This window comes from Natrialba asiatica DSM 12278, assembly GCF_000337555.1.
Taxonomy (GTDB): domain Archaea; phylum Halobacteriota; class Halobacteria; order Halobacteriales; family Natrialbaceae; genus Natrialba; species Natrialba asiatica.
The window spans coordinates 55,421-112,793 of sequence record NZ_AOIO01000022.1 but is presented as its reverse complement, the minus strand read 5'-3'; the positions used below and the strand labels follow the sequence as shown (position 1 = coordinate 112,793).

The window sequence follows — 57,373 nt, the reverse complement described above, 5'->3', positions numbered from 1 at the left end:
GTCACGCGGGACGACGTCGGACTGTCGGTCATGCCGCTGTATCACTGTGCGGAGTTACACTGCAGTCTGTTTCCGCGCGTTCAACGCGGCGCGACGACGGTTATTCTCCACGAGTTCGATCCGGCGGTCGCGCTGGACGCGATCGAGGAGTACGACGTGTCGTTCCTGTTTGCCGCGCCGACGGCCTGGAACGGACTGTCGCTAACGGCCGCCGACCGCGATGTCGATGTCTCCTCGCTGCGACTCGGCCTGTACGGCGCTGCGCCGATGCCGGAACAGGTGCTGGAGAACTGCCGCGAACACCTCTGTGAGGACTACATCCAGGCGTACGGCATGACCGAGATCGGCCCCGCGGGCGTCTTTCAGCGACCGGAAGATCAGCTTTCGAAGCAAGGGTGTGCAGGATTGCCGGCGCTCAATCACGAACTCCGGATCGTCGAACCCGATGCGGACCCGGACCGGGAGGTCGCACAGGGTAAAATCGGCGAGATACTCATCGCGGGTCCGTGTACGATGCGCGAGTACTGGAATCGACCGGACGCGACCGCACGGTCGCTGCGCGAGGCCGACGGGACGACCTGGTACTACACCGGCGACCTCGGTTATCGCGACGCGGACGGCTACCTCTACGTGGTCGATCGGAAGGACGATCTGATCGTCTCCGGCGGCGAGAACATCTATCCGGCCGAGGTCGAGGACGTGCTGTTCTCTCACGACGGCGTCGAAGCGGCCGCCGTCGTCGGTGAACCCGACGAAGAGTGGGGTGAACGCGTCGTCGCCTACGCCGTCGCAGACGGCGTTACCGCGGACGACTTGGACGCGTTCGCCCTCGAGAGCGACCAGTTGGCCGACTTCAAGCGCCCACGGGAGTACACTTTCGTAGAGGAACTCCCCACAAACCCGAGCGGAAAGGTCCAGAAATTCAAACTTCGCCGGTCCGACGACGCGGCGCGCGACGACGCCGAAACGGAGGCCGCAAGCGGAGCCGATTCGGACTCGGACCCCGCGGAGTCCTGAGGGCCACTAACTGCTGCAACCTCGTCCGTATTCTGTGTCCAAAACACTCACTCAAAAATGAGGATAGTCCGCGTTGATACGTCTGCGACCAACTCCAAACCGTATTTACTGCCGGGGCTAAAAGGACTCCACGATGGAACGCGGGTCGCCTGATTCGTTTACGCGTATGGGCACACTGGGGATCGAAGAGGAGTGTTTCGTCGTCGACGAGCGCGGTCGGCCCACGAGCGGCACCGACGAACTCGTCTACGAACGCGACCCCCCCGAAATCCTCGCCGATCGACTCGACCACGAACTGTTCAAGTTCGTCATCGAAACCCAGACGCCGCTCATCGAGGACCCCGCAAACGCGCGGGAGGCGCTGCTCGAAATCCGCCGCGCACTCGTCGATCACGCCGAGCGCCACGGCTTCCGGATCGCCGCCGCCGGCTTGCACCCGCTCGCGAAGTGGCGCGAACTCGAACACGCGGAGAAACCCCGCTATCGAGCCCAACTCGATCGCATCCAGTACCCACAACACCGCAATACGACCGCCGGCGTTCACGTCCACGTCGGCGTCGACGACGCCGATAAGGCCGTCTGGATCGCCAACGAACTGCGGTGGTACGTCCCGATCATGCTCGCGCTCTCGGCGAACTCGCCGTACTGGGACGGCTTCGACACCGGCCTCCAGTCCGCCCGCGCGAAGCTCTTCGAAGGACTCCCCAACACCGGCATGCCGACCTACTTCGAGGACTTCGACGCCTTCGACCGCTTCGAACGCCGCATGCTCGCGACCGACTCGATCAACGACCGCGGCGAACTCTGGTACGACGTCCGCCCGCACACGGAACACGGCACCGTCGAACTCCGAACGCCCGACGGCCAGGCCGACCCGGATATCGTGATGGCGTTCGTCGAGTACGCTCACGCCCTCGTCGAGGCACTGGCCGAGGAGTACGAGGACGGCACCCCCAACTCCCGCCACCGCCGCGAACTCTTAGACGAAAACAAGTGGCGCGCGCTGCGCTACGGACACGAGGCATCGTTCATCGATCGCGACCTCGACGGCACCGTCTCCCTCGGCGAAGTCGTCGACCGCGAGTGCGACCGACTCGGCATCGACGGCATCAAGCGGGTCTACGAGCGCGAAAGCGGCGCGAGCAAACAGCGCCGGCTCCTCGACACGGCGGGCCCGGACGCACTCTGTGAGAGCCTGCTACTCGAACTCGAGTGACGGAGACGCTTCTCTCCGTATCGCGGCTGGACAGCCCCGTCTCGCGGTTTCGGTCGCTATCGGTTGTGGAACGGTTTTCGATCAATATCAGCCGCGGATACGTTTCCGCGTGGCGTGTACGCGTCCCAATACGGCAGTGACATCGCAGTTTGAAACGAAGTGACGAGCGGATACCGCCTCCGGTCGGCCGGTGAGGCGAGACGATCTCGCTTCCGAAAGCGGTCTCCAACGGCTAGTTACATATCCTCGTCGCTCGTCTCGTTGTCCATACCGTTCTCCTCGCTGGTATTGTTCTCACCGTCCATTCCGTCCGTTTCGTTTCCGTTCTCCTCGCCGTCCGTTTCATTCCCCATGCCGTTCTCCTCGCCGTTCGTCTCGTTACCCATGCCGTTCTCGTCACCCGTCCCGTTCTCATCGCCCATCCCATTTTCGTCGCCGGTTCCGCCGTCGGTCGCCCCGTCATCCGTCCCATTCTCCGGGTCTCCCCCGGTCTCGCCACAGCCTGCGAGTGCAGCCGCACATACGGTACCACTGACTGCGATCAACCGTCGCCGAGTACATCGATCGGTCATTATCGTACCCTCGGTCCATACCCGGACGCCGTTCCCCAAGAGAATGTGCCACCTATTAGGTTCGCGAAGAGTGACAAATGTCGTTTAAATTCCCCGAAACTATATATGTAAAAAATATGTGATAACACGGCACTCGAATTCGTACCTCTGAAGGTATGCATACTCCCGAAATCGCACACGGACGCCGAGTTCACATCTCTCAGACGCCAGTTACGTACCCGATAGACGCTTGCGGTTCCTGAACGCCCCGAGCGGTGTTTTGCGAGACTACTCGGGTCGGTATCGACTCGGATCCCGACATCGGCGGCGACCACGAGAGTCCGGTACCGGGATACGCTTTCGGTGATGATAGTCGCACAGCCGGTCACGATCAGCACTCGATCCGAAGCGCCGGGACGGGTGTTCGGTCGGCTGCGAACGCGACCACGTCCGAGATGCCTGACGGCGTCCTGTCTGCCCCAAATTGACGATGATCCGTTCATGCGGCCGGACAGAACTCATCTCGAACTCGGTGCCAACAGTCCGGCTGTCGCCGTTGGAGACGACCGGGTTCGAGCGACCGATCTTCAACTAGTTCCGTCGGACCGTCTCAGTCGTCCTTCCCGACACTGATGACCTGGACGAGCGAGTAGACTGGGACGCCATCGATCTCCTCGAGACCCTGTTTGTCCGCGAGGACGACGCAGGCAAGCGGCTCACCGCCGTCGGCGCGGATCGCCTCGATCGTCTCCCGCATCGTCGTGCCGCTGGTTATGGTGTCGTCGACGATGTAACATTCCCGGTCACGGATGCCGGCAAAATTCCGGGAGAAGGTCCCGCCGAGATCCTCGATGTCGCCTTCCTCCCACTGGTGTTTTGCCGGCGTGTAGGTCCCGAGGTCGGTCTCGAGTTCACGTGCGACGAGCGTCGCGATGGGGCCGCCGGCCTTTTCGATGCCGATGGTGAGATCGACGTCATCGCCGTGTTTGGCCAACAGATCGGCCATTGCGGCGGCGACGTGGCTCATGCGCTTGCTGTCGCGGCCGATGGCAGCCCAGTCGACGTGGATGTCCTGCGGGCGGTTGCCGTTTCCCGTCGTCGCGTCCGCGCCCGTCGGTGCCGACTGTGCTGGCCGCCCTTCGGACTGGGTCGTCGCGTCGCTTCGCTCGACGAGCCAGCTCGCCGTCTCGCGAGAGACGTTCAGTTCGTCCGCGATTTCGCCCTTTGAGAGGCCGCGGGCTGCGAGTTCAGCCGCGCTCTCGATGAGATCGTCGACGTTCTTCATATGTCGTTCCTTCGGACGCGGTTTTTATAGTCGTGTCGTCCGACGAGAAATGAGCCGCGAACATGACGTGTAGTTGACTTGCCGGCCGGGTCCGTTCGGGCCGATCACCGTCAAGTACTGCCACGTGACGGAAAACGATTATCTCCCTGCCACTGGCTCTACGTACCATGGAACGATACGACCTCGTCTATCGGCTTTACGACGAGTACGAGACGGAGACGCTTCGAGAGTACCAGGAGTTCGTCGACGTCTTCCCCGCGGTCGACTCGCGAGTCGCACTCGAGCACTGGCAAGATGCAAGCGATGAACTCGAGGCGCGAAAGGACGAGATTCGCGGCGACTTCGCGGCTGGAGAGACCTTTGCGGAAATCGTCGCGCGGGCGACTCGCGAGCAGGCCTTTACCGCGCTCGATCTCGAAGCCAAGTACGGCCGTGACGTAAACGTCCTCGTCCTGGACGTCGACGAAACGCTGCGGTCGGCGGGCGGGACGGATAACGAAATCCCCCGCGAAACGCTTCACGTGCTAACCGAGTTCCACGAGGCCGGCGTTCCCATCGTCATCTGCACGGGCCAGACCTTAGAGAACGTCAAGGGGTTTGCCATCCAGGGGCTCGGCAGCGAAATCGTTCACTCGGGTAACCTCTCGATCGTCTACGAGGCCGGAACGGGCGTCTTCACCCCGGGCCACGGCGCGGAGACGAAGCAACTGCTCTACGAGGACCTAGACGCCGAGATACGGAACATATTCGACGACGTGCGCTCGCGCGTGCTCCCCGAGGCGTCCGAAGACCTCCGGCGGGGCTGTCACTTGCAGGGCAACGAGTTCAACGTCACGATGAAGCCGAACTACGAGACCGGGTCGTCGAACGCACGCGAGATCATCGACGAGGCGCTGGTTTATCTGCTCGATCTGCTCTCGGACGCAGTTGCCACGATTTTCGCGTCGACGGGCGCCGACGGCGACCACGAACTCGACGGACAACCGATCACGGACTGGACGCGCACCTTTTACGCCGCTCAGGACCCCGAGATCAGGGCCGTCCTCGAGAGCGAGGGCGGCTATCCCGACCTGGAGGCCGTCGCCGTGCCGGACGAACTCGAACGGATCCTCGAACGGATCGACGTAGCCTATTACGAGGCCGATGCGGCCGAAATCGGGAGCCTCGAACTAAACAAGGTCGTCGGCGTCGGACGCGCGCTGGACGTGCTCGATGTCACGGACCCGTTCGCGCTCGTGATGGGCGACTCGAAGAGCGACCTGCGGGTCATGCGATGGGCCGCCGAGAACGGAACCGGTATCGCGGCCGCGCCGGAACACGCCTCCCGCGATACCGTCGAGCACGTCCTCGAGACGGATGAACTCGTTTTCGATCGCGGTCGAAGCGTCGATATCCTGCGAACGGTGTACGCCCTCAACCGGTTTGCGAGACTGGGATAACGCGGTCGCCGCGACGCGGTGCTATCGTAGTACTCGATCCCCCATTTAAACCGCTGGAACACAAAGGCCGGGCCATCAACCGACAAGGCGACCTCTTTCGCACTAGCGCGATCCGGCCAGGGCGATTACGAGCGAGCGCGTCGGACCGCTCACAAGCGCGTTGAGCGGTGGCCACGTATCGCACCTGCTGTCGCGATCGGGAGGACCTGAGATGTTTCCCCTCAAACTCAACGTCTCCTACGACCGCGGTGTCGTTCGCCAACCGACCCGTCGGAATGTGGAGAGCATCACGCTTTCCGGCGGAAGGCCGGACGGTTCGGTCGGGGTGAGATTCCGATGACGACTATTGCCGTTATCTCCCTGCCAGTCGACGAGTTCGCGCTCGGAGAAACGGTCGACCAGCTATCGACCGTCTCCGTTCGCGTCGAGAGCGTCATCGCCGAGGGACCCGCACGAACGGTTCCGTTCGTCTGGTTCTCGGGCGTCGACAGGGACGAACTCGAGACGGCGCTCGAGGCGGATTCGACGGTCGCAGCGTACACGCACCTACTCGCGAGTTCGGCTGGAGATGCGGGAGCAGATGCGACGAGCGAGGTGACCGAAACGGCCGAAGCGAACGCGGAACCGACCGACTGGTTCTACCAACTTCGGTACGGCGAAGGGGTGCGGTCGGTCTGCAGTTCCATCTACGAGGGCGACGGGGCCGTTCTCGACGCCCAGATAACCGACAATCGGTGGACGTTGCGGCTCCTCTTTCCCGAGCGAGAGGACCTCTCGGACGCGGTCGCTGCGATCGAATCACAGGACGAGTCCGTCCGCGTCGACGTCCAGCGACTGGTCGAGGCCGGCGACGACGAAATCGAGACCACGGCCTCGCTGACCGACCCGCAACGGGAAGCCATCGCCGAAGCCTACCGCCAGGGCTACTACGACGTTCCCCGCGAAATCTCGCTCGAAGAACTCGCGTGTGAACTCGACATTTCACACCAGGCGCTCTCGGAACGGCTCCGACGGGCGAACCGCGTTCTTGCGGGCGAACAACTCGACGATCCGACGGGCGAGGTCGCGATGGAGTAGCGGGGTCACGGAGCACACAGTATATTCGTCGGCGGCTTCTACTGTGGCACGTGACCGCTCTGAACGGGTACGATGCGATCGTCTACGACCTGGACGGAACGCTCGTCGATCTCGATGTCGACTGGGATGTCGTCGCTTCCGACGTTCGTGCAGTGTACGACGACGCAGCCACCGAGCCGCCCGGTGATGATCTCTGGGCGATGCTCGAGGGCGCAGCCGAGGCGGGCCTCCTCGAAGCGGTCGAGGAGACGATCGCCAGCCACGAACGAACGGGCGCACGGACCGCACCGCGACTCTCGTTTGCGGCCGACCTCGAAGCCCGATCCGTCCCGGTCGGCGTCTGCTCGCTCAACTGCGAGGCCGCCTGCCGACACGCACTCGCAAAACACGGCCTCACACCGGCGGTCGATGTCGTCGTCGGCCGCGATACGGTCGCCACCCAGAAACCCGATCCCGAACCGCTGCTCACCGCCATCGGTGAACTCGGTGTTGAGCCCGAGCGGGCGGTCTTCGTCGGCGACTCCGAGCGGGACGAACGGACGGCACGGCGAGCCGGCGTCGACTTCGAGTACGTCGGCGATGGACCGTCCGGCGTCTAAGTCTACGACCCAGTTCGAGTTCACCTGGCGGCTGGATCCAGCGTTCCGAAGCCGTCAGCGCTGTGCTCGCTTTGCGTAGACAAAGACGCCCACCGCGACGAACAGCCAGATGACTGCCCCGACGCGGATCGCGAACTCGGCCCGCGAACCCCACGTCGGCAGTTCGGCGGTCGTCGAGAGGAGCGCGACGAGCGGCGAACCGGCGATGATCGTAACGACGAAGGTAACCTGCATCACCCACCCGTAGTCGACGCCCTCGGGTGCGGTCGTTTCGACGGGTTCTGGCACGGTTCAGACTCCCGACCCAGTCCTCTTAAGCGTCGCGGGTCACTCGCTCAACCGCCACCAGTGCGGGCGTCGGTGAAGAACGGTGCTGTTTACTACTCGAACGCCAACACGTGACTATGCCCACAGTCAGGGACTTGACCGCGATGGCGGGTGAGAAACCGATCACGATGCTGACGGCCTACGACGCGCCGACGGCCGAACTCGTCGACGAGGCCGGTGTCGACGTTATCCTCGTCGGTGACAGCGTCGGCAACACCTCGCTCGGTCACGAGTCGACGCTGCCGGTAACCGTCGACGATATCGCGCGCCACGTCGGGGCCGTCTCGCGCGCCACCGACGACGCCCTGGTCGTCGCCGACATGCCCTTCCTCTCCTTCGGCGTCGACGACGCCGAGAGCATCGAGAACGCCGGCCGCATGCTCAAAGAGGAAAACGCCGAGGCGGTCAAGCTCGAGTGCGGGCCCCACACGGTCGATCTCACCGAGAAGATGGTCCAACTCGGCATTCCGGTGATGGCCCACCTCGGCCTGACGCCCCAGCACGTCAACCGCTACGGCGGCTATCCCCGACAGGGGACCGACCGGGAGGCCGCCGATCGCATCCTCGGCCTCGCTCGGGAACACGAAGCCGCCGGCGCGTTCTCGCTCGTCCTCGAACACATCCCGTCGAACCTGGCTGCCGAGATCACGGCCGAACTCGACATTCCCACGATCGGCATCGGTGCCGGGCCGGCGTGTGACGGCCAGGTGCTCGTCGTCGACGACGCGATCGGGCTCAGCGAGTGGTCGCCGTCGTTCGCCGAGCAGTTCGGTTCCGTTCGCGAGGAGATGACATCCGCCGTCGACGACTACGTCTCCGCGGTCGAATCCGGCGCGTTCCCCGCCGACGAACACAGCCACGAGGCCGAGGACCTCGACGAACTGTATTAATCCGTTTTCTCCGTCCCGGTCTGGCCGCCGTTCAGCCAGCAACCACCGGGATTGCAACTCAACTGTTATCTAGCACGCCCCCACCCTAGATCGTCACTCCGCAACCGACTCGACAAAGTCGCTCACAGCGTCGTTGAACGCCGCCGGTCGCTCGAGCATCGACAGGTGCGCCGCGTCGTCAACCTTGACCGCTCGAGCATCGTTAATTCCGTCGACGAGGAACTCGTGATACCGCGGCGGCGTCAACATATCGGCCTCGCCGTAGACGACGAGCGTCGGCACGTCGATCCCACCGAGTTCAGCGCGAACGTCGAACGCGTGGCAGGTCTCGAAATCCCGGCGGGTGATCGCCTGCCCGCACGCGCGCATCTGCTCCTTCGAGCGCTCGACGAGTTCAGGATCGGCATCGTGAAAGAGCCGATCGGGAGCGTGGAGGAACTCGATCGCGCGTTCGAAGTCGCTCGCGAGCCACTCGCGCAGGTCGTCGAGGACGCCGAGGCGGGCACCCGTCCCGGTCAACACGACGGCTGCCGGGCTGAACTCGTCGGCGCGTTGGAGCAGCACGTGCAGGACGAGTGCCCCGCCGAGCGAGTTCCCGACCAGAATCTGACTGTCTGTTTCAGTTGCGACGGCGATAACGTCGTCGGCGTAGGCCGAAAGTGCCGTATACCCCCCGCTCGCGTCGACATCGCCCGAGTCGCCGTGGCCACTCAGGTCGAGCGTGACGACCGGTGTTCGGTCGGCGAGGCGGTGCTGGGACTTCCAGACGTCTCTCGTGCCGCCGCTGCCGTGAACGTAACAGACTGTTGGGCCGTCACCACCCCGATCGGTGCACTCGTAGGCCGTCTTCCGGCCGTGATGAGATACCTGCTGCATAGGTGATGAACGACCGGGGAGCGTATAAAGACTCCATCGGGGCGGTGGGACGGTGAGGGCCTGTCCTTCAGGTCCCGAGTGTCACCGCCTCGTCCGCCGCGTTTTGAAGCGCATCGGAGCGACCGTGCGATCCCGGCGCGATCGCGATCGTTTCGATACCTCGTGTTCCGGCGTGTTCGAGGGCGGGCTTGAAGTCCGTATCTCGCGAGGCGATCGCGAGGCGGTCGATTGTCCCGTCACAGGACAGTGCGGTCGCATCGACGGCGAGTTTCACGTCGACATCGCCGCTCGTGACGACGACTTCGAAGCCACGCGCCTCGGCCGCCTGAATGAGGCCGGGAGTTGCGTGTTCGTCCAGGTAGAGCCTGATAACGCCGACGCGTCCGAGTTCACGCGCAGCCGTCCGGAGATCGTCGAGGTCGATGTCGAACTCGTCGCGGAAGACGTTCGGTCCATCGACGAGCAGCCCGACGGCTAGTTCCCGCTGTTGCTCGGGGGAAGGATCGGGGGCGAGACGGGCGCGAACGCGATCGAACATACCGAGCGGTAGCCACGGCCCCGGGATAGGTGTAGCGAAACGAGTCGTGGCGGCCCCGCTATGGCGGTCGAGCTGGCGCTCCAAGCGACCCGTTGAAGCGGAAACTATAGTGCTGTTTATCGATAACTCGACGGGATATCCGAAAAGACAATTATCATTGGTTATTGACTAATGATATTTGACGATAGAAGTGCTCTATATCCCCACAGGTACAGTAATAAATTCTAACTTGTTTCATAACACTTTAATATAATGTCAGTATTTCTCATGTCGTATCATGTCTCGTGATACCAAAAGAAATATCGGGCGGCGATCGGTATTGAAAGCAACCAGCGCACTGGGGGCATTCCTGGGACTTGGTGGAGTTACCAGCGCAACACCCGGACGGAGTCCGGGTCCGAAAAAGGACGAGATTGTCGTCGGGGTATCGGACTCCGTCTCGGCCAGTAAGGCGACGATCGACTCGAAACTGCCGAGTAAGGCGACGATCGTTCACACGAACGAGACGCTCGGATACGTCGCCGTCGAGTTCCCAAGCAGGGCCTCTACGCAGGCGCGGGAGAATTTCAAGCGAAACGTCCTCGAAGCGGACGATGTCGAATACGCAGAGGACAACGCGACCTACGAGGCCATCGCGACGCCGAACGATCCACAGTACGGCCAGCAGTACGCTCCACAGCAAGTCAACTGTGAGGCCGCCTGGGACGTCACCTACGGCGATCCCGGCGTGACGATCTCGGTCGTCGACCAGGGGATCCAGTACGACCACGAGGATCTCGAAGGGAACATGGACGGGAGCGTTTCGAACTACGGCGACGACTTCGTCGATAACGACGGCGATCCGTACCCGGTCAGTGCCAGCGAAAACCACGGCACTCACGTCGGTGGAATCGCCGCCGGCGGAACGAACAATGCAACCGGCCACGCCGGAATCAGCAACTGTTCGCTCCTGTCGGCCCGCGCACTCGGCGATGGTGGTGGCGGGTCGCTCACGGACATTGCCGACGCAATCCAGTGGTCCGCCGACCAGGGAGCCGACGTGATCAACATGTCCCTCGGTGGCGGCGGCTTCAGTCAGACGCTCTCGAACGCCTGTGAGTACGCCTACAACCAGGGCTCGCTGCTCGTCGCTGCCGCCGGCAACGGCTACGGCAACAGCGTCTCCTATCCCGCGGCCTACGACACGGTCATGGCCGTCTCCTCGCTCGACGAGGGCGAGACCCTTTCCGCGTTCTCGAACCTCGGCCCGGAGATCGAACTCGCCGCACCCGGCGGGAACGTCCTCTCCTCGATTCCGTGGGACAACTACGACACCTTCTCCGGCACGTCGATGGCGTCACCAGTCGTCGCCGGCGTCGCCGGGCTCACGCTCTCCGCTCACCCGAATCTCTCGAACGCGGAACTGCGCAGTCACCTGCAAAACACCGCCGTCGACGTCGGTCTCTCCTCGGAGGAACAGGGTCACGGTCGTGTCGACGCCGGACAGGCCGTTACGACCGATCCCGGCGACGGTGGCGGTGGCGGCGATCCAGGCGATGGGACTTGCGGTGACGAGACGAATACCGAAACCGCAGAGGGCAACATCAGCAGTAGTAACCCGAGTGACGCCTACTCCTACACCCTCGATACGGCGGACCCGTGTAGCGCAACCGTCTCACTTAGCGGCCCATCGAGTGCCGACTTCGACCTCTACCTGACCCTCGACGGTCGCACGCCGACGACATCCGACTACGACCGCCGCTCGTACAACTGGGGCTCGGACGAAGAAATCTCGGTCGACCTCTCCGGCAACGAGGAACTCGGTATCCTCGTCAACCAGTACAGCGGCAGCGGTTCCTACACGCTGACCATCGAAGAACTCGGCAAGTAACCCGGACCCCGAGTCCGAGTTCACTCACCCGACAACCGTGCGCTGGTCCGGGTTCGGTACCAGCTGTCCACATCCAGCAGTCGTCCCGGCACGGCGCACTCGGCGTCGCCAGCACCGCCGACACTCACCTGGCAGCTTCTTTTATCGATCGACGTCCGCCGATGGACTATCGAAATCACAAAAGACCTTACTACCCCGGCCGTGTCCTCCCGAGTATGCCGCTTCAGACGCCGCCATTGCGTGGAATCCACGACGAACGGGGGGCCAAGTTTACGGAGTTTGGCGGCTGGGACATGCCGGTCGAGTTCGACTCGATCCAGGCCGAACACGAAGCCGTCCGAGACGCCGTCGGCATCTTCGACGTCTCCCACATGGGCCAGATTCACGTCACCGGGCCGGACGCGACGACGCTGATGCAGCGGCTCACCTCGAACGACGTGACCCGTCTCGGCGTCGGTGACTCCCAGTACGCCGTCCTCACCGACGAGGACGGCATCATCGTCGACGACACGGTGATCTACCGGCTGCCGGACGAGGACGACGAACCGACCTACCTCTTCGTCCCGAACGCCGGGACCGACGAGGAAACCCACGAACGGTGGATCAACTACCGCAACGAGTTCGACCTCGAGGCGACCGTCGACAACCGCACCGACGAGTACGCCATGTTCGCCGTCCAGGGACCGGACGCAACCGAACTCGTCGCAGCCGTCGCCGACGAGTCCGTCACCGATCTGAACCGGTTCCAGGCGATGACGGCGACGATCGACGGCGTCGAGTGCTGGACCGCTCGAACCGGCTACACCGGCGAAGACGGGTTCGAACTGATCGCTCCGTGGGAAGACGCCGAACGGATCTGGTCGCAGTTCGAGTGCCAGCCCTGCGGTCTCGGCGCACGAGACACCCTTCGGATCGAGGCCGGACTCCTGCTCTCGGGCCAGGACTTCGACCACGAGTCGAACCCCCGAACCCCCTACGAGGCCGGCATCGGCTTTACCGTCGCGCTCGACACCGAATTCGTCGGCCGCGACGCGCTCGAGCGGGCGCGCGAAGACGGCTCCGAGGAAGAACTCGTCGGCTTCCAACTGATCGACCGCGGGGTTCCGCGCCACGGCTACGACATCACGAACACCGACGACCGCGTCATCGGGACCGTCACGAGCGGCACCATGAGCCCGACGCTGGACCGGCCGATCGGACTCGGCTACGTCCCCAGCGAGTACGCAGAGCCCGGTACGACCCTTCAGGTGGTCGTTCGCGGCCGATCGAAAAAAGCGCGCGTCGAACCGACGCCGTTTATCGATACGGTATAAGTACGGCTGTGTGTATACGGATACGTAGCGGCACAGACGCGTACTCGTCTCCCGGCATCGTCCGAGGACCGTCCAAAGGCGGAGAGACGACCGGCGGCACGAAGCGCACAGATACACGACGACAGACGCAGATTCCAAGACACACCAATGAGCTTCGAAATCCCCGACGACCGACGATACCAGGACTCCCACGAATGGGCACTCGAAACCGACGACAACAGCCGAATCCGCATCGGCATCAGCGACTTCGCACAGGACGAACTCGGCGACGTCGTCTTCGTCGAACTCCCCGACGAAGGCGAGGACATCCAACGGGAAACCGAGTTCGGCGTCATCGAATCCATCAAAGCCGTCTCCGATCTCTACGCGCCGGTCAGCGGCGAAGTCGTCGCCGTCAACGACGCCCTGTTTGACGCTCCCGAACTCGTCAACGACGACCCGTTCGGCGACGGCTGGATGCTCGAAGTCGACGCCGCCGACGCCGACGAACTCGACGAGTTGCTCTCGGCCGACGAGTACGAAGAGCAGGTCGCCTGATCGAGGATCGCTTCGCACCGACAGTACGCGGTACTCAGTCTCGTTCGGCGTCCGCGTTCGTTCCCGCTCCGTCCTCGGTAGCTGCCGGCTTTTCAGTTCCAGTCCCGGTCTCTGCCGCAGAGACCCTCTCGTCGCCCTCACTCGTGACTGGGACGGCTTTCGATCGATTGACCACGAGTAACACGACACCGACGATACCGACCGCTCCGGCCGCCCAGAGGACCCAGAGAACCGGCTCATTGATGACGAAGACGGCCGCCAGCGACACGAGGTAGCCGGCTGTCAGCGCGAGCGTTAGTCGTTCCGTCCACTCCATCTGCTCGACCCTTTCACTCGAGACTCGCGAGTTCATCGAGTAATTCCTCGAGCGGTGTCGACGTCACGGCGAGCGAGTAGCCGTCGATCCGTGCCAGATCGGCCGCGTGCGGCCAGAGATCCGCTTCGTCGATGCCGTGCAGGATCACCGCGTTCGGCGTCGGATTGAGGACGCGAAGCGCGACCGCCGTCGCCTCCCCGCGCGTCACGCTCGTAAACACCAGCACGCGGTTCGTGCTCTGTCCGTAGAGGCGGAAGAACTCCTCGCTCGAGAGGCGGGTGATCGCTTCGATGCTATCGATAACGGTGTGACCGTTGATTCGATCCGTGTTTCCGTCGACGACCTCCGTCGCGCCGACGTTGTCGTACACCTCCGAGAGGCGAATCGAACTCGGATACTCGCGAAGATCGAGGACGACATCGCTGTCGAATCCGGCCGAGAGAACGCGTCCGTACTGGCGGATCCGGTTGCCGCCGCGGCGTTCGTCGATTGCGAGCAGCCCGTCGACGAGCCGACCGACAACGCCGATCCCGGGGCTCTCCCGCCGGCCGCTCTCGTAGTCGGAGATGACCGACGAAGAGACGTCGAGTTCGGCGGCGAGGTCCGTCTGGGAGGTGTCGAAGTCGGTTCGCCACTTGCGAAGCGTCGCACCGGGGTCGTCACTCAGGGTGATTTCGCCGGCAATCTTCTCTGCGAGTTCACGTTTCGGCCCGCGTCCGCCCATAGTCATCTCATGGGTCGGACGGTTGGCTCAAGTAGCTACCGGACCGATCACGTCAGGGAGATCAGCTCGAAAAGTGAGCGTCCCGACTTCAGCCTGCAAAATTCGATACGGCCGCTCCCAGTCCGTTCGTACTGCCGGACAAAACTATTCACACGTCGATCGCACTCGAACGGTCGTCGCCATGAGCGACGGTCCGTGAGGCGCGATCGAGTGTTCACTGACTTTTGTCCGGCAGTATCAGGCGTTGTTCATCCGCTTGCTCTCACGGTTCCCGCAGCGCTGGCACTCGCGAACGCGGTACGGTTCTCGCGAGTAGCGCGCATTGTCCCCCTTTCCACCTTCAGTAACGAGTTGTACGGATACTTCGTGTAACGTGTCAACATCACAAACTTCGCAGGGTTCGGTCATCCCATTTGACACCCCATCAGTCGTTGCCATACTCGCCACTCTCACCTAGAGGTGATATATTCCGGTCAGGGACTTCTTGCGCGGAGAAGGGGTATATATAGGTATTTTCAGGATCTGAGAATAGCGGCAAGTATAGATGATATATCTATGATACGACGTTGAACCGTGCCGATACAAGCTGTTTGTTGTCGGCCAATAAAAATATAACGGAGAGAGATATTCAGACAACCCGGAAAACCTTTTTCTCTGAATCACACTACGCGTTAGACATGGAACACGAGTCCTCTATCGAAGAAATCCTCGATACTATCGGGGACGAGCACGCACGCACCGTCCTCGCCTCGATCAGTCGTGAGCCAGGATCTGCGAAAGAACTCGCAGAGCGACTCGACCTCTCGCGGCCGACGATCTACCGGCGTCTCGACCTCCTCAAGGAAAACGAGTTGATCAACGACCGAACGCTCGTCGCCGACGACGGCAATCACTACAAGGAGTATACGTGCAACTTCAACAGCACCGTCATCTCACTGGAAGACGACGAGTACGACGTTCGCATCTTCCGCGAGGAGAACCTTCCTGACCGGTTTAGCCGCCTTTGGGACGAACTGGGTGCGAAGTAGTGGCGATCGTGATGGCTGTCACGTCTCCCACCCTCTCATCGACCGCACCACTCGTTGACGACGTCTCTCGTCTCCGAGATGTCGATCGCTCCGGTGTCGATTCCGCCGATTGTCGATCCGGATCGCGCGCCCACAAGACTCATCAACGCCCCCGCTCACGGCAGTATCACCGACACCCTCTCCGTCACGCACCGGGTGACTCGACGTGGATATGATGCTCGCTGAACTCGCCGAGGCCGTTCTGATGCTGATGCAGTTGATCGTGTTCGCCCTGGCGCTCGGTCTCACGCTCATCAGCTTTCAATCGTATACGAAGAACCAGTCAAAACGGCTCGAATCGGCGTTTATCGGCTTTGCCTTCCTCAGTATGGGCGTCGGTCTCACGACCATCACGTCCCAGCTTCCCACGGCGGCAACCGCCTTCTACATCGTCGAAACCGTCCCCTTCATCGTCGGCTTCGGGATGCTCTATCTCTCCTTGTACCGGTGACGGACGGCTGCTGAACTCGATCACGACGACGGGGGCTCGACCGTCTCGACGCGCGCTTCGAGCCACGAAATCGCCCGCTCGACCGCCTCCGGATCGGACCCGGAGACGCGAATCCGCCCCGGCCGATCCGGGCCCCGAGGATAACTTCCCACGCTCACGCTGAACTCGTCGGTAACCGCCTCGAGGACCTCGTGTAGCGCCCCCTCCGGTGCAGGCGTGAAAATCGTCTGCGAGACCGTCTCGCCGCTGAACTCCGCGGCAACCGACTCGAACATCGCGTGCATCTCCTCGGGAATCCCCGCGAAGACGTAGACGTTCTCGACGACGCAGCCGGGGGCCCACCCCTCGTCCACGACGATCGGCGTCGCGCCTTCCGGCAGGGAGGCGGCGGCCTCCAGATCGAGTTCGAGATCGTACTCCGCGACGAGGTCGGGGTTTTCCTCGCGGAATGCGGTCGCCTTCTCGCGCAATCGGTCGTACATCCCCTCGAAGACGACGAACTCGCGGTCGAGCGCGTCCGCGACGGCGGGAACCGTCACGTCGTCGGGGGTGCCGCCGATCCCGCCGGTGGCGATGATCGCATCGATCTCGGGATCGTCCTGCCAGCGAGCGACGGTCGCCGCGATGAACTCGCGGTCGTCGGGGACCGTCAGGATGCGACGGACGGTCGCGCCGCGTTCGGTGAGTCGGGCGGCGAGCCACGAGGCGTTGGTGTTGGTCGTCTCGCCGGCGAGGAGTTCGTCGCCGACGGTAAGGAGTGCGACGTTCATAGCTGCCGTTCGTGCTCGAATCAGTTAGCGTCCGCGGGTCGGCGAGCGGTCACCCGCGCTGGCGGTCCCACCGCCGGTAGCACCGGCACCATCGGCGGTCGTCCCGGCCTCGGCGCGAAGTCGTTCGATCCGTGCACTCAACGACGGGCTCGACGAGAACCAGTTCCGACTCGGAGTTTCTTTAACCGTAACGCCGCCTTCCACAGCGACGCGCTCGAACGCATTCGCGAGTTCGGCTGCGCCGACCGTCTCGGCAGCGCGGTCGTCGGTGTAGTGTTGCAGGCGTCGGAGGGCGCTGAACTCGAGCAGTGCGAGCGCGATCGCGAGTGTCGCCGCGAGTGGAAGTGAGAAGCCATCGAAGAAGAGTCCGAGGAGGACGAGTTCGACCGGGCCGATGAACGACAGCCGTACGAGTAATCGGGTGTAGTAGCGTTTCTGCTCACGGCGGGCGACGAGTAGGGCCGTCAGTGCGGCATCGTTGTATGCGGTTACTGCGGCACGCGAAATGAAGAGATCTCGAAAGACGGGTGAACCCGAGAGCCGGCGAGCGAGGAGACCGTACAGGTAGCCGATAGCGGCAGCGACGTGTGCAGCGAGTGCGACCAGGAGTGCAAGGAGGATCCAACCACCGGCAGTAGCCACTAGAGGCATACGTATCAATCAGGTAAATTTTACCAAGTGTATTGTGTTTCGTCGAAACCGGTCCACGTCCGAATCGCCTTCAGTTGGCGAAACGGGAATCTGCGGCATGTCGCTCGGCAACCACTAAACGCGACTCGTTCCGATAGCAGATAACGAGCGACTGGATCGAGAAGCAACCGTGATTCGGGGCGATCACGCGCGTTCGAAATACCGACTATTTACTCGCAGAGATGTTCCGTCAGCAGCGTTGAATCTACCGACCACCGGCATCGCGATATGTTACCTCGATCTCAGTAATGCCGGATTTTAACCGTCCGAATCGAGTACCCCGGCCTAATGAATCAAACCGTCCGACACTACGACCAACCGGAAGTACTGGGCCTCGAAAACGGTCTGGAGGCATTTCAGTCCAGTCCTGCGTTTCGTGGCCCGGTTGAACCGCTCGACGAGCACACCTGCAACGATCACTTCGCACACATATACGAGACACGCGAAGAGAAGTTTGAGGCCGCTATCCCGTTTATTCGACATGGGCTCGAGTGTGGCGAGCGCGTCATGTATATCATCGAGGAGAGTACCGAAGCCGAGGTGCGAGAAGCGATGTGCGACGCCGGACTTGACGTTGATGCCGCGCTCGCCACGGGCGCGTTGACGTTTCACACCGTACAGGAGACCTATCTCCGAAACGGATCGTTCGATCCCGACGAGATGATCGACTTCTACGGCGAGATGGTCACCGAGGCTACTGAGGACTACGAGGCGCTCCGGATTGTCGCCGAGATGACGTGGCTCGATGACGACGATACGTCGGTCGAGCGGTTCATAGAGTACGAGCAAAAGATCAACGATCTCTTCGAACACACGGATTCGCTTGCGATCTGTCAGTACAACCGCGACCTGTTCGAACCGGAGGTCATCCGAAACGTCGTCCAGACGCATCCGCATCTCATCTACGACGGCGCTGCATGCCACAACATCTACTACACGCCGCCGGAGGAGTTCTTCGGTGCCGATGCACCGGCCCGTGAAAACGAGCGCATGCTCCGGACGCTTCGGGACCGGACCACGGCGAAGGCCCAACTCCACCGCCGCGAACGATTTCTGCAAAATCTTTACGAGGTCTCGTCCGACCCCACGCTCTCATTCGAGGAGAAATTACAGGCATTGTTCGACCTCGGGTGCGAGCAGTTCGACCTCGAACTCGGGGCGATGGCCAAGGTCGATCCCGACGCCGATCAGTTCGAGGTCGAATTCGTGAGTGACGATCACGAGTACTTCGAGGCAGGTCTCGAACTCCCGCTGTCGGAAACGTACTGCACCGCGGCGACCGACACCGACGGGGTCGGGAGCGTGTCTGATCCCGTCGAGGCCGGGTACGACGATACCTACGTTCACGATGAGTTCGGCATCAAGACGTATTTCGGCACCTACATCGAGGTCGAGGGCGATGACAACCGAACGTTCTTCTTCGTATCCGAGAAGCCGCGCGACGAGGACTTCTCGGCTAACGAGCGCACGTTCCAGCGGTTGCTGGGGCAGTGGGTCAAGTACGAACTCGAACGCCAACAACGCGAACGGTTCCTCCACGAGTGCTACGAGATCACGTCCGATCCCGCCCTCGACTTCGAGGAGAAACTCGAGCGGTTACTCGAACTCGGGTGCGACCGGTTCGGCCTCGAGATTGCCGGATTGAATCACTTGCCCTCGTGGGACGGCAAATTCCGACTCGAGAAGGGTATCGGACTCGGCGTTGATTCCGATGCGGAGCTATGGACCGACCCGGACAACGGCTGTTACTGTCGTCAGACCATGGTCGAGGATAGCCCGGTCGGAACGGTCGACGTGCGCGACACCCGCTGGGCTGAGGACACGATATACCAAGAGTTCGGACTAACGAGTTACCTCGGGACGAACGTGTCGACCGGAGCCGCACCGTACGGCACGCTCTGGTTTGGAAGTACCGAACCACGGGATCGACCGTTTTCGGAGACCGAACGCTCGTTTATCGAGCTGATGGGGCAGTGGGTCAGCTACGAAATCGAGCAGCGCGAAAACAACGATTCCCAGCGGAAACTCTACGAAATCACCGCAAATCCCGATCTCGATCCTGACGAAAAGATCGATCAATTACTAGAAGTCGGCTGCAAGCGGCTGAATCTACCGATCGGGATGCTCACTCACAAACGCGAGCGGGCGTTCGAGATCGAGCATATGCACGGTTCGCACCCCGAACTTGACGAAGGGACGCTCACCCCGCCGTTGACGGACAACTACTGCCGTCGCGTCGTCAACACTGGCAACTCGATTAGTGTCGGCGATGCCGGGGAAGCAGGATGGGACGGCGACGCGCTCTACACCGAATTCAACCTCAAGTGTTACGCCGGGACGCAGGTGTTCATCCGCGGTGAGAACTATGGCACCGTCTGTTTCACCGATATGGGACCCCGAGAAGAGTTCACCGAGGCGGAGCAGGTGTTTCTCGATATCCTCGGCCAGTGCGTGAGCTACGAACTCGAACGCCAACAGCACGAGGCCGACCTCAAGGAAACGATCGACCAACTGGAACAGTCCAACGACCGGCTGAAGCAGTTCGCCTATGCCGCCTCGCACGACCTACAGGAGCCGCTCCGGATGGTTTCAACGTATCTACAGCTACTGGAGAACCGGTATAAGGCGGATCTCGACGAGGACGCACGGGAATTCATCGATTTCGCGGTCAACGGAGCTGACCGAATGCGGAAGATGGTCGATGATCTGCTCGCGTTCTCACGAGTTGAACACACCGGTGATGAATTCGATTCGGTTGACTGTGACGCAGTCCTCGACCACGCCATCGACGATCTCCAGATACAGATCGAGGAGAAGGAGGCGGAGATCATCAGCGAGTCACTTCCGACGGTAAGGGGCGACCAGGAGCAACTCGAACACCTGTTCCGTAATCTCGTTTCGAACGCTACCAAGTACAACGAAAGTGATCGGCCGCGCGTCGAAATATCGGCCGATCAGCGGTCTAATCGCTGGAAATTCTCGGTTACCGATAACGGAATCGGAATTGATCCGGACGGAGCGGACAAAATATTTGACGTTTTCAAGCGGCTCCACCACGACGACGAGTACTCGGGGACAGGAGTCGGACTCTCGCTATGCCAAAAGATCGCTAATAATCACGGTGGAGAAATCTGGGTTGAGTCCGAACCCGGTGCGGGATCGACGTTCTCATTTACGCTTCCCGCGGTCGAGAACTCGACGCAGTGAGTCAAACGTCCCCGTTGTTCTTTCGGGACCCGGGACCCGTCTTAAAACGACAGTGACTACGATGGCTGGTCCAGCACCTTCGGACCAACGCTCCGCAACCACTAAACTCGATACGCACTGATAGACAGTATATGGATTGGACCGAGAAGTACCGTCCGACGACGTTGTCGGAGGTGCGCGGGAACAACAAGGCCCGAGACAAACTCGAGGAGTGGGCCACGACCTGGGACGACCACCGGGACACAGTGATCGTCCACGGGAGCCCCGGCGTCGGGAAAACCTCGGCGGCCCACGCGCTGGCCACCGACATGGGCTGGCCGGTGATGGAACTCAACGCCAGCGACAGCCGCGGGGCCGACGTGATCGAACGCATCGCCGGCGAGGCCGCAAAGAGCGGGACGCTCACCGGCGGCGAGTCGGGACGGCGGCTGGTGATCCTCGACGAGGCCGACAACTTCCACGGCAACGCCGACTACGGCGGCTCGCGCGAGGTCACCCGCGTCGTCAAGAGCGCGAACCAGCCGATCGTCCTCGTGGCCAACGAGTTCTACGACATGAGCCAGTCGCTGCGCAACGCCTGCGAGACGATCGAGTTCCGCGACGTGTCGAAGCGCTCGATCGTGCCCGTCCTCCGGGATATCTGTCGGCGCGAGGATATCGAGTTCGATGAGGACGCCCTCAAGAAGATCGCCGAGGCGACCAGCGGCGACTTGCGCTCGGCGGTCAACGACCTGCAGGCGGTCGCCGAGGACGCCGACCGACTCACCGTCGATGACGTGGTGACGAGCGAGCGCGACACGACGGAAGGGATCTTCGACTTTCTCGACGCACTCATCAAGGAGGAAGACGCCGAAGGCGCGCTCAAGGCGTCCTACGACGTCGACGAGAACCCCGACGAGATGCTAAACTGGATCGAAGACAACGTCCCGAAGGACTACCACGGCGCTGAACTCGCGGACGCCTACGAGTTCCTCGCGAACGCCGACCGCTGGCTGGGGCGGGTTCGATCGACGCAGAACTACTCGTTCTGGCGCTACGCCTCGGATAACATGACCGCGGGCGTCGCGGCCTCCCGCCGCGAGGACAAGGGCGGGTGGACCCGTTACGGGCCGCCGAGTTACTGGTCGAAACTCGGCCGGACGAAGGGCTCGCGGAACACGCGCGATTCGATCGCCGAACGGATCGCCGAACGCGAGGGCACGAGCGTCGCCACGGCTCGCCGCGAGGTCATGCCCTTCCTCTCGGCGATGACCCACCACTGCAAGAACCGCGAGCTTACCGTTCGCATGGCGGCGACATATGAACTCGACGAGAAGGAGGTGTCGTTCGTCACGGGGAGCGGCAAGGATACGAACAAGGTCCAGTCGATCGTCGAGGACGCCGAGGAGATGATCGCCGAGGAGACGGTCGAACACTCTGGTTCAGCGTTCTTCGATGCCGAGGAAACAGCGGCGGACGACGCCGAATCTACAGCTGATGGCGAACGCGATGGTGACGACGAGCCGGACGCCGACGCCGATACTGGCGGCTCGAACGAACAGGAAACGCTTGCAGGCACGACCGAGACGTCAAGCGGAGACGATGGCGACGAACACGAAGCCGCAGCCACCGAAGCCGACCCAACCGAATCCAGCGACGATCAGTCCGGACTGAACGATTTCCTGTAACGCGACTCCTGCGCTTTTGCGGATGGAACCGCCGACCGGTTCCACGACACTACCGACGGTGACAGCGACGAGCGGGTGAATTGTGAGAAACGAGCGACATTCAGCACGTCCGCGTCCGGACCCGCCGGAAGCGTGCGATCACAGGAGGCCTAACTCCGTGCCGACCGTTCGGAACGCCTCGAGACACGAAACGACGTCCTCGCGGTTGTGGGTTGCAATCGGCGCGACGCGGAGGCGACTCGTTCCCTCGGGTACCGACGGCGGTCGGATCGCCGGGACGACGATCCCGCGGGCGCGAAGCCCATCCGCGAGCGTGAGGGCATCCCGCTGATCGCCGACGATGACGGGCAAGATCTGTGACTCACCCGGAATCGAAAAGCCCATCGTCTCCAGCCCGTCCCGGAGGTGGGCGACGTTCTCCCAGAGCTGTTCGCGCGCATCGCTGTAGCGTGCGAGGTGCAATGCCTCACTCGCTGCTGCGGCCGCCGGCGGCGCGAGTCCCGTCGAGAACGCGAACGATCGCGCATCGTTGAGCAGGCACTCGATCAGCGCGTTGCTGCCGGCGACGTAGCCGCCCTGACTGGCGAGCGCCTTCGAGAGCGTCCCCATCTGGATGTGCACCCGGTCTTCGAGTCCCTCCGCCTGAACGACGCCGCCACCGTCCACGTAGAGTCCTGTCGCGTGCGCCTCATCGACCATCACCCACGCACCGAACTCTTCGGCGAGTTCACAGATGGTCGAAAGAGGGGCCACAGTCCCGTCGGCACTGAAGACGGAGTCGGTGACGATCAACCAGGATTCGTCGTCAGCCGCGCGGTCGGCCCGGTCCTCGAGTTCGGCGCGCAGACTCGCCGGATCACAGTGATCGTAGACGGCCGTCTCGCAGCCTGCGAGCCGACAGCCGTCGATGAGACTCGCGTGGTTGAACTCGTCGGAGAAAATCACGTCCGGGTCGAGTGCGGCGATCGTGCCGACGTTTGCGGCGTATCCGGAGGAGAACGTCAGCGCGCGTTCGGTCCCTTTCGTCTCGGCGAGCAGTCGCTCTAAGTCGTGATGGACCATCGTATCGCCGGTGACGACCCGGCTTGCGCCGGAACCCGTGCCGACGGTTGCGGCGGCCTGGCGTGCCGCATCCTGGACGCGCTGGTCGTCGGTCAGGCCGAGATAGTTGTTCGAAGAGAACACGAGCGCCTCCTCGGAGTCGAGAACCGGGAGGTCACCGTTTGCAGTGTCCGCGAAGTACCCGCGCTCGGCGACCCGATCGACGGGCGACAGCGTTCGTTTCTGCTTGCGCTCCTCGAGGGTGCCGAGTCGGTCCTCGAGGTCGAACCCGCGGTCGCAGTCTTCCATTCGCCTGAAGGGAGTCCGCGACGTGGTTTTACTCTCACGGTTCTGTCTCGCGTCTCCCGATGCGCTGAACTCGAACTCGATCGAGTGGACGAAAGTGGCGGTGGCGGGCTATCGCGGCGTCTCGGCACCCCATTTGTCGAGTGCGGTCGCGAGTTCGGCGTGCTCCTGGGCGTATTCGTCGAGTGGCACGCCGTCGAGACTGGCGTCGACGGACTGGCGGAGCGCTTTCGCGCCGGCGTGGGTGCCGTCGGGGTGGCCGTGGATGCCGCCGCCGGCCTGGATGCAGATGTCGGTGCCGAGCGCGTCGATGAGTCGGTCGACGACGCCCGGGTGGAGCCCGCCGGAGGCGACGGGGAGGACGGGCTTGAGCCCCTGACAGTCGCCGTGGAGCCAGTCGTTGATCCCCGGCGTATCCTCGTTTGCGAGTTTGCCGAGGCCGGCGGTGCCGGTGTGGATGTGGTCGACGCCACAGAGGCGTGCGATCTGGGCGAGCACGCGCATCGAGACGCCGTGGTGGTCCAGCCGGTCGAAGGCGGCGTGCATGGCGCGGTGGGCGTGGATCGCCAGCCCGTGGTCTGCACAGCGCTCGCGGACGGACTGGACGGCCGCCCAGCCGCAGGTTATCACGTCGACCATGACGAAGCCGCCGCCGTGTTCGGCCACGAGGTCGACGCGCTCTAGCATCTCGGTCGTCTCGCCGGTGACGTTCACCAGGTAGTCCTTTCGTTCGCCGACGTCCTCCTCGACGCGGTCGCGGGCGGCGAGGCTCTCCGCGAGTCGGTCCTCGAAGGGATTGAAGTCCTGATCCGTGAGGTTCTCGTCGTCTTTCAGCAAGTCGACGCCGCCGCGCCAGGCCTCCTCGCCGACGCGGGCGTGGGCGGCCGTCGAAAGCCCGACCTTGGGTTTCGGAACCGTTGCCAAAATGGGCCGGTCGCCGGCGTCGAGTTTTTCGCGCGCGACGCCGGTCCCGAACTGCGGGCCGGGGAAACCGGAGACGATCGATTCGGGCCACTCGCAGTCCTCGAGTCGGATGGACTCGACGGCTTTCATGCCCATGATATTGCCGGCGATGCACGAGAGAATCTGGGGCATGCTCCCCGCTTCGAACAGGTCGGCGGGATAGGCGACGGTAATCTCGTTCTCGCTCTCATCGATTTCGCAGGCGACCGCGCCGAGGTGGGTCAGTTCCGACTCGTCGACGTGCAACGTCGCCCAGGTACCGTTCGACGACTCGGAGGCAACCCGACTCGCTGCGGCCTCGATCGTCATCTCTTCCGCCGGTTCGATCCTGAAGGTACAGACGAGTTCAGTCGCGGCAGGGTCGTACGTACGGTCCAGAAAGTCGTCGTACTCGATACCGGTCATGGTATCTGCTGACGTTCACCGTGGCGACTAATAGTGTTTGCGTCGTTTTCGCACGGTGAAGCAACCCCGCACCAGCGGCGCGTTCGCGCCGATGAGCGGTCCGGTTCCGACGGTTTTGTTGAAAATTCGACGGCCGGTTTTCGTTCGGTCACATTTGCCCGCTCTGCAACCCGGAATCGGCCGACACGCTAATACGGGGCGTCTCTCAGGGCTCGTGACAGGAAAAATTGCAAAAATTAATTAGCTGGTATAATATCTGTCTCTTATACACATCTCTGATGGCGCGAGGGANATCTCTTCGGTGAACTCGCGGACGACACGGCCGACGAGCCGGCGGGTGAACAGAGTTCCGCTACCGCGGCCGGGAGCGACGCTGAAACCGATACTGAGATCGATTCCGAGACGAGCGGCTCCGATAGCAGTAGTACCGCCGGAACTACCGACGATGCTCCCGCTGAACCGCGTCGCATCGAGGATCGGACCGCCGCCTCGATCTTCGGCCAACTCAAGGGCGACGACGGAGCCGCCGTCGACGACGTTCTCGACGACAGCCCCGAAGCGATCATCGCCAGTGCGGACGAGCCGGTCGCCGAACCGACCGACCTCGATGACGACCTCCTCGCGGACGACGGTGAACTCGAGGCGCTCCTGTTGACCGGGCGAACGAAAGAACGGGAGTTCCTCTGGGTCGACACGGAGGGTGCTCCCGGGACTGAATCCGAAGCCGAGGCCGAAGTCGAATCCGACTCTCAAACCGAACCAGGTCCCGGTTCAGCGTCCGAAACGACGCCGGACACCCCAGCAAGCGATCGCCGCTCGGAACCGGACGGTTCACAGACTGACGAAACAGCGACGCCGCAGGGACGGGACGATCACGATTCCGACCGCGAGCGGGCCAACGACTCGAAGGCGGAGACACACGTTCCGTTCGACGCCACGAGTTCTGCGTCCGAATCCGCATCCGAGCCCGAAGCCGAGTCGGAACGGGACGCTGTCGCAGCTGACGGTGAATCGGACGGCGTTCTGAGCCGTCTTCGGTCGTCGCTGACCGGCCTCTTCTAGACGCGGTCTGCACTCGTTTCTTCCCAGTAGTGTACTGTATTTCGTCATCAATATGATTCGCGAACAGAAGTCGGCTGGTTTGTTATGCGCGGACGCGAAGTGACCGCTGCGGAACGCCCCAGCGCCTGCGAGCGAAACCGTTCTGGCACTCCCAGTCCGATCACGCGCAGCGGCTGTCTTCCCGCAGTCGATTTCCGCGTTTTCTGTCCGTAGCACTCTCGACGGTCGATGTGACGCCGACCACACGACACGGTACGCCCCAGACCGCGTTCACGGCGGATGCCAGCCGAGTTCAGTTCGCCGAACCGTATACGATTCGCCGCCGCAGTTCGGACAAACGGTCTGACTGAACTCGGGGTCGAACGCGCGGTCGGGAATTGTGTGTGCACAGCCACACGCATCACACTCGATGTGGACGGACACAGGCTATACTGGACGTGACCGTTCGTCAGTGTGGTGCCGGTGAGTGTCGGGGACGGCGACCGTCCACCCGCGTAACGACAATCAGTTCACATCTAGACCGATCGCCGGATACAGCTTTAGGACTCTGGGTGGCCATTATTACCATGGGAAAACAGTACCGAACAAGCCCTGATCCGCCCGAAGAACCGACGGAACGAGGTGCCGAGGATGCGGCAGAGACGGCGATAGCGATGCGCCGCGGCGCGCTCGTCGCGACTTCGTCGATGTTTGGCCTTGCGTTTCTCGTCGTCGCCCTGATGCAGGTGACGCGCGTCCTGGCAACGTCCTCGCCCTACACTGCCCTGAGCGTCGTCGATGGGGTCGTGGTCGCTATCGTCGCGCTCGCGTTCGTCGCTGGACTCGTCATCGGCCGTCAACGGTAGCAAAAAAGCGTCCGGACGGCGGTCACGGCAGTGCCCCGCCCTTCCGAGCGATACTGAACTCGTTACTCGAGGAACGATTCGATGTTGTCAGCGACTTCTTCGGGCGTGTCGCCGACGGGGACACCGGCGTCGTTCAGCGCGTTGATCTTGCTCTCTGCGGTGCCGGTTCCGGAACCGGAAACGATTGCGCCGGCGTGGCCCATGCGCTTGCCCGGTGGGGCTGTGCGGCCGGCGATGAAGCCGGCGACGGGCGTGTCGACGTGCTCGTCGATGTAGGCTGCGGCTTCTTCCTCGTCTTCGCCGCCGATCTCACCGCACATGACGATGGCTTCGGTTTCGTCGTCGTTCTCGAAGAGTTCGAGCGCGTCGACGAAGTCGGTGCCGATGATGGGATCGCCGCCGATGCCGATGGCGGTGGTCTGGCCGATACCGCGATTGGTGAGGCTGTCGACGACCTGGTAGGTTAGCGTCCCGGAGCGGGAGACGAGACCGACGTTGCCGTCGGCGAAGATGTTTCCGGGGAGGATGCCGAGTTTGGCCTCGCCGGGGGTGATGAGGCCGGGGCAGTTCGGTCCGACGAGTCGGGTGTCGGTTTCGGTCAGGCGCTTGTTGACCTTCGCCATGTCCTGGGTCGGGATGCCTTCCGTGATCGCGACGGCGAGGTCGAGGTCGGTGTCGAGGGCTTCGAAGACGGCGTCGCCGGCGAACGCCGGCGGGACGAAGATGACCGAGGTGTCGGCGTCTTCCTCGGCGACGGCCTCGTGGACCGTATCGAAGACGGGAACGCCGTTGACTTCCTGGCCGCCCTTGCCGGGGACCGCACCGGCGACGACGTTGGTGCCGTACTCCATCATCTGTTCGGCGTGGAACTTGCCTTCCCCGCCGGTGATGCCCTGTACCACGACGCGCGTGTCGTCGTCGACTAGAACGCTCATTGTTCGGTCACCTCCTCGGCGTACGCGACGGTACGCTCGACCGCGTCCTCGAGGGTCTGTTCGACCGTCACGAGGTCCTCGTTCAGAATCTCCATACCTTCCTCCCAATTGGTGCCGGCGAGGCGGACGACGACCGGCTTGGGGATTTCGTCGAACTGCTCGAGCGCCTCGTTGATGCCGCGGGCGACCTCGTCGCCGCGGGTGATGCCGCCGAAGATGTTGAAGACGACGCTGTCGACGTTGTCGTCGGAGAAGACCATATCCAGCGCGTTCGCGATTCGTTCGGCTTTCGCGCCACCGCCCACGTCGAGGAAGTTCGCGGGTTCGCCGCCGTAGTAGTCGACGAGGTCGAGCGTGGTCATGACGAGGCCGGCACCGTTGCCGATGATACCGACGTTGCCCTCGAGTCGGACGTAGTCGAAGTCGTACTCGTCGGCCTTCTGTTCGAGTTCGTCGCCGCCGCTTGCGGCTTCCTCTTCCATCTCGGCGAGTTCAGGCTGGCGGAATAACGCGTCCTCGTCGATGTTCATCACGGCGTCGGCCGCGATGACATCGTCGTCCGCGGTGACCATCAGCGGGTTGATCTCGGCGTCGGAGCCGTCGCGGCTCTCCCAGAGGTCGTAGAGCGTGGTGAGAACGCTCGCGACGTCGTTCGCGACCGACTTGTCGACGCCGGCGTCGTAGACGGCCTTGCGGGCCTGGAACGGGTGCATGCCGAAGGCGGGGTCGATGTGTTCGCGGGCGATCGCGTCGGGGTCCTCCTCGGCGACTTCCTCGATGTTGACGCCGCCCTTGGTCGAGACCATCGCGACCGGTTTGCCCTCGCCGCGGTCCATCGTGATCCCGACGTAGAGTTCGTTGGTGAAATCGACCGCTTCCTCGACGAGGACGCGCTCGACGCGGTAGCCCTTGAGGTCCATGCCGAGGATCGACTCGGCCGCCTCGCGGGCCTCATCTTCGTCCTCGGCGAGTTTGATCCCGCCGGCCTTGCCGCGGCCGCCGACCTGTACCTGCGCCTTGACTGCGACTGGATACCCGATCTCCTCTGCCGCGGTCAGTACACCGTCGACGTCGGAGGCGAGTTGGGACGACGGCGTTGGAACGCCGGCGTCGGCGAAGACATCCTTCGCCTGGTACTCGTGCAGTTTCATAGCCATTCGAACGGGCGTTCTGACCTTGCTTAAATCCTGTTAGTTTCACTCGTATCGGGGATTCAGTGTCGGGTAGATGGCAGGTATATCGGCTATCGACGGTAAATTGTGCGTAGGCACTTCCACCGGTGGATACTGTGGTGACAGAGAGCACGGACCGAAGGGTTTGACCCGCGACGGTTCCAATCTCGACGCACGTGTCTCCCCGAGTTCAGTTGACGGGTCCCGGTGACATCGACCCGGTCAGAGAGAGGCGCTCGCTGCTCGCTCGCTCGCGGGCCGGTGCCGGAGTCGTCTCCGAATGACGACATCGGCCCCGGCGAACGGTATCGAGCGATGGCGGTCGTCGATCGCGCGTGCGCTCGAGTTGCTGGTTCACAGCAACCTCTTCATCTCGCTGGCGACGATGAGCGTCGTCCTCACGACGATGCTGCTAGCCGGGTTGCCGGTCGACCCGTTGCCGCTCTTTTTCGTCTTCGCGGTCACGATGTTCGTCTACACGATCAACCGGCTTACCGATCTCGCGGAGGACGAGACGAACGTCCCACGGCGGGCGGCGCTGACGAGGCAGTACGGCCACCTCTGGCTGGCGGCGGGCACCTGTCTGTACCTCGTTGCAATCGCCATCGCCGTTTTCCTCGGCGTCCCGGGTGCCGGCTACATGCTCATCCCGCTCGTCGTGGCGTTGTTGTACTCCACGGTCGGCATCAAGCAACTCTTTCTCGTGAAAAACTGTTTCGTCGGCCTCGCCTGGGGACTGCTCCCCGCGGGCGCGGGCTACTACTATCGCGAACTCTGGACGACCGACGTCCTGTTTCTGGTCGGCTACGTCGCGGCGATGATCACCATCGCGGCGGTGATATTCGATATCAAAGATATCGAGGGCGACCGCGAAGAAGGGATCGCGACGGTTCCTAACGTCTTCGGCCCGCGACGGACCCGGATCGTCACACAGAGTGCGAACGTGGCCGTCGCCGTCGCCGTCATCGCACTCGTCGCAAGCGGCGTCCTCTCGTCGGCGTTTCTCGTCGTCCTCGCGATGAACGGGTACGTCGCCCTCTACATCCCGTTCGCAAAACCGGAGTACGGACCGCTGTACTACGGGTTCGTCGTCGACGGCGAGCACGTGTTTCTCGCCGCCGTCGTCTGCGCGCTGGAACTGGTCGTCTGGTAGCTGTCGGTGCTCTCGGCGGCCGATCACTCCCGGTCCGTTTCCGCCCAGTCGCAGTCCTGGCACTTGCGGCCGGTGACGAATTCGGTGACCGACGGCATGTACCCCACTTCGAGGACGTTGCCGCCGCACTCGGGACAGTCCGCGTCCGCCTCCGCAATCGACTCGGCCTCCATCACCGACTCTCCCTCGATCAGTTCCGCAAGTCTCGTTGCCGTAACCATTCGCCCCTGAACGACGCGATTCTCGCTCACACTCGTGTATGCGAGGGCCACCCCCTAAGCCTTTTCAGGTCTGTCGGAGCGATCGACCGATCGAACACGTTCGGTGCGGAACAGGTCGGCTCGGAGAAGGATTGAAGTCGTTAGAGCACATCGTGTGTCGTACAGTACCATGGGTGTAGATATCACGATTGAGCGCGTCGAGAACATCCCCGCCGATTCCCGCGTCTGCCACTACGACGAACTCGGCGAGGACGCCAAAGCAGCGCTCGCCCACCTCACGGATAGCCACGAGGGCACCGTCGATGCCGCCGATGTCCTCGAGACCACAGCCACGACCGGCTTTCACGACTGTGAACTCGTCAAGTACACCGACTATTACGAAATTTCGGTCCGTTGAACCGCAATCCACCACCGGTTCTGTCCCCCGCTGGACAGCCACAGTCGAGTTCTAGAAACCAGACAGCTCTTCGCGTGACGAGTGTCGGTCAGCGCCTGCAGTAACAACGGGTTGCTCGCACTGACACGGACGCTTGTCGCTCCGTCTATCGTCGCGGCGAATACGGCCGGAGCAGCAGTATTCCGCGGAGGGAACACCTCATTACCGATCGCTAAATCCGTCTTTCGCCGGCAACTCGTCGCGACGGCGGAGCCAAGTCGTGATTAGGAGGGGAACGATCGCTCCAGTTTATTGTCCGACGAGGACACGTCGCTATTCGACACAGAGCGTGTCGACAGCGCGATACGATCGGCGACCAAGCGAACGCACATTCGGAGACACTCATACACTATGTCAAGACATCACCCTGATTCGAAAACGCTCTCCAGACGACTCCTGTTGCAAACGACCGCACTGGCCTCGGTCTCGGGCGTTGCCACGACTGCACTCGCCCAGGACGACGGGCTCGGATCCGAAATCGAACTCGGCGGCAGAACCAGCGGCTGGGTCGGCCAATCACCCGAACAGATCGCGGACGAAGACAATCCGACACTCGAGTTAGTTCCGGGCGAATCGTACACGCTCACCTGGGAGAACTTAGACGGTGCCGGCCACAACTTCGCCATCGAAGACGCAGACGGCGAGGAGAACTTCGTCGAAACCGAAATCGTCTCCGGTGTGGGCGAGACCCAGGAAGTCGAGTTCACCGCCGAGGAGGGAATGGCGGAGTACTACTGCCAGCCCCATCCGACAAGCATGCGCGGCGAGATCGAACTGGCCGGCGAGGGCGGGAACGGCGACGAGGAAATGGAAGCCGAGGACGAATCGCAGACGATCATCGGCGAGGGACCGACGATCGGTCTCGAGACGATCGCCGACGGGCTGACGGCCCCGCTCAACTTGCAAGTAGCCGACGAAGAGCAGGACCGCCAGTTCGTCGTCGACCAGGCCGGCCAAATCTGGGTCCTCGACGATGACGGCCTCGCGGACGAACCCTTCCTCGACGTAACGGATCGCATGGTCGAACTCGAGGGCGATTTCGACGAACGCGGACTGCTCGGACTCGCTTTCCACCCGGACTTCGAGGAGAACGGTCGGTTCTTCGTCCGGTACAGCGCGCCGCCGACCGACGAGGTTCCCGACGGCTGGGACCACACGTTCGTGCTCGCGGAGTTCGAAACGACCGACGACGAGAACTCGCAGGCGGACCCTGACTCCGAGCGGCGGATTCTCGAGATTCCGGAGCCGCAGTTCAACCACAACTCCGGGGCGATCGCCTTCGGGCCGGACGGCTGCCTGTACGTGGCAACGGGCGACGGCGGTGGCGCGAACGACGTCGGCGAGGGCCACGTCGAAGACTGGTACGACGAGAACGAGGGTGGGAACGGCCAGGACACCGCCGAAAACCTGCTCGGCGGAATACTCCGAATCGATATCAACGGCGAGGGTGAGGACGGCCAGCCCTACGCGATTCCAGAGGACAACCCGCTCGTCGACATGGAAGGTGAACTCGACGAGTACTGGGCCTGGGGCCTGCGCAACCCCTGGGGGATCTCGTTCACCGACGACGGCGAACTGCTCGTCGCCGATGTCGGCCAGGCGCTGTTCGAAACCGTCAACCACGTTGAGGCGGGCGGCAACTACGGCTGGAACGTCTGGGAGGGAACCCACTGCTTCAGCACGGAATCCCCGGACGATCCGCCCGAAGACTGCCCCGCCGAAACGCCATCGGACGTCCGCGGCGGCGAACCGCTCCGCGGTCCCGTCATCGAATACCCGCACCAGGCCAACATGGGTCGCTACGGAGACGGCACCGCCCAGAACGGTGACACTGAGAACGGTGATGACGGCGGCAATGGCAACGAAACCGATGCTGATGCCGAAAACGGAAACGGCAACGGCAACGGCGAGGACACCAACGCAACCGAGGACACGGAAGAGACGAGCGACGACACCGGCGACATCGAACAGATCGGCGTCTCCATCACCGGCGGCTACATGTACGAAGGCGGGTCCGTTTCCGAACTCGAGGGGACGTACGTCTTCGGCGACTGGAGTCGCGACGGCGAGGGACCGGGCCGTCTCTTCCTCGCGCGGCCGCCGGAGGGGTGGCCTAACGGAGAGACGGGCGGTGCCGACGGTGCGGACGAGACGACCGACGAGGACGAGAACGGAAACGGCACCGACACAGACACCGAGAACGGCGGTGACGACCTCCACGCACCCGAGGAGGACGCCGGAAACAACACCGAGAACGAGAGCGGGCCGGACTTCGAACCGATCGATCCCGAGGGCAACGGCGAGAGTACCGGCGAAAGCGACGGAGCGGAAGCCGACCAGAACACGTACTCTCCACCCAACGAGGTCGACCTCTGGCCGATCGAAGAACTCGGCGTCGAGTCCGAGGACGACGTCGGCAGCGACGGTTCGATGAACCACCTCGTCTACGGCTTCGGTCGCGACGCGAACGGCGAGATGTACGTTCTTTCGTCCGATACCCCGACGCTCGACGGAGAGGGTTACGTGAGCCGAATCGTCACGGCGGACGAGTCTACTGCGGACGAAAGCGACACCGCCGAAGACGACGGAACGGGAGACGAGGACGCGAGCACCGAAACGGAGTCGGAAACCGACACCGATTCGAACGAGACCGACACTGAGACCGAGACGGACGCCGCCGAGAACGAGTCAACCGCAAACGAGTCGACCGACGCCTGACGAGTTCAGCGGCGTCGGTCGCAATCGAGTTGCAAGTCGTCCAGACCGGCTTCTAAACTGCTTTTTCCAGCACGGGTTCTTATCCGTTGTCCGTTATCCATCGTCCGTCGTCCGCTGTCCGTCGCCCGCTGTCAGGACCGTCTGCTCAGATGCACCGCATACGCGAGCAGGACGGCGGAGACAGCGAACCACACGACTGCCGGAATTTGGTACTCGATGATGTCGGCAAGTGTTCCACACCGAACACGATACCAGCTAGTCCGAGCTCGAGTTGCAAACAGAATTGGATTCGGTCAAGCGTGCGAGCTTCCGAATCTACTGTATCAGTCGGCACGGCTTGACGCTGATTGGTTCGAAGTATAGGCATTACGTAATAACGAAATCCGTTCGGTTGACGCGTAGTGCTGTATCTAGAGGGGGCCATCACGCAAATTCACACGCCACACGCTGCCAACTACCGCTACGATTCAGGTGTGAGAAAAGTGACCAGCGCTGAGTCACGGCCGAAAACCGAGGCGATCGAACGCCGGTTGCTCTCGATTGCGTCGTCGACCGTCACCGGTCGCAGGAGTAAGGCGGCGATCGATGCCGTCGATCACCCGGGGGTTTCGACCGTCGTCACTCCTGGAGCGAGAAAACGGCCACCGTGTTCCCTTCCTCCTCGACTTGATTGCCACCGCCGCCGGGGATCGCGACGTACTGTTTCCCTTCGTGTGGATCGTACCAGCTTATCGGCGCGCCATCGACGCCGTGGTCGCCGACCTCGTGCGTCGCGAGTTCTTCGCCGGTTTCGGTGTCGAGCGCGTGGAGGAACCCAGTTGGTCCGCCCGCGAACGTGACACCGGTTGCCGTGGTCAACGAGCCACCCCAGGGCGGGCCGGCCTCCCAGCTAAACCAGTGTTGCCATTTGACATCGCCGGTCAGGGGATCGAGGCCGGCGATGACGCCTGCGTTCTGGTTCCACTCCGGAACCGGTTCGTCGATGAGGCTTTCCTGCTCGCCGTTGCCGTCGTCCGCATCGTCTTCTCCTCCGTCTTCGTCGCCGTTTTCCGCCTCCGCTTCCTCCTCTTTCGCAGCACCTTCGTCGCCTCCGTCGGCGTCCTCCTCCGGTGCGTGGAGGTCGTCGCCGCCGTTGTCGGCTACCGTTTCGTTTTCCGGCGTTTCGTCACCCTCGCGCTGTTCGCCCGGCTCTAGCTCCTCGGCGTCGGCCGGCACGTCCTCTTCCGGCTGGTCGCCCTCCTCGGGTTGCGTCGGTTCCGTCTTCCGGACCGTGTCCATCCCGATGTATCGCTGGCCGGGTTCGTACTCCGTCTCGAACCAGGAGAACTTCATCGGGTAGTTGGTCCCTTTAACGACTAGCGTCCGCGATTCCGGATCGAACGCGCTCGGCTGCGGGTTCGTCCCCCCAATCAGGTCCGGCATGACCCAGGGTGCGCTCTCGAGATCGTCGTACGGCGGCAGGTTGAACGTGTTGAGGTGCTGGACGTACTCGTCGCTGCGCTGGTGGAGCTGGCCGGTTTCCATATCGACCGTGTACACCCAGCCCGTCTTCCCCGGCCAGGTTGCAAACTTCCGAGATTCGCTCTCGTGTTCCGCCTCGAAGACGACCGGCGGACTCGGCGAGTCGTAGTCCCACCAGTCGTGCGGCGAGTCCTGGTGGTGCCACTGGTACTCGCCCGACTCGATGTCGACGGCGACTTTCCCGCACGAGTAGGGGTTGTAGCCCGGTCGAACGGTGCCGTACCACGGTCCCGGGTTCGCCGACGGAATCACGACCGTTCCCGAGTCGGGTTCGACCGCACCCGCCGCCCAGGCGGTCGCGCCGCCGTGCATCCACGAATCGCCGACCCACTCGTGTTCCGGCGTCATATTCACACGCCACTGCGGGTTTCCTTCGAGGTCGATGCAGTCGAAGAAGCCGCTGACGCCGAACTCGCCGCCGAAACTCCCCTTCATGATCCGCCCGTTGTAGATCAGCGGCGGGAACGACGAGGTCGTCCCGCGGGAGCGCTCCCAGCTGAGTTCTTCGTGCGTGAGTTCGTCCGCGACCTGGCCGCGGTAGTACGCTGCGCCATTGTAGTACCAGCGTTCCTCGCCCGTGTAACGATCGATCGCGAGCACGCCGAGATCGAGCGTGCTTTTGTAGACCGTATCACCGAGAACGGCCGCCCCGCGTTCGGCGGGCGGTGTCTGTTCCGACGCTCCGTCGCTGTTCTCGTAGAAGTGCGTCCAGAGGATGTCCCCCGTTCGAGCGTTGAGCGCGTACAACATGTCCGGCCCGACCGTGGTGTACATGATCGGCGGATCGCCGTCGACGACGATCGGCGATCCCTGGAAGTCGTTCGGGTCTTCCGCAATTTCGAGTCGATACTCGAGTTCGAGGTCGCCGACGTTCTCCGGCGTGATGACCTCGGCCGTCGTGTGTCGGTGGCCCTCGTAGCCGCCGCCGGCAATCAGCCAATTCGTCTCGTCGGTCTGCGTCTCCGCGAGATCGGACTCGGTAACGTCCCGTTCGGGGATCTGGTCCGTATCTCCCTGTTCGACGATGGACTCGCCCGGTTTTTCGTGCCACGGTGCGTCTTCCGGTAGGTCGCTGAGGTGTGATTCGTAGGTCATGGTCCGCTAGTTCGATACCGCGCTCCGCGGCGCGCGTTTATCGTCCGTAATCCGGATCACGTCCGTGATCAGGAACTCTTGGCTGATGATCATGAGTGCGGTACTGGCGGTCGTCAGCGTCGTCAGGTGGTCGTCTGCGATGTCCTCGGCCGCGAGGTCGCGCGCGGCGGAGCCGAGCAGGTAGTATCCGCCGAGCATGGACTTGACGTCCCAGAGGCCGCGGTCGATCATCTCGCCGGTGACCAGCGGCTCGCGCTGCCAGAGGTAGTGGTCGAGCCCGTCGGTCCACAGCAGCGCCCCTTCCGCGGCCCGCTGGTGGAGCGGTGCGACGTACTCGTAGACGACGCCGTCGTCGACCGCATCCGCGGGCGGATAGTCCGGCGTCGCCATCCACCACGAAAGCTGTTCTCTCGCGTTAACGATGTTGACGACGAGCGCCGTCTGCTCGCGCTCCGCGAAGCCGACCTCCGAAAGCGTCGCCGGCAACCCATCGATGTGAACCAATTGTCGCGTCGTCGTTTCGATATGGTCGGGCGTAAACGCCGGGAGCGTCTCCTCCGCACTCGCGAAAAAGCCGACTTCCGCGAGGTGGTCGTTGATTTCCCACGCCGGTGTCGTCAACGACTGATACGCCTCCGCTCCCGCGTCCGGAACCCCCATCGCCTCGAGTTCAGGCAGGGACTCGACGGACTCCGTGAGCGCCGCGAGTTGCTCGCTCAACAGCGCCGCATCGAGCGTCCCCGTCAGCCCGTCCTGCAGCGCGGTCCCCATCTCCGCCAGGCCGCTCGTTGTTTCGGTCGAAACGTTCTGTCTGAGATCGTTCAACGTTGCTCCCGCAACGCTGCCGCCCGCGATTACCCCGAGCGCTTTCAAGAACTCGCGGCGATCGCTGTCGCTGACCTCGCCGTAACTGTATCGGTCTCTTGGGTCGGTACCGTATGCCATGGCACAATTTGGCAGGTGACGGGCCAGCCATTAGCTGTTTCCACAGTTTCGGCCGCTGGTCGATATTTCTCCGCGAAGAATGTTCCCTGTATTTGCTTCCGACAACGATCCGTCGTTGCCACGTCAGTAATCCCGTTTTGACCGACGGTCTCGGTCGTTCTAAGCGCCTCTTTTACAGGGAGAGCGCTGCCGGGGGATGCTATTCGCATGTTAGTAACTGCTAACACGTGATTGGGGCCTCCTATGGGGGGACTACAGTGATCACGCTACCCCGCTACGCTGGTGACCGGCCAGACACGGACCGTTCCGACGGTCGCTTCCGTTCTGTAGTTCACGTCGGTTGCTGAGAAGAATGCTTCTGCGTAAAACTCGGCCGCGATAGCTCCGGCTGGGATTTGCATCGGATGCAAATCCTCGCTCCGCTCGGATTGCCGCGCTTCAAACTCCAGCACGTGCGCTCTTTGCTCACTACGATCGCAGAAATGCTCCGTCTGGGATTTGAACCCAGGTCATCGGCTCGAAAGGCCGAAATGATTGGCCGGACTACACCAACGGAGCGCATACACTGCGCCACTCCGAGCTTCGACGGACACCGTCCGTCTCACCAACGGAGCGCACCTCGTACGCACTCACTGCTTGCCGAGGGTTAATAAAAAACGTTCCGTTCCGAGCCGATAGTGTGACGCACTGACGTGCGCGTCGGTTGCGTTCCGAACGCTCCGCTTTACAGCACCGTTCTGGCGGCCACCTCCGAGTGCAGCGCCGCCGATTCACGCGATGTCGAGCAACGCCTCAATCGTCGGCGTGACGGCCGTCGCGTCGACCGTCTCCTCGAGTTCGGGCGCGAGTTCAGCTGCGGCCGGGCCGCCGAGCCCGTAGCAGCCGACGGCCGACTCGTCCGCGCGACCGTGGGAGCCGCTGACGGTTGTCGCGTCGAGCGAGACGAGGCCGTCGTCGCCGAAGAACAGCTCGCAGGGGTCGAAGCCGGGCTTGTCGTGGATGTCCATGTCGGTCGCGTACGGCGGCGCGTTCGCGTGGTCGGTCCACCAATAGTACTGGAACCAGGCGTCGCGGTCGGCGACGAGGATGAACTCGCCCGCGTTCGGGTGGTCGATCCCCCGCTCGGCCTTCTCGGCGTCGCCGATGACGGTGTCGACGCCGTCGAGTTCACCGAGCAGTTCCCGAGCCGTCTCTAGCGCACCGTCGTCGGCGTAGACGTGCGCGATCTGGTGGTCGACCATGGCGAACGCCTCTGAGTTCGGGATATCGGCGTCGCCCGCCGCGTCGGTCTCGAGCAGTCCGGCGTCCCGGAGGACGCGATTCGGGAACAGCGGCCGCTCCACGTCGTGAAAGCCGTACTCGCTGACGAGATTGACGACGGTTTCGTCCCAGCGATCGGTTTCGGCGAGGAACGAGAGGAAGTCCCCGAGCAGGTCGTCGACGGTCTCGAGTTCCGCCCGAAACGCCTCGGAACCGGGGCCGTCGCTCTGGCCGACGTAGTCGAGGTGGGGGACGTACACCCACAGCAGGTCGGGATCGAATCGGTCGACCGCCTCCTTCGCTGCGGCGAGAATCCACCGGCTGCCCTCCTCGTTCGCCCCCGGCCCCCAGTAGTTGTGCAGCGGGAAGTGGGCGTGCTCCGATCGGAGGTCGTCGTAGAACTCGTCGGGGTTCGTCCAGCAGTTCATCTCGAGTAAGTTGTTATCCTCGTCCTCGATGGGCGAGGGCGTCACCGCGACGTCGGCGCTCGTCCCGATCAGGTGCTGGAAGAACAGGACTCCCGTCGTCAGGCCGGCCTCGCTCGCGGTCTCCCAGATCCGGTTTCGATCGCCGCGGTCGCGCTCCCAGAACTCGGCGACCTCGCGCTCGCGGTCGAACTCGCCGCTCGAAACGTCGCCGTGCTCTCCCGGACCGACTCCGGTCGCGAGCGTCGTCTGGGCCGGCACCGTCACCGCCGGAAACGGCGGCCGAAGATCGGCGACGCGCTCGGCGGGGAACAGCGAGTGGAGCGTCGGCGTTCGTTCGGCACCGATGTGTTGCGGTTGTAACCCGACCACGTCGAGGACGATGACGCGTCCCGTCGCGTCGGTCGCTTCCGCGCCGAACTCGGGCGGTGCGGTCTCGGCTTCTCCGTCGGTCTCGTGCGGGCTAGCAGTCGAAGCGTCTGTCTCGTCAGTCATGCATCACTGTGGCGAGCGGCGTAATCGTACAGCCAGTGCAGTTGCGCCGAGAAGTCGTGTTCGTCGACGCCGATCGGGGCCTTGAAGAACGACGCCAAGTGCGGTTGGAAGCCGCCCTCGCCGAACTCGTCGGCGTGGACGATCAGTCGGACCAGATCGAGCACGAGCGGCGCGGCCAGGGCAGAATCCGAGCCCTCCCAGGTGAACTGCATCGTCATTTCGGTGTTCAGGAAGCCCTCGAAGTGGATGTAGTCCCAGGCGGTCTTCCAGTCCGCGAGCGAGGGCGTGTAGTCGATCCGGACGCGGTTGTGGCCGATATCGGGCAGGATGGATTCGAGCACGTCGCCCTTGCTCGAGAGCTTGCCGGCGGCGTTCGCCTCGTCCTCCAGCACGAGGCCGTCCTTGTTGCCGAGGATGTTGTGGCCCTCCCAGGAGAGCACGTTCAGGTTCCGGCCGGCGAACATCGGCGCGAGCGCGGACTTGACCAGCGTCTCGCCGGTCTTGGCGTCGCGGCCCACGTGTGGCACCCCGCGGTCGACGGCGAGTTCTTGGATCCCGCCGAGGGCGTTGCCCGTGCTCGGCGTGAAGTTGATGAAGGGATGGCCCGCGCCGATCGCGGCGTAGGCGTAGAGGACGCTCGCGGGCAGGTCCCGATCGTCCGAATCGATGGCGTCCTCGAGCGCCTCGCGGGTATCGTATCGTTCCGGCGAGGCGAGTTCGGGTTCGGTGGAGGCGACGTTGACGACGACGAGCTGGTCGATCTCGTGGGCGGTCCGGAAGGACTCGTAGTCGTCGCGGATCTGGTCGACGACGGTTCGTATCGCGAGGTCCCGATTAAGGTGGTCGCTGTCGTCCGTGACGGCGGCCCCGCAGTTTACCGCCGTTCCGACTTCGATGCGCTCGTCCACGGCGTCGAGGTCGTCGCGGACGCTTGCGAGCGTCTCCTCGTCGGGGACGCCGTTTCGCTCGCACTGGCGTCTGGCCTGGTCGACGAGCGAGGTCGGATCGATGTCGTGGCCGCCGAAGACGAACGCCGAAACGGGCGGCAGCTCGAGGCTCGAGACGGGGTCGCGCTCGGTGACCATGCCGGTCGTCTCGGCGCGACCGGTCGCGATCGCCCGAGCGCCGACGATCGACATGGTTGCGACGTTCCCACGCGCACCGACGAGCCAGACGCCGATTCGCTCCGCGTTCGTCGGCTGGGCCGTCTCGTCCCGGGGCGGTGACTCGGCGGTCATTTGTCCCCGCGGACGTTCGACGGTCGGGCACGACTCGTTCTGTCGAGTTCTCCAGCGGTCCGTGGCGACCATCGCGCGATCGGTCGCGAGTTCGTCGACAGCGGCCGGGAGTGATCGGTCATCCGGAGGCCCTCCGTGCGGCACGGCTTTTGTTATGCCCGGCGTAGCACGCGTAAACCTGTATTGAGCGTTCGTAACACGGTATTCCCCGCGAGTCTCGCCACCGTCATTCAGGGACAACGGGAGGTTGCTCGTGTGAACGACCGACATCCCAAAAGCGAGTCATCGCCGTACTGCGGTTATGCGCATTATCGACCCGCACATGCACATGGTGTCACGCGCCGCGGACGACTACAAACGGGCGCGTCGCGCCGGCATCGAGTGCTGCATCGAACCGGCGTTCTGGAGCGGGCAGGACAAGCATCACGCGGGTGCGTTCTTCGATTACTTCGAACAGATCATCGACCACGAGACCGATCGCGCCGAGCGGACGGCGAACGTGGACCACTACGTCACGATCGGACTCGAACCGAAGGAGGCGAACTATCGGGACATGGCCGAGGAGGTCCTCGAGCGCATCCCCGAGTACCTGGACCGCGACCCCGTCGTCGGCGTCGGCGAGATCGGCTTCGACCAGGTGACCGACGACGAGGAGTGGGCCCTTCGCGAGCAACTGGCGATCGCCGAGGACCGCGACCTCCCGGTCATCGTCCACACACCCCACACCGACAAGCCGGCCGGCACCGAGCGCATCGTCGAGATCATCGAGGAGATGGGCGTCACCCAGGACCGGATCATCATCGATCACAACACGGAGAACACGATCGACATCTCCGCGCGGACCGACTGCTGGATCGGCTTTACCCTCTACCCCGGCAAGATCGAGGCCAGTGTGGCAATCGACCTGCTGGAAGAGTACGGCACCGATAACATGATCTTCAACAGCGCCGCCGACTGGGACCCCTCCGACCCGCTCGCGGTTCCCAAGGCCCGCGACGAGATGATCGACCGCGGCTGGGACCGCGAGGAGGTTCGCAAGGTCGTCTTCGAGAACCCCTACGAGTTCTTCGAGCAGTCGCCGAACTTCGAGTACGAGGCCTGACCCATGCAGTTTGGCTTCTCCACCAACGCCTTCAGGGAGTACCAACTCGAGGACGCGATCGAAGAACTCGCCGACGCGGGCTATGACGGCGTCGAAATCTTACTCGACGAGCCTCACCTCTACCCGCCGAACGCGACCGAGGACGAAATCGCGCGCGTCCGCACCGTCCTCGACGACAACGACATCGCCATCAGCAACGCGAACGCGTTCATGCTGACGGCGATCGAGGACTTTCACCACCCCTCGTTTATCGAACCCGACGAGGACTACCGCCGCGAGCGGATCGACTACACCCTCGCGGCGCTCGATACCGCCGCCGAACTCGGCGCGCCCCACATTTCGATCGAACCCGGCGGCCCGATTCCCGAGGGGAAATCCCGCGAGTGGGCCACGGACGCGTTCGTCGACGGCCTCCGCGAGGTCGCGGAGCGCGCCGAGGCTGTCGGCGTCGACGTCATGGTCGAACCCGAACCCGACCTCCTGATCGAAACGTCCGACGAGTTCTTCGACCTGGTAGCGCGCATCGACTCGGAGCGCGTCCGGTGTAACTTCGACGCCGGGCACCTCTACTGCGTCGGCGAGGATCCCACCGCGCTGGTCGCTGACCTCGACGAGTTCACGACTCACTACCACCTGGAGGACATTCCCGCGGACCGCCGGCACGAACACACCCAACTCGGCGAGGGGTCGATGGACATCGACGGGTTCCTCGGCGAACTCGACGACCGCGGCTACGACGGCTTCGTCACGATCGAACTCTATCCCTACGAGGAGACGCCGGTCGAGACCGCCCGCGGGGCGATGGCGTACCTCGAGGAACGAGGGTGGGCGTAGGGTGGCCGGCGGCGGCGTCGATTGCAGCGACGATGCGCGCGACCGCTCGCTCCGTCCGACCCTCGCCGATATCGCCGAACTGGTTCGCGTTCCGAACCTCTTTACCGCTCCGCCCGATGTCGTCCTCGGCGCGGCACTCGCCGCGATCGCCGGCGCTGAACTCGCCATTCCGACCGGCGCGGGCCTCGCCGTCGTTTCCGTCCTGCTCTACGCCGCCGGGACGACGCTCAACGACGCGTTCGACGCGCCGATCGACGCCCGCGAGCGACCCGAGCGCCCGATCCCGTCCGGCCGCATCTCCCGCCGGAGCGCGTTCGGATTCGGTGCCGGACTCTCGGTCGTGGCCGTCGCCGTCGCGTTCGGCGTCGCCGGGGGCGCGGGCGCGCTCGTCGCCGCGGCGCTCGCCGGTGCGATCGTTCTCTACGACGGCGCGCTCAAGGGCACGGTTGCGGGCTTTCTCGCGATGGGGACGGCTCGCGGGCTGAACGTCCTCCTCGGCGTCACCGGAGCGACCGCCGGGGCGGGCGACCCGGTCCTGACCGAACTCGGGCCGGCGCTGCTCGCCGTTCCCGCGGTCGTCGTCGCCTACATCGCCGCCGTGACGTTCATGGCGGCGCGGGAGATCGAGGGCGGGAACAGGGGCGCAGTCGTCGTCGCCGCCGCGGGCGCGCTCGCGGCGCTCGCGGTTCTCGTCCGACTTCTCGTCGCCGTTCGGCCGCCGCCGCTCGAAACCGCGGCGGCCGTCGCCTTCGCCGTCGCCTTCTGCTGGTGGGTCGGCCGCCCGCTTCGCGCCGCCTACGCGGATCCCGTTCCGGCAACCGTCGGCCCCGCGGTCGGTGCCTGCGTGCTCGGGCTCGTCCTCCTCGACGCGGCGTTCGCCGCGGCGGCCGGACTCGGCTGGGGGCTTCTCACCGGCGCGTTCCTCGTCCCGGCGGTCGGCCTCGCGCGCGCGTTCGATGTCACGTGAACGCGATCACGTAACACCGTGTGGCCGTCACGCGATACTATAATACCGTGATTACGCGAGGACGCTTGCGTCGGCTCGCCGTGCGAACACGATTCTTCCCCCCCGTCATACCATCCCTGCACACCCCGCACAAACCCCTTAGTAACCCATCGATGTACCGGGTCCATGGTCGACCTCGCCTTCTCGACGAACGCCTACGCGCGCCACTCGCTGTCCGACGCGATCTACCACATCGCAGACCACGGCTACGCCGGCGTCGAACTCCTGGGCGACGAACCCCACGCGTACTTCCCCGAGTTCAGCGACGCGGCCCGGACCGAACTTCGGACCGCACTCGACGAAACCGAACTCGCAGTGTCGAACATCAACGCGAACACGGCGACGGGGTACTACGACGATGCTCCGCCGTCGTCGTTCTTCGAGCCGAGCGTCATCCGGGCCGACGCGGACGCTCGCGAGTGGCGCATCGACTACACGAAGCGCGCCATCGACCTGGCCGACGCGGTCGACGCGCCCGCGGTCTGTCTCGCGACCGGACGACCGCTTCCGGGAACTCCGCCCGAGAAAGCCCGCGAATACCTTCACGAGTCGCTGCACGACATCCTCGACTACGCCGAACCGATGGGAGTCGACGTAGGCATCGAGTTCGAGCCCGAACTCTTGATCGAGAACACCGACGAAACCCTCGCGCTGATCGACGACCTCGACCGCGACGGGCTCGGCGTCAACCTCGACCTCGGTCACGCCGCCGTCTACGGCGAGGACGTGACCGAAAGCATCCGCCGCAGCGCCGGCGCGATCACCGGCGTCCACCTCGAGGACATCGTCGGCGGCCGCCGCGGCAAACACTATCACCGGATTCCGGGCGAGGGCGACCTCGACTTTCGCGCCATCTTCGACGCGCTCGACGATACCGGCTACGACGGCTTCGCGACGCTCGAACTCTACACCCATCCCGACGACCCCGATCGGGCCGCCCGCGAGGCCTACGTTGAACTCGCTGCGTACGTGTGAGCGAGAGCAAGAGTTGGTGATATGACTTCTTTATTCGAAGTTTCAGTCGCATCGTGGCAGATGCTGAGATGACTGTCTCGTTGTACAAACCCGGCGTCAAACGAGTTCCATAATCACTTTCGTTTCGATTTTCCGAAGATGCTCGCCAACCGTTCCCGCAGAGATACCCTCTCGATCCGCAAGGTCGCGGAGGGTCGCGCGCCGCGGCATCTCGTAATAGCCCTCATCGATCGCTAGGTCTAACAATTCTTGCTGGCGTTCCGTTAGCAGCGACGCGAGCCGGCGCGTATCCGAGTGATACTCGCCGGTCCCTTCGAGCGTAATCTGAATTCCGTCGGGGATTTCTGCGATCGTCTCTCGGATCTTCTCGTCCTCTCCGAGCATGGTTACCCGAAGTCCACCCTGATCGGTGTATTCCATCGGCCAGTCCACGACGATCTCGTACTGTCGGAATATACCGAGGAGATCGGTCATGAGGGCATTTGCTCGAAAATGGAGGTAGACAAGCCCTTCCGACGCCTCGGACGTTTCGCACGCTAACACATCCGGGTTCGCCTCCAATACGTTCGTTCCCTGTTCGAAGTCGCCGCGGAGTTGATACAGTCCGACGCCGGTTCCGTCGTCCAAGAGATTGATATGATGTATCGCTTCAACCGTTACTGCTTGATCGGGAGCGCACTGGCCGTTAGAACAGCGTTCATCGTCGATCCGCGGAATGACGATCGTAATATATCTCATACCATCGATCCGTGCTTCGTGGCCAGAGCGCCCGGGATACCTGTATTCAGTTGCTCCGTCCAGTACCGAGTTGATCGGGCTGCATCTGCCGCGGCCGGTGTCGCATCGGAGAAGAGTATGCAGTATACGCACTTAAACCCGCCTCAGATGTAGGGCACTATTCACATGTGTCGGTGGACCGTCTCTCACACCAACTCATGCCGAGCAGAGCAACTGAAAAAACCGATACGAACCGGTCGGAATCGAAATCACCAACTCCCGGTCAGTCGATCGTCGCCGCGCTCTCTGAGCGGTTTGACCTCGCCGAGCATCGACGGTATCTCGCGCGCGAACTCGAAGGGGTGATACTGGATCTCGGCGCGGGGAGCGGTGCAATGGTCCCGTACCTGCAAACGGCGGTCCAGCGTGAGCCAGCACTCCGCCTGCACGCGCTCGAACCGGATCCCGACAGACGGAGGCAGGCGGAGCAAACAGCCACCACTCACAATCTGGACATACACCTGCAATCAGGACGGGCTGAATCCCTACCCTATGCGGACGATACGTTCGACGTGGTCATCGCCTCCGCGGTGTTTTGTACGGTACAGGACCCGTTGTTGGCCCTCGAGGAAGTCCGCCGCGTCGTGAAGCCGGACGGCGAGTTCCGCTTTCTCGAACACGTCCGGTCGGACGGGCTGCGTGGCTACGTCCAGGACGTGGTGACACCGCTCTGGAAACGGATCGACAACGGCTGCCGTCTCAACCGTCGAACGGACGACTGGATCGCATCGGGTCCGTTCGCTCTCGACGAAATCGAAACGCTGAGTATCGGTGTGAGTCCGTCCAGACCCTTCGTGCGCGGAACCGCCACGCCAGTGCGTCGTACCGAGACCGACGATCGAATCCTCAAATGACGATAGATATCAAGAGTCGTACTGAACCATGAACGCGAAAACGACTCTATTGACGATCTTCGGCACCGTCGTGGCGCTTCTCGGGGCGTTATGGCTAGTCCAAGGCCTCGGAATCGTCCAGATAGGTCCTATTTTGTGCGTCGCAGACTGCGAACCGATCGCTGGACGATCAGTGCGGTGGGCGGTCGCCGGCGCGATAGCCCTGCTCGTGGGAATCGTCATCGCCCGGGCGGGGCTGAGACGCGTAAATCGATAGTCGATCCTATTCGAGTTCGCGCCGCGATCGCGCCCAGTTTTGAAAATACGGCCTCTGCCAAACCGGTCCGCTGAACGTAACCCCCGTATTCTGCACGCGATTTTCGCAGGCGGTTCTGAATACCGAAACCGTGCTATTGTCTACGGATAGACACGGTCGCGAGCACCGCCGCCACCTCAACGTTTTTGCCCCGCCGAGACAACCCCTCGGCCATGAAATACGTCCGATTCCGCGACCCGGCCGGTGCAGTCCGACGCGGCGAGTTCGAGAGCGGCCACGTTCACTTTGCGAACGAAAGCTACAGTCTCGACGGCGACGAAATCGACGTGCTCCCGCCGTGTGAGCCATCGAAGATCGTCTGTATCGGCCGCAACTACGCCGACCACGCCGACGAGATGGGGTCCGACCTGCCGGACCGCCCGATGCTCTTTTTGAAGCCGCCGAACGCCCTCGCGGGTCACGGCGATACCGTCACCGTTCCCGCGGGCAAGGACCGGATCGACTACGAAGCCGAACTCGGCGTCGTCATCGGGGAGCAGTGTCGCCACGTCTCCCAAGCCAACGCGATGGACGTCGTCGAGGGCGTTACCTGCATGAACGACGTGTCGAACCGCGAGGATCAGCGCCAGGAGCAAAACTGGATTCGCGGAAAGGCCTTCGACGGGTCCGCCCCGCTCGGACCGGTACTCGCCACGCCCGACGAGGTTCCCGACGACGCACGCGTCCAGTCGCGAGTCAACGGCGAGGTAAAACAGGACGGCTCTCGCGAACAACTCATCTTTTCGATTCCGGAACTGATCGCCGAGATTACGACCTACCTCACGCTCGAGCCGGGCGACGTGATCGCGACCGGGACGCCCGAGGGAGTCGGCCCGCTCTCGGACGGCGACGCGGTCGAAATCGAAGTCGAAGGCGTCGGGACGCTCGAACACACCGTTCGCATTCCCTGATCGCGTGATCGCGCGCTATTCGACGGTAAACAGATGTCCTTCGGTGGGCACGTCGAACAGCCCGATACGTGCACCCGCGTCGAGCCACGCGTGGCCGTAGGAAAACGACGCCAGCGCGTTGACGGGATCGTCGTTCTCGCGGAAGTGCCGACCGTCTTCGAGGTACGACTCGGCCATCCCGTAACAGTCCGCGGCCGCGTCAGCCATTGGCGTTCCCTCCCGCGGCGCGACCGTCGCCTCAGCGAGCGCGTCCGCGAGTAACGATTCGTATCGATCGGTCTTCTCCTCGAGATCCGCAGCCATAGTGTCCCCTTCTCGGTGGGGCCCGTAAGTTCATCGCCCTCCCGCCGCCTTCAACCCTCACTCACCCCTCGAACGGTGGCTGGCGGGTGAGCCGAGTCGGCCTCACAGCGATCGGACAGGTGAACTCGTCGAGACTGCCTGAAGCGTCTCGAAACGCAGCGCAACCGGAGGATTCACTGCCTGGAGCGCATCGGCACCCATTTCACCTGGAGTAGTGTACGCCCGCTGAATGCGCTTGCTCCAGGTGCTCGTCCCGGGGGAGAGACGAGACGACGCACTTCGCGTTCTCGAAGCCGAGGGGCTCGATTACGTCCGCACCAGCGAGTGCAGCGACGGGATCGATGCTGAACTCGTGACCTTTCCGGTGCCGACGCAGGCCGTCGACCACGTGCTGACATCGCTTCGGGAGGTCGGCATCGAGGACGAGTTCATCATCGTCTCGTCGATTGAAACCGCGCGGACGCCACGGATCGAGGAATTGGAGGACCGCTTTGTCAGCGGACAAGAAGAGGATGACAGTATTTCTCGCGAGGAGATCCGGACGAAGGCGTTGAACATGACGCCGGGACGGGTCACCTACTACGTGATGACCCTGTTGAGCGCCGTCGTTGCGACAGCGGGACTCCTGCTGGATTCGCCCGCGATCGTCGTCGGCTCGATGGTGATCGCACCGCAGGTGAGTGCGGCGTTGACCGGAACCGTCGGTCTCGTGCTCAACGACCGCCAGATGTTCGGTGACGGCGTCTTGTCGCTGGTTCGTGGACTGTTCGTCGCGATAGTCGGTGCCTTCGCGTTTGCCTGGGTGATCCGAACGGGGGCAATCGTTCCAGTCCCCATCGATATTACGGCTATCACGCAGGTCCAAAACCGCATCTCGCCCGGCTTACTCGCGCTCGTCGTCGGCATCTGTGCCGGGGCTGCGGGTGCGTTTGGCCTCGCAACGGCGATCCCCGTTTCGCTGGTCGGCGTCATGATCGCCGTCGCTCTCATTCCGGCCGCGTCGGCGGTCGGTATCGGACTCGCGTGGGGAGAGATCGGCGTCGCTCTCGGCGCGTTCGTCCTGCTCGCGGTCAATGCGACGTCGATTCTCCTTGCCGGACTCACCGTTTTCTGGTATCTCGGCTACCGGCCGGCGGGGTGGGAACCCGGCTCGCTCCGGGCGAACCTCTCGAGCGATCGAACCGCGACGCTCGCGATCATGTTCGTCGTCGGAATCGCCGTCCTCGGCGGTGCTGGTATGGTACTCACTCAGCACGTGGCGTTCCAGAACGCGGTCAACGACGAGGTCCGGACAGTTCTTGCCGAGGACTCGTACGCTGAACTCGAACTCACCGAGGTTCGAACCGAGTTCGAGGACGGCGGCGCGGTCAGCGACGAAACGGAGGTGACGGTCGTGGTACGACGCCCCGCCGATACCGCGTATCCGGCGCTGCCATCGGATCTCGAGCGGGCGCTCGAAGAGCGGGTGGACCGCCCCCTTTCAGTCACCGTCGAGTTCACCGAACGAACTCGTGCGCCGGCGGATTCGGAGGCGAGCGATTGACCGGTTGAGTTGCACATAGCGTGCCTGGGAGAGCAGCGGTGAGTGGACGGTAGTGAGTGAGACGATAACAGGTACAACAGGGCAGTTGCTGGGAACGCAAGGGGTTTACGCCCTGTTTCCCAAGTACTGTACATGAGCGAGCAGCCTCGAGTCGAGATTTATACCAAAACGGATTGTCCCTACTGTGAGAAGGCAAAGGACCTCTTCGACAGCAAGGGAGTCGAGTACGAAGAGTACAACGTGACCGGTGACGACGAGCTGTTCGAGGAGATGGTCGAACGCGCCGACGGCCGCCAGACCGCGCCGGAAGTCTTCATCGACGACGAACTGATCGGCGGCTGGGACGAGACCAGCGCGCTCAACGAAACCGGCGACCTCGACGAGAAACTCGGTATCGAAGACGACGAGAGCGACGGCGTCGAACACCGCAAACTCATCATTACCGGCACCGGCATCGCCGGCCTGACCGCCGCCATCTACGCCGGCCGCGCGAACAACGATCCCCTCGTCATCGAGGGCGACGAACCCGGCGGGCAACTCACCCTGACCACCGACGTTGCAAACTACCCCGGCTTCCCCGACGGGATCGGCGGCCCCGAACTCGTCAACAACATGAAAGAGCAGGCTCGCCAGTTCGGTGCCGAACTGAAAAACGGCATCGTCGAATCCGTCGACGCCGATACGCGCCCGTTCCGCGTTGACCTCGCTAACGGCGACAGCTACACCGCAGACGCCGTCATCGTTGCCTCGGGTGCGAGCGCACGCACGCTCGGTATCCCCGGCGAGGACGAACTCATGGGCTACGGACTTTCGACGTGTGCCACCTGCGACGGCGCGTTCTTCCGCGGCGAGGACATGCTCGTCGTCGGCGGCGGCGACGCCGCCATGGAGGAAGCGACCTTCCTCACCAAGTTCGCGGACACCGTCTACCTCGTCCACCGGCGCGAGGAGTTCCGCGCGGAGGACTACTGGATCGACCGCGTCGAGGAGAAGGTCGAGGACGGCGAGATGGAGATCATGAAAAACACCGAACTCCTCGAGATTCACGGCTCCCAGGACGAGGGCGTCGACAACGTCACGCTCGTCGAGAACGAGCAGGGCCACCCGACCGACCGACTCGACGACCCCGAGACGAACGAGTTCGAGTTCGATGTCGGTGCAGTCTTCCTCGCGATCGGCCACACGCCGAACACCGAGTATCTCGGCGGTACCGGCGTCAAACTGAACGACGAAGGCTACCTCCGCACCCAGGGCGGTGTCGGTGGTGGCCAGACCGAAACCGACGTGCCCGGCCTCTTCGGCGCTGGCGACGTCGTCGACTACCACTACCAGCAGGCGGTGACGGCGGCCGGCATGGGCTCGAAGGCGGCACTCGACGCCGACGAGTACCTCGATAATCTCGAACGCGCGGAGTCGACCGCCGGGACGGAAACGGCTGCAGCAGACGACTAAGACGTTACTCGCGGCTCTCGACTGGTTCCCGACCGGTTCCTCCTCGAGAGTGAGTCACTCGGGCGTGACGACGATTGCGTCCGATTCTTCCTCCTGGATGAACTCGCCCGAGCAGTCGTACTCGATGACCTCGGATTTCGACACGTCGGATTCGTCCGCGTACGGCCCGGAGCGATCCGACATGCCGTAGACAGTCAGATTCTCGAGGGTCGTGTCGTGCTCGCGGTTCCAGCGATCACAGAGGTAGTTTGCGTAGTACGAGTGATGGTTCTCGTTGCCGGCAAAGCGCATGTTCGAGAGGTACTTGCGCTCGCGAGCCGTCTCGTAGGTTTGATCGACGTTCGGCGGTCTATCCCAGTCGACCCCTGATCCGTGGAGGGCGTCGACGGTCGTCCCGTTTTCGAGTTCACCGGGAACGACGAACCACTGGGCCGTCGACGTCGGGTTCGGGGCGAACATCCGCCAGCTCTGGCTGGCCTGCAGGGTGTCGAGCGCCTCGTTTCCGGCGTCGGGGACCTCGGTGTAGCCGACCGCCTCGGCGTTCGAGAGGACGACGAGAACGAGCAGGAGCCAGGGGATGAGCGTCGTGACGAACACGCGCCCCTGGCTCGCGACGGCCGTGAGCGAGCTTGTATCGTCGCCCCTGCGATTATCCGTCGCGTTCTCGGCTTCCGAGTTCTCGTTCGATGCGAACGCGATCGAGTGCAGCCACGACCCGGGGGCCGACCGCGCGAGCACGGGTGCACGAGACTGCAGTTCGTCGAGCGTGCGCCGGAGCGGGCCGGCGATACCGACGCGGGCTGCGAGTGAACTCGCGGTGTCCCAGACGCCGGGCGGGTAAAACAGGAGGAGGCCGGCGACGACGATCAGCGGAAACAGACCGATCCGAAGCGTCACGAGCATGCCGAGGTGCATCCCGGCGAAACAGGTCGCGAGCACCGCTCGGGGGATTCCGGTGAGCAAGAGCAAGAGGGGCGAGAGGACGATAAGCACCATCCACGCGTACGTAAAGACCTCGAGCAGGGCGGCGTACTCCGGAAGGACGTTCCCGAGCAGCACCGTCAGGTGGTCGGCCTGGAAGATGTGCACGACCGCCTCGCCGCTCGTCCACATGTCGCTTCTGGTCTTGTGGACGGCGTTGGTCAGGTACATCAACAACACCTGGAGCAGAATGGCTATCGTTCCGATCGTCGCGACCGTCGGCGCGGCGTCCCCCGTCGACTGCGCCGACTCGCGTCGGCGGGCGTCTATCGACCACTGGGAACCGAGCGGCAGGAAGATGCTCCAGAACAACAACATTCGGAGCAACACGTCGCCCGCGTTGAGCACCATCGGATTGCGAACGTGGAGCGAGACGAGCAGGAGCCACGAAACGATCGTCGCGATCCGCGTTCGATACCCGACGAGCAGCGCCAGCGCGATGAGCCCGGCGACGAGGAACAATAGCCACTGCGCCCACGCTTCTCCCGAAAGCGTGTGCAACGAGTACGCAGTCAACGACGAGTAGTCCGAAAGCAGCGCTTCGCGCGGGAGCACGCCCGCATCCGTATAGAACATCTCGAGGAGCCGCGTTCGACCCACCAGGTCGGCGATGAGGAGGGCGGCGATCGAAATTCGAAAGGCGGCGAGAGCGCGCCGGTCGATGGCGACCCGCCGCCGAATCGCACGCCCGAACCAGTCGGTACTCTTGCCGAGTCGCTTCCGCATGGTGGAGGGGCCGGACGGTTCCTGTGACATCGTCGTGACCGTTCGTCTATCCCGAGTCTCGCCTAGACTGGCATAAGTTTGTTGCACGGTACAGTCGCTTTCTCAGCTTCGAGACGCTCCTGAATTCGCTGTCGACGCATCGACTAGCCATCGATACGCGTTCGCAGTAACCGAACAACCACCGGACAGACCGCAGACCGAGGATCCGTAACTTCGCCTCCCATTGGACCGAAACGCTGAACTACCACGCGAGCCAACTTTCAGCCCCGAATGAGCGCGAGTTCAGAGCCGGCGATTCCCGATGACGACCCCATCGTCCTCTTCGACGGCGTTTGTAACCTCTGTAACGGGTTCGTCCAGTTTCTCGTCCCGAGAGACACCGACGAACAGTTTTACTTCGCCTCCCTCCAGTCGGCTACCGGTCAGGAACTCCTCGCCGAACACGGACTGCCCACCGACGAACTCGAGTCGATCGTCCTGATCGAGGGTGACGAGTGTTACGTGAAGTCCGATGCCGTCCTCCGAATTGCGACACTTCTGGGCGGCATCTATCGACTCCTCGCTCCGTTTCGGTTCGTGCCACGCTTGATTCGCGATCGCGTTTACGAACTCGTCGCAGCTAACCGGTACCGGTTGTTCGGGAAGAAAGATCGGTGCCTGGTGCCGACCGGAAACGTTCAACAGCGGTTTCTCGAGTAGATCTCTCGTTCTGTCTCTATAGCCGCGAGGGATCGTCCCCGGCAGTCGTGATCCGTTGCCCGACCAGCCAGATTGTAAGCGCGAGTCCACCGGCCACCAGTGCCGGCCAGCGGTCACTACTCAGGAAGAGGTCGGCGGCCGGGAACCGGTACGTCGTCAGCGGCCAGAAGACGGCGTAGGAATACCCCGTTGCCGTCACGAGCGCAACGTCAAGGACGTGGTGAGAGAGTGCGCCGATCACAAAGAGACCGAACGCACGCCAGCGAAGCGCAGGTGCGATGAGCAGCGTTCCGAGGAAGAGCGCGACGAGTAGCGACCCGACGAGTGTATGCAGCGGTGCCCACGAAAACGGGATGCCGAGGAGAAACCCGACGAGACCGTCCGGAACGAGCAAATCGATTTTCATGAAATCCGGCGAGAGTGCCCCGATCATAACCAGCGTTACGTGTGCCGGTCGGAGCCACGCATATCGAAACGAGAGCAGGGTCCCGATGCTGTACCCGACGAGGACGTGCGTCAGCACGTCAGGCACGCCGATCACCGCCGGTCCGGTCTGACTGAGTCGGCGATCGATCGCCACGAGAACCGCGCCGTGACCGGCGAGGCTGCTCGTTGTTGCCGAGCAGACGCGAGAGACTCCAGGGGCGCTCTCGCGGGACGAACGCGCGTGTCTCCCAGTCGAACCGCCAGCCACGAACGAACCGACCGACCACCCACACTCCGCCGAGGAACGAGACGAGATACATGTACCCCGCCTCACTTGACTCGCGCGTCAGCGTTCGTTCGGCGACGAGCGTGGACTCGTCTTCGAGCGTGCCGTACGCGGTGACGTGATCGCCGCGCTCGAGTGGCCCGTCCGTATTCTGTAGCGCTTCGGTCGCGCCGATAACGGTGAACTGCCCGTATCCGCTCGCCCTCGTCGCGATCACGACCGGATCGGTCTCGACGACCTGCCCGCCGAGCGTCACCGTCGATCCGACGTAAGCACCTCGGTCCCCGGGGACCTCCGTCTCGTCGGACGCGGGTTGCTCCAGCGGATCGGTCGGCATCGTTCCCGCCCAGATGAACAGCCCGCCGAGAACAGCAACTAGCGCGACGATTGTGACTACGCGAGTCCATCCCGTTCCCGGTCCCCTCATGCAGCCGTTACTCGTTAGAAGCGAACGGAACCGTCGGAATAGGTGTTCCGATTCAGTTGCCAACGACTCGCTTTCGCTGCACCCCCGCCACCTCAGCTCCTGAACTCGTCGATGACCGTCCAGACTTGCCGGATGACGATCAGGCAATCGACCCAGATCGATTGCGTTCGAATGTACTCGAGATCGTACCGGAGTTTCATGTTCGGATCGGTACTCTTTGCCCCCTTGATCTGTGCAAGTCCCGTTAGCCCCGGCTTGACAAACCAACGTTTTCGCCAGGCAGGCGCATCCCGTTCGAGTAGCGGTTCCTCGTCGGTCCAGACTGCCCGCGGACCGACAACGCTCATCTCCCCGAGTAGAATCGACCAGAGCTGGGGGAGTTCATCGAGATGCGTCCGTCGGAGAACGTGTCCCACGCGCGTGATCCGGTCGTTTTCCTCGTCGGTCGACGGCACCGCCGTTTCACCCTCCGGAATCATCGTCCGGAACTTGTAGATGGGAAACGTTTCGCCGAAGCCGGCGGTGCGCGCCTGGCTGTAGAGCACCGGTCCCGGACTATCGAGTTTGATCGCGGCCGCAATTGCGACCATAATCGGTGCGAACACGATGAGTCCGATCACCGCAAAGATCACGTCGAAGACGCGTTTGAAGAAGTGATCGAACGGATCCCACGGTTCGAGGTCAACATCGACGAGCTTGTCCACGGCTCCGGCCGAGACGAGGACGCTGTCGGCGTACTGGCGATGCACCTTCACACTGACGCCGTGTTCCTGGCATGTATCGAGCGCACCAAAGAACTCTGCGCGATCCGGCTGGTGGAAGGCAAGAACGACCGTGTCGATGTCGTCTTCGACGAGAACGGTCTCGAGTCTCGACAGGCCACCGCGTCTGGGTAGCGTATCGAGTTCAGTCTGGTGGGAGTCGGCGCGCTGTGAGTGGGTTGGGTGTGGATGGGGACGACGGTTTCGAGTGTGAGCGTGTGCGTGAGTGTGAGCGTGAGTGTGATTTTGGGTGCGAGTGTGATCCTGGGTCCGAGTTCGGCTTCGGGGTTGCGTGGTGGTTTGGGGGTGAGTTTGGGTGTCGCTCTGAGCCTGATTCCGGGCCGTGACCTGTTGGGTCTGGGTGCTGGAGTCGCTCACAGCAGCGTTCGAACGCTGTTCCTGTACGCGGTTGTGAGACTGCTGTTGCTGTGCTGTGTCCGCGTCGGCACTTGGGTCCGGTTTCGGTTCCGAACCACCGATAGCAACGCCGCCGTCGGCCGTCAGTGACTCGTCATAGAATCGGTCCTCGTCGAACGAAAGCGTCGTCGCGGTTGAGGGACAGAGATAGCCGACGAGCGGCGCATCGACGGCAGGGGAGATGTCTTCGATCTGGGAGAGATCGTCCCCGACGATAAGCGTTCGGCCGGTCGACCCGGCGGGTCGCCGTCTGATGGCCAGAAACAATGCGGGGATCGTCACGAGCAAAATCGCGGTCAGCATCACGAGCGTTGCCCGCGGAAGACGATGTGACCACTTGAAGTAGCCAAGCGTTGCGAGAACGAACGTTGCGACCAGCACTCGTTTCTGGGCGAACAGGGCCGTATCGAGCGTTCGTCGGGGACGCGGTTTATAGAGCGGAAGCAGACAGCCGGTTACAGCGAGGACCCTCAACAGGATCGCCCAGAAGAACGATTCGCCGGTCAAGACGGTGACTTCGAGCCGATTGAATAGCGGAACCGCGCTCGTAAACAGTGATTGTGAAACTGGGTGGTTGGCGATGGTAACAGCAAAAACTGTCAGCGATATGACTCCGAGAACGCTCCCGATTCGAAATCGCCACCCGGTTACCATTCGTTCCGAGGAACGGATGGCCGTCGGCATAAAGTTGTTGAAGGTATCACCTTCTGGCAATATCAGATATGGACGAATATCTCAACTGACGGCCTCGGGTAGCGGTAGTGATCGGAGCGAGAAAATCGATTCGAGCAGCGAACCGTTCCGCGCGGAGCGCCCCTAGAACGGGAACAGCGAGTCGGCGCTTGGATCGCGTTCGAGGAGTTCGATCTCGTGGCCGTCCTGGTCTTCCGTAAAGGCGTACATGTTGTCGTTGCTCTCCGGGTCGCGGTAGTCGGCCGCCTCGCGGGTCAGCAACTGGTCCCAGTCCTCTTCGAGGTCGTCGACGCGAACGCAGAGGTGGCCCCATGCGTCGCCCATGTCGTAACTTCGTCCGTCGTAGTTGTAGGTGAGTTCGACGGACATCTCTTCGGGCGCGGCGTCCGCGGGTTTCATGAAGTAGTTCGAGAACGAGTCGGCTTCCCAGCGACTGGTGTGTTCGTACTCGAACTTGCGGGTCCAGAACCCGAGTGCCTCGTCGGCGTCCTCGATTCGGATCATCGTGTGGTCGAGCGACCAGCGTGCGCCCTGGTCGCGCTGGACGATTTCGATCTCGTGGCCGTCGGGGTCCTTGACGAACGCGTAGCGACCGCCGCAGGATTCGGGGTCGCGGTAGTCCTCGACGCCGTCGTCCATGAGTTGCTGGTAGGCGTCCTCGAGTTCACCTTCGGGAACGCGGACGGCGATGTGGCCCCAGCCGTCGCCGACGTCGAGGTCGTCGTCGCCCTCGTTGTGGGTGAGTTCGAGCATCGCGCCGTCTTCGTGCATGTCCTCGGGGCCGAGGTAGACGATGGTGAAGCCGTCGCCTTCGTGGCGGTCTTTCTCCTCGTAATCGAGGTGGGTTTCGTACCACTCGAGGGAGTCGTTCAGGTCTGCGACACGAAGCATTACGTGGTCGAGCGTGCCGTCCATACGCGGGATCACGCTCGGCGGTACAAAAAGCGTGGCGAAGGCGGCGGTTCACTCGGCGTCTTCCGGGTCGGGGCTGGGGGATGTCTCGATGGCGCGGCCATCGCGGGAGGCGTCGGTCGAGACGGTCGAGGGTTTCGGATCGATGCCCGCGATGAGTCCGTGGAGTTCGGAGAACGCGTAGACGAGTCCGACGAGGAGGATGACGCCCAGTGGAAGGAAGACGGTGGGCGGGACGCCGAGGTAGCCGTTGAGGAGGTAACAGACTACGACGACGAGAGCGACAGTGCTTGCGTAGTACAGTTGCGTACGGATGTGGTCGATGAGGTC

General features: G+C 63.1%; 54 protein-coding genes and 1 tRNA gene (2 of these 55 cut by a window edge). 26 read left to right on the top strand and 29 right to left on the bottom strand.

The window, feature by feature from the left end:
• Together C481_RS09010 and C481_RS09005 are read left to right on the top strand one after the other, a co-directional pair.
• A protein-coding gene (locus C481_RS09010) for a long-chain-fatty-acid--CoA ligase (RefSeq protein ID WP_006108877.1) crosses the window boundary here: on the top strand, positions 1–1,017 show its 3' portion. The gene continues 603 nt to the left of window position 1, outside the view; the window shows 1,017 of its 1,620 coding nt (coding positions 604–1,620); its start codon lies off the left edge, out of view; the stop codon is at positions 1,015–1,017.
• Between the two features lie 133 nt (positions 1,018–1,150).
• Entirely contained in the window at positions 1,151–2,233 is a 1,083-nt protein-coding gene (locus C481_RS09005) for a glutamate--cysteine ligase (RefSeq protein WP_006108876.1), read from the top strand.
• Positions 2,234–2,469: 236 nt separating this feature from the next.
• On the opposite strand, the gene C481_RS09000 is transcribed toward C481_RS09005, so the two are convergent.
• A complete protein-coding gene (locus C481_RS09000) occupies positions 2,470–2,805 on the bottom strand; it encodes a hypothetical protein (RefSeq protein ID WP_006108875.1) in 336 nt (111 codons plus the stop codon).
• 589 nt (positions 2,806–3,394) lie between these two features.
• On the bottom strand, positions 3,395–4,069 hold the full coding sequence (gene gfcR, locus C481_RS08990; protein ID WP_006108873.1) for a transcriptional regulator GfcR: 675 nt from the start codon (positions 4,067–4,069) through the stop codon (positions 3,395–3,397).
• Between the two features lie 167 nt (positions 4,070–4,236).
• On the opposite strand from gfcR, the gene C481_RS08985 reads away from it, so the two are divergent.
• The 3 genes from C481_RS08985 to C481_RS08975 all read left to right on the top strand — a co-directional run bounded on the left by C481_RS08985 (position 4,237) and on the right by C481_RS08975 (position 7,184).
• Positions 4,237–5,508, top strand: coding sequence for an HAD family hydrolase (locus C481_RS08985; protein ID WP_006108872.1), 1,272 nt, complete (start codon positions 4,237–4,239; stop codon positions 5,506–5,508).
• Positions 5,509–5,844: 336 nt separating this feature from the next.
• Complete coding sequence (locus C481_RS08980; protein ID WP_006108871.1) at positions 5,845–6,585, top strand: helix-turn-helix domain-containing protein; 741 nt, start codon at positions 5,845–5,847, stop codon at positions 6,583–6,585.
• A 50-nt stretch (positions 6,586–6,635) separates the two neighbouring features.
• Entirely contained in the window at positions 6,636–7,184 is a 549-nt protein-coding gene (locus C481_RS08975) for an HAD family hydrolase (RefSeq protein WP_006108870.1), read from the top strand.
• A gap of 54 nt (positions 7,185–7,238) precedes the next feature.
• On the opposite strand, the gene C481_RS08970 is transcribed toward C481_RS08975, so the two are convergent.
• Positions 7,239–7,472 carry a DUF5822 domain-containing protein gene (locus C481_RS08970; protein WP_006108869.1) on the bottom strand — a complete coding sequence of 78 codons (234 nt, stop codon included), beginning with the start codon at positions 7,470–7,472 and terminating at the stop codon, positions 7,239–7,241.
• A gap of 116 nt (positions 7,473–7,588) precedes the next feature.
• On the opposite strand from C481_RS08970, the gene panB reads away from it, so the two are divergent.
• Positions 7,589–8,401 (top strand): 3-methyl-2-oxobutanoate hydroxymethyltransferase, encoded by an 813-nt coding sequence (gene panB / locus C481_RS08965; protein WP_049904544.1) that lies wholly within the window; start codon positions 7,589–7,591, stop codon positions 8,399–8,401.
• 93 nt (positions 8,402–8,494) lie between these two features.
• Here panB and C481_RS08960 read toward each other — a convergent pair whose 3' ends face one another.
• Positions 8,495–9,277 (bottom strand): alpha/beta fold hydrolase, encoded by a 783-nt coding sequence (locus tag C481_RS08960; RefSeq protein ID WP_006108867.1) that lies wholly within the window; start codon positions 9,275–9,277, stop codon positions 8,495–8,497.
• Between the two features lie 67 nt (positions 9,278–9,344).
• The gene (locus C481_RS08955; protein WP_006108866.1) at positions 9,345–9,815 is read right to left on the bottom strand and encodes an NYN domain-containing protein; all 471 of its coding nucleotides are present in this window, start codon (positions 9,813–9,815) and stop codon (positions 9,345–9,347) included.
• Positions 9,816–10,092: 277 nt separating this feature from the next.
• Here C481_RS08955 and C481_RS08950 point away from each other — a divergent pair, with 277 nt between their 5' ends.
• The 3 genes from C481_RS08950 to gcvH all read left to right on the top strand — a co-directional run bounded on the left by C481_RS08950 (position 10,093) and on the right by gcvH (position 13,535).
• Entirely contained in the window at positions 10,093–11,685 is a 1,593-nt protein-coding gene (locus C481_RS08950) for a S8 family peptidase (protein ID WP_049904543.1), read from the top strand.
• A gap of 215 nt (positions 11,686–11,900) precedes the next feature.
• On the top strand, positions 11,901–12,998 hold the full coding sequence (gene gcvT, locus C481_RS08945) for a glycine cleavage system aminomethyltransferase GcvT (protein WP_006108864.1): 1,098 nt from the start codon (positions 11,901–11,903) through the stop codon (positions 12,996–12,998).
• Positions 12,999–13,145: 147 nt separating this feature from the next.
• Entirely contained in the window at positions 13,146–13,535 is a 390-nt protein-coding gene (gene gcvH, locus C481_RS08940) for a glycine cleavage system protein GcvH (RefSeq protein ID WP_006108863.1), read from the top strand.
• A 34-nt stretch (positions 13,536–13,569) separates the two neighbouring features.
• On the opposite strand, the gene C481_RS08935 is transcribed toward gcvH, so the two are convergent.
• From C481_RS08935 to C481_RS21170, 3 genes are all read right to left on the bottom strand, one after another.
• Positions 13,570–13,851, bottom strand: a complete 282-nt coding sequence (locus tag C481_RS08935) for a hypothetical protein (RefSeq protein ID WP_006108862.1) — start codon at positions 13,849–13,851, stop codon at positions 13,570–13,572.
• A gap of 13 nt (positions 13,852–13,864) precedes the next feature.
• Entirely contained in the window at positions 13,865–14,575 is a 711-nt protein-coding gene (locus C481_RS08930) for a helix-turn-helix domain-containing protein (RefSeq protein WP_006108861.1), read from the bottom strand.
• Positions 14,576–14,812: 237 nt separating this feature from the next.
• Positions 14,813–15,013, bottom strand: coding sequence for a DUF7835 family putative zinc beta-ribbon protein (locus tag C481_RS21170; RefSeq protein ID WP_083860906.1), 201 nt, complete (start codon positions 15,011–15,013; stop codon positions 14,813–14,815).
• 239 nt (positions 15,014–15,252) lie between these two features.
• Here C481_RS21170 and C481_RS08925 point away from each other — a divergent pair, with 239 nt between their 5' ends.
• Complete coding sequence (locus tag C481_RS08925; protein ID WP_006108860.1) at positions 15,253–15,603, top strand: ArsR/SmtB family transcription factor; 351 nt, start codon at positions 15,253–15,255, stop codon at positions 15,601–15,603.
• 214 nt (positions 15,604–15,817) lie between these two features.
• Positions 15,818–16,093, top strand: coding sequence for a DUF7521 family protein (locus tag C481_RS08920; RefSeq protein WP_049904549.1), 276 nt, complete (start codon positions 15,818–15,820; stop codon positions 16,091–16,093).
• A gap of 20 nt (positions 16,094–16,113) precedes the next feature.
• On the opposite strand, the gene C481_RS08915 is transcribed toward C481_RS08920, so the two are convergent.
• Entirely contained in the window at positions 16,114–16,863 is a 750-nt protein-coding gene (locus C481_RS08915; protein WP_006108858.1) for a competence/damage-inducible protein A, read from the bottom strand.
• A 24-nt stretch (positions 16,864–16,887) separates the two neighbouring features.
• Positions 16,888–17,514, bottom strand: a complete 627-nt coding sequence (locus C481_RS08910; protein ID WP_193787837.1) for a peptidase — start codon at positions 17,512–17,514, stop codon at positions 16,888–16,890.
• Between the two features lie 327 nt (positions 17,515–17,841).
• Here C481_RS08910 and C481_RS08905 point away from each other — a divergent pair, with 327 nt between their 5' ends.
• Positions 17,842–20,760, top strand: coding sequence for an MEDS domain-containing protein (locus tag C481_RS08905; protein ID WP_006108856.1), 2,919 nt, complete (start codon positions 17,842–17,844; stop codon positions 20,758–20,760).
• A gap of 131 nt (positions 20,761–20,891) precedes the next feature.
• Positions 20,892–22,427, top strand: a complete 1,536-nt coding sequence (locus C481_RS08900) for a replication factor C large subunit (RefSeq protein ID WP_006108855.1) — start codon at positions 20,892–20,894, stop codon at positions 22,425–22,427.
• Between the two features lie 138 nt (positions 22,428–22,565).
• Here the strand turns inward: C481_RS08900 and C481_RS08895 are convergent, their stop codons facing one another.
• The 3 genes from C481_RS08895 to C481_RS22160 form a co-directional block, all read right to left on the bottom strand.
• Positions 22,566–23,777, bottom strand: a complete 1,212-nt coding sequence (locus C481_RS08895) for an aminotransferase class I/II-fold pyridoxal phosphate-dependent enzyme (protein ID WP_006108854.1) — start codon at positions 23,775–23,777, stop codon at positions 22,566–22,568.
• 108 nt (positions 23,778–23,885) lie between these two features.
• Positions 23,886–25,142: a type III ribulose-bisphosphate carboxylase gene (rbcL, locus tag C481_RS08890; RefSeq protein WP_006108853.1), complete on the bottom strand. Its 1,257-nt coding sequence runs from the start codon at positions 25,140–25,142 to the stop codon at positions 23,886–23,888.
• A 1,332-nt stretch (positions 25,143–26,474) separates the two neighbouring features.
• Complete coding sequence (locus C481_RS22160) at positions 26,475–26,627, bottom strand: hypothetical protein (RefSeq protein WP_006108851.1); 153 nt, start codon at positions 26,625–26,627, stop codon at positions 26,475–26,477.
• A gap of 143 nt (positions 26,628–26,770) precedes the next feature.
• Here C481_RS22160 and C481_RS08880 point away from each other — a divergent pair, with 143 nt between their 5' ends.
• Complete coding sequence (locus tag C481_RS08880) at positions 26,771–27,049, top strand: hypothetical protein (RefSeq protein WP_006108850.1); 279 nt, start codon at positions 26,771–26,773, stop codon at positions 27,047–27,049.
• 62 nt (positions 27,050–27,111) lie between these two features.
• Here the strand turns inward: C481_RS08880 and sucD are convergent, their stop codons facing one another.
• Together sucD and sucC are read right to left on the bottom strand one after the other, a co-directional pair.
• Positions 27,112–27,984, bottom strand: coding sequence for a succinate--CoA ligase subunit alpha (gene sucD / locus C481_RS08875; protein WP_006108849.1), 873 nt, complete (start codon positions 27,982–27,984; stop codon positions 27,112–27,114).
• A complete protein-coding gene (gene sucC, locus C481_RS08870) occupies positions 27,981–29,135 on the bottom strand; it encodes an ADP-forming succinate--CoA ligase subunit beta (protein ID WP_006108848.1) in 1,155 nt (384 codons plus the stop codon). The genes sucD and sucC overlap by 4 nt, the downstream gene beginning before the upstream one ends.
• A 301-nt stretch (positions 29,136–29,436) precedes the next feature.
• On the opposite strand from sucC, the gene C481_RS08865 reads away from it, so the two are divergent.
• A complete protein-coding gene (locus C481_RS08865) occupies positions 29,437–30,309 on the top strand; it encodes a UbiA family prenyltransferase (protein WP_006108847.1) in 873 nt (290 codons plus the stop codon).
• Between the two features lie 23 nt (positions 30,310–30,332).
• Here the strand turns inward: C481_RS08865 and C481_RS08860 are convergent, their stop codons facing one another.
• A complete protein-coding gene (locus C481_RS08860; protein ID WP_006108846.1) occupies positions 30,333–30,560 on the bottom strand; it encodes a DUF5795 family protein in 228 nt (75 codons plus the stop codon).
• 139 nt (positions 30,561–30,699) lie between these two features.
• Here C481_RS08860 and C481_RS08855 point away from each other — a divergent pair, with 139 nt between their 5' ends.
• Both C481_RS08855 and C481_RS08850 read left to right on the top strand, forming a co-directional pair.
• Positions 30,700–30,927: a hypothetical protein gene (locus tag C481_RS08855; RefSeq protein WP_006108845.1), complete on the top strand. Its 228-nt coding sequence runs from the start codon at positions 30,700–30,702 to the stop codon at positions 30,925–30,927.
• A gap of 390 nt (positions 30,928–31,317) precedes the next feature.
• Positions 31,318–33,684 (top strand): PQQ-dependent sugar dehydrogenase, encoded by a 2,367-nt coding sequence (locus C481_RS08850; protein WP_241434670.1) that lies wholly within the window; start codon positions 31,318–31,320, stop codon positions 33,682–33,684.
• 618 nt (positions 33,685–34,302) lie between these two features.
• On the opposite strand, the gene C481_RS08845 is transcribed toward C481_RS08850, so the two are convergent.
• The 5 genes from C481_RS08845 to C481_RS08825 all read right to left on the bottom strand — a co-directional run bounded on the left by C481_RS08845 (position 34,303) and on the right by C481_RS08825 (position 40,663).
• Complete coding sequence (locus C481_RS08845) at positions 34,303–36,300, bottom strand: outer membrane protein assembly factor BamB family protein (RefSeq protein WP_006108843.1); 1,998 nt, start codon at positions 36,298–36,300, stop codon at positions 34,303–34,305.
• Positions 36,301–36,306: 6 nt separating this feature from the next.
• Entirely contained in the window at positions 36,307–37,245 is a 939-nt protein-coding gene (locus C481_RS08840; protein ID WP_006108842.1) for a hypothetical protein, read from the bottom strand.
• Between the two features lie 483 nt (positions 37,246–37,728).
• Positions 37,729–37,803: transfer RNA gene (locus tag C481_RS08835), tRNA-Glu, on the bottom strand.
• A 212-nt stretch (positions 37,804–38,015) separates the two neighbouring features.
• The gene (locus C481_RS08830; protein WP_006108840.1) at positions 38,016–39,425 is read right to left on the bottom strand and encodes an alkaline phosphatase family protein; all 1,410 of its coding nucleotides are present in this window, start codon (positions 39,423–39,425) and stop codon (positions 38,016–38,018) included.
• Entirely contained in the window at positions 39,422–40,663 is a 1,242-nt protein-coding gene (locus C481_RS08825) for an inositol-3-phosphate synthase (protein WP_049904547.1), read from the bottom strand. Before C481_RS08825 ends, C481_RS08830 begins: the two co-directional genes overlap by 4 nt.
• A gap of 301 nt (positions 40,664–40,964) precedes the next feature.
• On the opposite strand from C481_RS08825, the gene C481_RS08820 reads away from it, so the two are divergent.
• The 4 genes from C481_RS08820 (at position 40,965) to C481_RS08805 (ending at position 44,580) form a co-directional block, all read left to right on the top strand.
• Positions 40,965–41,765 carry a TatD family hydrolase gene (locus C481_RS08820; RefSeq protein ID WP_049904542.1) on the top strand — a complete coding sequence of 267 codons (801 nt, stop codon included), beginning with the start codon at positions 40,965–40,967 and terminating at the stop codon, positions 41,763–41,765.
• Positions 41,766–41,768: 3 nt separating this feature from the next.
• Positions 41,769–42,599 carry a sugar phosphate isomerase/epimerase family protein gene (locus C481_RS08815; protein ID WP_006108837.1) on the top strand — a complete coding sequence of 277 codons (831 nt, stop codon included), beginning with the start codon at positions 41,769–41,771 and terminating at the stop codon, positions 42,597–42,599.
• 1 nt (position 42,600) lies between these two features.
• Positions 42,601–43,566, top strand: coding sequence for a UbiA family prenyltransferase (locus C481_RS08810; protein WP_006108836.1), 966 nt, complete (start codon positions 42,601–42,603; stop codon positions 43,564–43,566).
• Between the two features lie 165 nt (positions 43,567–43,731).
• Positions 43,732–44,580 (top strand): sugar phosphate isomerase/epimerase family protein, encoded by an 849-nt coding sequence (locus tag C481_RS08805; protein ID WP_006108835.1) that lies wholly within the window; start codon positions 43,732–43,734, stop codon positions 44,578–44,580.
• A 96-nt stretch (positions 44,581–44,676) separates the two neighbouring features.
• Here the strand turns inward: C481_RS08805 and C481_RS08800 are convergent, their stop codons facing one another.
• Positions 44,677–45,318: a helix-turn-helix domain-containing protein gene (locus C481_RS08800; protein ID WP_006108834.1), complete on the bottom strand. Its 642-nt coding sequence runs from the start codon at positions 45,316–45,318 to the stop codon at positions 44,677–44,679.
• A 197-nt stretch (positions 45,319–45,515) separates the two neighbouring features.
• On the opposite strand from C481_RS08800, the gene C481_RS08795 reads away from it, so the two are divergent.
• Entirely contained in the window at positions 45,516–46,211 is a 696-nt protein-coding gene (locus C481_RS08795; RefSeq protein ID WP_006108833.1) for a class I SAM-dependent methyltransferase, read from the top strand.
• A 468-nt stretch (positions 46,212–46,679) separates the two neighbouring features.
• Positions 46,680–47,417, top strand: a complete 738-nt coding sequence (locus tag C481_RS08785) for a fumarylacetoacetate hydrolase family protein (RefSeq protein WP_006108831.1) — start codon at positions 46,680–46,682, stop codon at positions 47,415–47,417.
• A 15-nt stretch (positions 47,418–47,432) separates the two neighbouring features.
• Here the strand turns inward: C481_RS08785 and C481_RS08780 are convergent, their stop codons facing one another.
• Positions 47,433–47,720: a DUF357 domain-containing protein gene (locus tag C481_RS08780; RefSeq protein ID WP_006108830.1), complete on the bottom strand. Its 288-nt coding sequence runs from the start codon at positions 47,718–47,720 to the stop codon at positions 47,433–47,435.
• 229 nt (positions 47,721–47,949) lie between these two features.
• On the opposite strand from C481_RS08780, the gene C481_RS08775 reads away from it, so the two are divergent.
• Both C481_RS08775 and C481_RS08770 read left to right on the top strand, forming a co-directional pair.
• Positions 47,950–49,263 carry a TIGR00341 family protein gene (locus C481_RS08775; protein WP_006108829.1) on the top strand — a complete coding sequence of 438 codons (1,314 nt, stop codon included), beginning with the start codon at positions 47,950–47,952 and terminating at the stop codon, positions 49,261–49,263.
• Between the two features lie 132 nt (positions 49,264–49,395).
• Positions 49,396–50,715, top strand: coding sequence for an FAD-dependent oxidoreductase (locus C481_RS08770; protein WP_006108828.1), 1,320 nt, complete (start codon positions 49,396–49,398; stop codon positions 50,713–50,715).
• A gap of 54 nt (positions 50,716–50,769) precedes the next feature.
• Here C481_RS08770 and C481_RS08765 read toward each other — a convergent pair whose 3' ends face one another.
• Positions 50,770–52,452: an HTTM domain-containing protein gene (locus C481_RS08765; protein WP_049904541.1), complete on the bottom strand. Its 1,683-nt coding sequence runs from the start codon at positions 52,450–52,452 to the stop codon at positions 50,770–50,772.
• A 240-nt stretch (positions 52,453–52,692) separates the two neighbouring features.
• Here C481_RS08765 and C481_RS08760 point away from each other — a divergent pair, with 240 nt between their 5' ends.
• On the top strand, positions 52,693–53,121 hold the full coding sequence (locus C481_RS08760; RefSeq protein ID WP_006108826.1) for a thiol-disulfide oxidoreductase DCC family protein: 429 nt from the start codon (positions 52,693–52,695) through the stop codon (positions 53,119–53,121).
• Positions 53,122–53,137: 16 nt separating this feature from the next.
• Here the strand turns inward: C481_RS08760 and C481_RS08755 are convergent, their stop codons facing one another.
• The 5 genes from C481_RS08755 to C481_RS08735 all read right to left on the bottom strand — a co-directional run.
• The gene (locus C481_RS08755; protein WP_006108825.1) at positions 53,138–53,662 is read right to left on the bottom strand and encodes a metal-dependent hydrolase; all 525 of its coding nucleotides are present in this window, start codon (positions 53,660–53,662) and stop codon (positions 53,138–53,140) included.
• Complete coding sequence (locus tag C481_RS08750; RefSeq protein WP_006108824.1) at positions 53,646–54,260, bottom strand: hypothetical protein; 615 nt, start codon at positions 54,258–54,260, stop codon at positions 53,646–53,648. Before C481_RS08750 ends, C481_RS08755 begins: the two co-directional genes overlap by 17 nt.
• Positions 54,261–54,352: 92 nt before the next feature.
• Positions 54,353–56,092, bottom strand: a complete 1,740-nt coding sequence (locus C481_RS08745) for a sugar transferase (RefSeq protein ID WP_152422162.1) — start codon at positions 56,090–56,092, stop codon at positions 54,353–54,355.
• Between the two features lie 162 nt (positions 56,093–56,254).
• The gene (locus tag C481_RS08740) at positions 56,255–57,046 is read right to left on the bottom strand and encodes a VOC family protein (RefSeq protein WP_006108821.1); all 792 of its coding nucleotides are present in this window, start codon (positions 57,044–57,046) and stop codon (positions 56,255–56,257) included.
• 48 nt (positions 57,047–57,094) lie between these two features.
• Positions 57,095–57,373 carry the end of a Na+/H+ antiporter NhaC family protein gene (locus tag C481_RS08735; RefSeq protein WP_006108819.1) on the bottom strand. It continues 1,458 nt past the right edge of the window, so the window shows 279 of its 1,737 coding nt (coding positions 1,459–1,737); its start codon lies beyond the right edge, outside the window — the gene reads right to left on this strand; it ends in the stop codon at positions 57,095–57,097.

Coding starts and splice junctions, on each gene's coding strand:
- C481_RS08865 (WP_006108847.1), top strand. CDS start 29,437: ATGACGACATCGGCCCCGGCGAACGGTATCGAGCGATGGCGGTCGTCG.
- C481_RS08765 (WP_049904541.1), bottom strand. CDS start 52,452: ATGTCACAGGAACCGTCCGGCCCCTCCACCATGCGGAAGCGACTCGGC.
- C481_RS09000 (WP_006108875.1), bottom strand. CDS start 2,805: ATGACCGATCGATGTACTCGGCGACGGTTGATCGCAGTCAGTGGTACC.
- C481_RS21170 (WP_083860906.1), bottom strand. CDS start 15,013: ATGGCAACGACTGATGGGGTGTCAAATGGGATGACCGAACCCTGCGAA.
- C481_RS08795 (WP_006108833.1), top strand. CDS start 45,516: ATGCCGAGCAGAGCAACTGAAAAAACCGATACGAACCGGTCGGAATCG.
- C481_RS08930 (WP_006108861.1), bottom strand. CDS start 14,575: ATGGGCGGACGCGGGCCGAAACGTGAACTCGCAGAGAAGATTGCCGGC.
- C481_RS08980 (WP_006108871.1), top strand. CDS start 5,845: ATGACGACTATTGCCGTTATCTCCCTGCCAGTCGACGAGTTCGCGCTC.
- C481_RS08830 (WP_006108840.1), bottom strand. CDS start 39,425: ATGACTGACGAGACAGACGCTTCGACTGCTAGCCCGCACGAGACCGAC.
- C481_RS08880 (WP_006108850.1), top strand. CDS start 26,771: ATGGGAAAACAGTACCGAACAAGCCCTGATCCGCCCGAAGAACCGACG.
- panB (WP_049904544.1), top strand. CDS start 7,589: ATGCCCACAGTCAGGGACTTGACCGCGATGGCGGGTGAGAAACCGATC.
- C481_RS08740 (WP_006108821.1), bottom strand. CDS start 57,046: ATGGACGGCACGCTCGACCACGTAATGCTTCGTGTCGCAGACCTGAAC.
- C481_RS08780 (WP_006108830.1), bottom strand. CDS start 47,720: ATGGCTGCGGATCTCGAGGAGAAGACCGATCGATACGAATCGTTACTC.
- C481_RS08960 (WP_006108867.1), bottom strand. CDS start 9,277: ATGCAGCAGGTATCTCATCACGGCCGGAAGACGGCCTACGAGTGCACC.
- C481_RS08845 (WP_006108843.1), bottom strand. CDS start 36,300: ATGACCTACGAATCACACCTCAGCGACCTACCGGAAGACGCACCGTGG.
- C481_RS08855 (WP_006108845.1), top strand. CDS start 30,700: ATGGGTGTAGATATCACGATTGAGCGCGTCGAGAACATCCCCGCCGAT.
- C481_RS08820 (WP_049904542.1), top strand. CDS start 40,965: ATGCGCATTATCGACCCGCACATGCACATGGTGTCACGCGCCGCGGAC.
- C481_RS08920 (WP_049904549.1), top strand. CDS start 15,818: ATGCTCGCTGAACTCGCCGAGGCCGTTCTGATGCTGATGCAGTTGATC.
- C481_RS08785 (WP_006108831.1), top strand. CDS start 46,680: ATGAAATACGTCCGATTCCGCGACCCGGCCGGTGCAGTCCGACGCGGC.
- C481_RS08815 (WP_006108837.1), top strand. CDS start 41,769: ATGCAGTTTGGCTTCTCCACCAACGCCTTCAGGGAGTACCAACTCGAG.
- C481_RS08950 (WP_049904543.1), top strand. CDS start 10,093: ATGTCTCGTGATACCAAAAGAAATATCGGGCGGCGATCGGTATTGAAA.
- C481_RS08905 (WP_006108856.1), top strand. CDS start 17,842: ATGAATCAAACCGTCCGACACTACGACCAACCGGAAGTACTGGGCCTC.
- C481_RS08925 (WP_006108860.1), top strand. CDS start 15,253: ATGGAACACGAGTCCTCTATCGAAGAAATCCTCGATACTATCGGGGAC.
- C481_RS08750 (WP_006108824.1), bottom strand. CDS start 54,260: ATGAGGGGACCGGGAACGGGATGGACTCGCGTAGTCACAATCGTCGCG.
- C481_RS08760 (WP_006108826.1), top strand. CDS start 52,693: ATGAGCGCGAGTTCAGAGCCGGCGATTCCCGATGACGACCCCATCGTC.
- C481_RS08900 (WP_006108855.1), top strand. CDS start 20,892: ATGGATTGGACCGAGAAGTACCGTCCGACGACGTTGTCGGAGGTGCGC.
- C481_RS08985 (WP_006108872.1), top strand. CDS start 4,237: ATGGAACGATACGACCTCGTCTATCGGCTTTACGACGAGTACGAGACG.
- C481_RS08775 (WP_006108829.1), top strand. CDS start 47,950: ATGCGCTTGCTCCAGGTGCTCGTCCCGGGGGAGAGACGAGACGACGCA.
- C481_RS08910 (WP_193787837.1), bottom strand. CDS start 17,514: ATGCCTCTAGTGGCTACTGCCGGTGGTTGGATCCTCCTTGCACTCCTG.
- gfcR (WP_006108873.1), bottom strand. CDS start 4,069: ATGAAGAACGTCGACGATCTCATCGAGAGCGCGGCTGAACTCGCAGCC.
- sucC (WP_006108848.1), bottom strand. CDS start 29,135: ATGAAACTGCACGAGTACCAGGCGAAGGATGTCTTCGCCGACGCCGGC.
- C481_RS08770 (WP_006108828.1), top strand. CDS start 49,396: ATGAGCGAGCAGCCTCGAGTCGAGATTTATACCAAAACGGATTGTCCC.
- C481_RS08935 (WP_006108862.1), bottom strand. CDS start 13,851: ATGGAGTGGACGGAACGACTAACGCTCGCGCTGACAGCCGGCTACCTC.
- C481_RS08895 (WP_006108854.1), bottom strand. CDS start 23,777: ATGGAAGACTGCGACCGCGGGTTCGACCTCGAGGACCGACTCGGCACC.
- C481_RS08955 (WP_006108866.1), bottom strand. CDS start 9,815: ATGTTCGATCGCGTTCGCGCCCGTCTCGCCCCCGATCCTTCCCCCGAG.
- C481_RS08825 (WP_049904547.1), bottom strand. CDS start 40,663: ATGACCGCCGAGTCACCGCCCCGGGACGAGACGGCCCAGCCGACGAAC.
- gcvH (WP_006108863.1), top strand. CDS start 13,146: ATGAGCTTCGAAATCCCCGACGACCGACGATACCAGGACTCCCACGAA.
- sucD (WP_006108849.1), bottom strand. CDS start 27,984: ATGAGCGTTCTAGTCGACGACGACACGCGCGTCGTGGTACAGGGCATC.
- C481_RS08915 (WP_006108858.1), bottom strand. CDS start 16,863: ATGAACGTCGCACTCCTTACCGTCGGCGACGAACTCCTCGCCGGCGAG.
- C481_RS08850 (WP_241434670.1), top strand. CDS start 31,318: ATGTCAAGACATCACCCTGATTCGAAAACGCTCTCCAGACGACTCCTG.
- C481_RS08805 (WP_006108835.1), top strand. CDS start 43,732: ATGGTCGACCTCGCCTTCTCGACGAACGCCTACGCGCGCCACTCGCTG.
- C481_RS08745 (WP_152422162.1), bottom strand. CDS start 56,092: ATGGTAACCGGGTGGCGATTTCGAATCGGGAGCGTTCTCGGAGTCATA.
- C481_RS08840 (WP_006108842.1), bottom strand. CDS start 37,245: ATGGCATACGGTACCGACCCAAGAGACCGATACAGTTACGGCGAGGTC.
- C481_RS08800 (WP_006108834.1), bottom strand. CDS start 45,318: ATGAGATATATTACGATCGTCATTCCGCGGATCGACGATGAACGCTGT.
- gcvT (WP_006108864.1), top strand. CDS start 11,901: ATGCCGCTTCAGACGCCGCCATTGCGTGGAATCCACGACGAACGGGGG.
- rbcL (WP_006108853.1), bottom strand. CDS start 25,142: ATGACCGGTATCGAGTACGACGACTTTCTGGACCGTACGTACGACCCT.
- C481_RS09005 (WP_006108876.1), top strand. CDS start 1,151: ATGGAACGCGGGTCGCCTGATTCGTTTACGCGTATGGGCACACTGGGG.